At 42.8% G+C, this 57,671-nt stretch carries 39 protein-coding genes and 3 pseudogenes (2 of these 42 running past the window's edge); 31 read left to right on the top strand and 11 right to left on the bottom strand.

Annotated elements, in window-relative coordinates; all coding sequences use genetic code 11:
* The 3 genes in view from KUA50_RS09015 to dxs are tightly spaced (each overlapping or abutting the next) and all read right to left on the bottom strand, a layout consistent with a single transcriptional unit that may run on beyond the window.
* Positions 1-1,435 carry the 5' portion of a TrkH family potassium uptake protein gene (locus KUA50_RS09015; RefSeq protein ID WP_218457630.1) on the bottom strand. Its footprint begins 23 nt before the window's first position, so only the first 1,435 of its 1,458 coding nucleotides appear in the window; it begins with the start codon at positions 1,433-1,435; its stop codon lies beyond the left edge, outside the window.
* Positions 1,432-2,775 (bottom strand): Trk system potassium transporter TrkA, encoded by a 1,344-nt coding sequence (gene trkA / locus KUA50_RS09010; RefSeq protein ID WP_218457629.1) that lies wholly within the window; start codon positions 2,773-2,775, stop codon positions 1,432-1,434. Before trkA ends, KUA50_RS09015 begins: the two co-directional genes overlap by 4 nt.
* Positions 2,772-4,670 (bottom strand): 1-deoxy-D-xylulose-5-phosphate synthase, encoded by a 1,899-nt coding sequence (gene dxs / locus KUA50_RS09005; RefSeq protein ID WP_218457628.1) that lies wholly within the window; start codon positions 4,668-4,670, stop codon positions 2,772-2,774. The genes trkA and dxs overlap by 4 nt, the downstream gene beginning before the upstream one ends.
* A gap of 311 nt (positions 4,671-4,981) precedes the next feature.
* Here dxs and KUA50_RS09000 point away from each other — a divergent pair, with 311 nt between their 5' ends.
* From KUA50_RS09000 to KUA50_RS08935, 14 genes and pseudogenes are all read left to right on the top strand, one after another.
* A complete protein-coding gene (locus KUA50_RS09000) occupies positions 4,982-6,388 on the top strand; it encodes an aminopeptidase C (RefSeq protein ID WP_218457627.1) in 1,407 nt (468 codons plus the stop codon).
* A 121-nt stretch (positions 6,389-6,509) separates the two neighbouring features.
* Positions 6,510-7,802 (top strand): serine dehydratase subunit alpha family protein, encoded by a 1,293-nt coding sequence (locus KUA50_RS08995; protein WP_118117931.1) that lies wholly within the window; start codon positions 6,510-6,512, stop codon positions 7,800-7,802.
* A gap of 273 nt (positions 7,803-8,075) precedes the next feature.
* The gene (locus KUA50_RS08990; protein WP_006848366.1) at positions 8,076-8,432 is read left to right on the top strand and encodes a P-II family nitrogen regulator; all 357 of its coding nucleotides are present in this window, start codon (positions 8,076-8,078) and stop codon (positions 8,430-8,432) included.
* 126 nt (positions 8,433-8,558) lie between these two features.
* On the top strand, positions 8,559-9,821 hold the full coding sequence (locus KUA50_RS08985) for an ammonium transporter (RefSeq protein ID WP_218457626.1): 1,263 nt from the start codon (positions 8,559-8,561) through the stop codon (positions 9,819-9,821).
* Between the two features lie 304 nt (positions 9,822-10,125).
* Entirely contained in the window at positions 10,126-10,857 is a 732-nt protein-coding gene (locus KUA50_RS08980; protein WP_218457625.1) for a hypothetical protein, read from the top strand.
* 317 nt (positions 10,858-11,174) lie between these two features.
* The gene (locus tag KUA50_RS08975; protein WP_413777421.1) at positions 11,175-12,614 is read left to right on the top strand and encodes a transposase; all 1,440 of its coding nucleotides are present in this window, start codon (positions 11,175-11,177) and stop codon (positions 12,612-12,614) included.
* Positions 12,615-13,045: 431 nt separating this feature from the next.
* Entirely contained in the window at positions 13,046-14,860 is a 1,815-nt protein-coding gene (gene asnB / locus KUA50_RS08970; RefSeq protein ID WP_218458214.1) for an asparagine synthase B, read from the top strand.
* A 142-nt stretch (positions 14,861-15,002) separates the two neighbouring features.
* Complete coding sequence (gene gltB / locus KUA50_RS08965) at positions 15,003-19,526, top strand: glutamate synthase large subunit (RefSeq protein ID WP_134844148.1); 4,524 nt, start codon at positions 15,003-15,005, stop codon at positions 19,524-19,526.
* 194 nt (positions 19,527-19,720) lie between these two features.
* Positions 19,721-21,064, top strand: a complete 1,344-nt coding sequence (locus tag KUA50_RS08960; RefSeq protein WP_218458213.1) for a glutamate synthase subunit beta — start codon at positions 19,721-19,723, stop codon at positions 21,062-21,064.
* A 207-nt stretch (positions 21,065-21,271) separates the two neighbouring features.
* Positions 21,272-21,547: pseudogene (locus KUA50_RS08955) on the top strand (group II intron maturase-specific domain-containing protein); the annotation flags it as partial.
* Between the two features lie 1,504 nt (positions 21,548-23,051).
* Positions 23,052-26,051, top strand: coding sequence for a hypothetical protein (locus tag KUA50_RS08950; RefSeq protein ID WP_318346018.1), 3,000 nt, complete (start codon positions 23,052-23,054; stop codon positions 26,049-26,051).
* Positions 26,052-26,257: 206 nt separating this feature from the next.
* On the top strand, positions 26,258-26,515 hold the full coding sequence (locus tag KUA50_RS08945) for a hypothetical protein (protein WP_413777420.1): 258 nt from the start codon (positions 26,258-26,260) through the stop codon (positions 26,513-26,515).
* Between the two features lie 1,431 nt (positions 26,516-27,946).
* Positions 27,947-31,027: a hypothetical protein gene (locus KUA50_RS08940; RefSeq protein ID WP_318346017.1), complete on the top strand. Its 3,081-nt coding sequence runs from the start codon at positions 27,947-27,949 to the stop codon at positions 31,025-31,027.
* Positions 31,028-31,360: 333 nt separating this feature from the next.
* Positions 31,361-31,630, top strand: coding sequence for a hypothetical protein (locus KUA50_RS08935; RefSeq protein WP_218458234.1), 270 nt, complete (start codon positions 31,361-31,363; stop codon positions 31,628-31,630).
* A gap of 90 nt (positions 31,631-31,720) precedes the next feature.
* Here the strand turns inward: KUA50_RS08935 and KUA50_RS08930 are convergent, their stop codons facing one another.
* Positions 31,721-32,926, bottom strand: coding sequence for an IS256 family transposase (locus KUA50_RS08930; protein ID WP_218458245.1), 1,206 nt, complete (start codon positions 32,924-32,926; stop codon positions 31,721-31,723).
* Positions 32,927-33,015: 89 nt separating this feature from the next.
* Between KUA50_RS08930 and KUA50_RS08925 the strand changes: the two genes are divergently transcribed.
* The 4 genes from KUA50_RS08925 to KUA50_RS08910 all read left to right on the top strand — a co-directional run bounded on the left by KUA50_RS08925 (position 33,016) and on the right by KUA50_RS08910 (position 37,055).
* Positions 33,016-33,393, top strand: a complete 378-nt coding sequence (locus tag KUA50_RS08925; protein WP_256624393.1) for a leucine-rich repeat domain-containing protein — start codon at positions 33,016-33,018, stop codon at positions 33,391-33,393.
* 348 nt (positions 33,394-33,741) lie between these two features.
* Complete coding sequence (locus KUA50_RS08920) at positions 33,742-34,692, top strand: helix-turn-helix domain-containing protein (protein ID WP_318346016.1); 951 nt, start codon at positions 33,742-33,744, stop codon at positions 34,690-34,692.
* 128 nt (positions 34,693-34,820) lie between these two features.
* A complete protein-coding gene (locus KUA50_RS08915; protein WP_218458158.1) occupies positions 34,821-35,942 on the top strand; it encodes a site-specific integrase in 1,122 nt (373 codons plus the stop codon).
* Between the two features lie 366 nt (positions 35,943-36,308).
* On the top strand, positions 36,309-37,055 hold the full coding sequence (locus KUA50_RS08910) for a hypothetical protein (RefSeq protein WP_218458159.1): 747 nt from the start codon (positions 36,309-36,311) through the stop codon (positions 37,053-37,055).
* A 127-nt stretch (positions 37,056-37,182) separates the two neighbouring features.
* Here the strand turns inward: KUA50_RS08910 and KUA50_RS08905 are convergent, their stop codons facing one another.
* Positions 37,183-37,803, bottom strand: a complete 621-nt coding sequence (locus KUA50_RS08905) for an HAD family hydrolase (protein ID WP_218458160.1) — start codon at positions 37,801-37,803, stop codon at positions 37,183-37,185.
* A 12-nt stretch (positions 37,804-37,815) separates the two neighbouring features.
* Positions 37,816-38,442 (bottom strand): NUDIX hydrolase N-terminal domain-containing protein, encoded by a 627-nt coding sequence (locus KUA50_RS08900; RefSeq protein ID WP_007897099.1) that lies wholly within the window; start codon positions 38,440-38,442, stop codon positions 37,816-37,818.
* A gap of 256 nt (positions 38,443-38,698) precedes the next feature.
* Between KUA50_RS08900 and KUA50_RS08895 the strand changes: the two genes are divergently transcribed.
* From KUA50_RS08895 to mobV, 4 genes are all read left to right on the top strand, one after another.
* Complete coding sequence (locus KUA50_RS08895) at positions 38,699-39,070, top strand: helix-turn-helix domain-containing protein (protein WP_007897100.1); 372 nt, start codon at positions 38,699-38,701, stop codon at positions 39,068-39,070.
* Positions 39,071-39,074: 4 nt separating this feature from the next.
* The gene (locus KUA50_RS08890; RefSeq protein WP_218458161.1) at positions 39,075-40,466 is read left to right on the top strand and encodes a DUF3987 domain-containing protein; all 1,392 of its coding nucleotides are present in this window, start codon (positions 39,075-39,077) and stop codon (positions 40,464-40,466) included.
* A 114-nt stretch (positions 40,467-40,580) separates the two neighbouring features.
* Positions 40,581-41,603 carry a DUF6371 domain-containing protein gene (locus KUA50_RS08885; RefSeq protein ID WP_218458162.1) on the top strand — a complete coding sequence of 341 codons (1,023 nt, stop codon included), beginning with the start codon at positions 40,581-40,583 and terminating at the stop codon, positions 41,601-41,603.
* Positions 41,604-41,792: 189 nt separating this feature from the next.
* Positions 41,793-43,826 (top strand): MobV family relaxase, encoded by a 2,034-nt coding sequence (mobV, locus tag KUA50_RS08880; protein ID WP_218458163.1) that lies wholly within the window; start codon positions 41,793-41,795, stop codon positions 43,824-43,826.
* 39 nt (positions 43,827-43,865) lie between these two features.
* On the opposite strand, the pseudogene KUA50_RS08875 reads toward mobV, so the two are convergent.
* Positions 43,866-44,108, bottom strand: a pseudogene (locus KUA50_RS08875) (IS982 family transposase); the annotation flags it as partial.
* A gap of 182 nt (positions 44,109-44,290) precedes the next feature.
* Here KUA50_RS08875 and KUA50_RS08870 point away from each other — a divergent pair.
* Both KUA50_RS08870 and KUA50_RS08865 read left to right on the top strand, forming a co-directional pair.
* Complete coding sequence (locus KUA50_RS08870) at positions 44,291-46,144, top strand: transglutaminase domain-containing protein (RefSeq protein ID WP_117748686.1); 1,854 nt, start codon at positions 44,291-44,293, stop codon at positions 46,142-46,144.
* A 28-nt stretch (positions 46,145-46,172) separates the two neighbouring features.
* On the top strand, positions 46,173-48,323 hold the full coding sequence (locus tag KUA50_RS08865) for a hypothetical protein (RefSeq protein ID WP_218458164.1): 2,151 nt from the start codon (positions 46,173-46,175) through the stop codon (positions 48,321-48,323).
* Positions 48,324-48,404: 81 nt separating this feature from the next.
* Here KUA50_RS08865 and KUA50_RS08860 read toward each other — a convergent pair whose 3' ends face one another.
* Complete coding sequence (locus KUA50_RS08860) at positions 48,405-48,881, bottom strand: InlB B-repeat-containing protein (protein ID WP_218458165.1); 477 nt, start codon at positions 48,879-48,881, stop codon at positions 48,405-48,407.
* 21 nt (positions 48,882-48,902) lie between these two features.
* On the opposite strand from KUA50_RS08860, the gene KUA50_RS08855 reads away from it, so the two are divergent.
* From KUA50_RS08855 to KUA50_RS08845, 4 genes and pseudogenes are all read left to right on the top strand, one after another.
* Entirely contained in the window at positions 48,903-49,718 is an 816-nt protein-coding gene (locus KUA50_RS08855; protein ID WP_218458166.1) for a hypothetical protein, read from the top strand.
* A gap of 20 nt (positions 49,719-49,738) precedes the next feature.
* The gene (locus KUA50_RS08850) at positions 49,739-49,981 is read left to right on the top strand and encodes a S8 family serine peptidase (protein ID WP_117747475.1); all 243 of its coding nucleotides are present in this window, start codon (positions 49,739-49,741) and stop codon (positions 49,979-49,981) included.
* Positions 49,982-50,582: 601 nt separating this feature from the next.
* Positions 50,583-50,645, top strand: a pseudogene (locus KUA50_RS16885) (hypothetical protein); the annotation flags it as partial.
* Between the two features lie 39 nt (positions 50,646-50,684).
* Positions 50,685-51,344 (top strand): hypothetical protein, encoded by a 660-nt coding sequence (locus KUA50_RS08845; protein WP_413777472.1) that lies wholly within the window; start codon positions 50,685-50,687, stop codon positions 51,342-51,344.
* Between the two features lie 309 nt (positions 51,345-51,653).
* Here the strand turns inward: KUA50_RS08845 and KUA50_RS08840 are convergent, their stop codons facing one another.
* Entirely contained in the window at positions 51,654-51,749 is a 96-nt protein-coding gene (locus tag KUA50_RS08840) for a smalltalk protein (RefSeq protein WP_218458238.1), read from the bottom strand.
* 52 nt (positions 51,750-51,801) lie between these two features.
* Entirely contained in the window at positions 51,802-52,515 is a 714-nt protein-coding gene (locus KUA50_RS08835) for an HU family DNA-binding protein (RefSeq protein WP_218458239.1), read from the bottom strand.
* Between the two features lie 1,358 nt (positions 52,516-53,873).
* On the opposite strand from KUA50_RS08835, the gene KUA50_RS08830 reads away from it, so the two are divergent.
* The 3 genes from KUA50_RS08830 to KUA50_RS08820 all read left to right on the top strand — a co-directional run bounded on the left by KUA50_RS08830 (position 53,874) and on the right by KUA50_RS08820 (position 56,857).
* Positions 53,874-55,250 carry a hypothetical protein gene (locus tag KUA50_RS08830; RefSeq protein WP_218457783.1) on the top strand — a complete coding sequence of 459 codons (1,377 nt, stop codon included), beginning with the start codon at positions 53,874-53,876 and terminating at the stop codon, positions 55,248-55,250.
* A gap of 157 nt (positions 55,251-55,407) precedes the next feature.
* The gene (locus KUA50_RS08825) at positions 55,408-55,989 is read left to right on the top strand and encodes a type IV toxin-antitoxin system AbiEi family antitoxin domain-containing protein (protein WP_134844144.1); all 582 of its coding nucleotides are present in this window, start codon (positions 55,408-55,410) and stop codon (positions 55,987-55,989) included.
* Position 55,990: 1 nt separating this feature from the next.
* Positions 55,991-56,857, top strand: coding sequence for a nucleotidyl transferase AbiEii/AbiGii toxin family protein (locus KUA50_RS08820; protein ID WP_218457782.1), 867 nt, complete (start codon positions 55,991-55,993; stop codon positions 56,855-56,857).
* 289 nt (positions 56,858-57,146) lie between these two features.
* Here KUA50_RS08820 and KUA50_RS08815 read toward each other — a convergent pair whose 3' ends face one another.
* Positions 57,147-57,671: the 3' portion of a hypothetical protein gene (locus tag KUA50_RS08815; protein ID WP_218457781.1), read on the bottom strand. It continues 3 nt past the right edge of the window; 525 of the gene's 528 nt are visible here — the last part of the coding sequence; the start codon falls outside the window, past its right edge — the gene reads right to left on this strand; the stop codon is at positions 57,147-57,149.

Genomic DNA, 57,671 nt, shown 5'->3' with positions numbered 1-57,671 from the left:
GAGTAAAGATTACCAGCACACTGAAAATCTCAAGACGACCAATCAGCATCATCAGTGAGCAGAACCATTTAGCCAGGTCGGGCAGTTCGCTCCACGACATGGTAGGTCCGATTTCCGTACCTAAGGTAGGTCCTACATTACCCACGCAACTCAGCGTGATGGTGATGGCATTGGTATTGTCGATGCCCATCGCAATCATCGTGAAGGAGATGACCAGACAGATGATGAGATAGGTGGTGAGGAAGGCGAGCAGGGTGACACGCTTCTGCATCGGCACGTTGACACCGTCTATCTTCAGTGGCAGCACGGCATTCGGATGCAGAATTTGGCGGAACTCATTCTTCACCATTCTCACGAGCATCACGCCACGGATACATTTCAGTCCACCGCTTGTACTGCCCGAGCACGCTCCGAAGAACATACATGTAGCCAGGATAACCCAGGTGACATGAGGCCAGAGGGCGGCATCATCATTGAAGAGACCTGTGGTGGTGATAAACGAAACCACCTGGAATACGGCGCTGCGGAAGGCATGCTCCAGGTCGTAATTGCGCAGCGTAACCAGTTCTATCATGATGAAGGCGGTGAATGCCATGACAAGTAGGGTATAGAACTTGAATTCTGAATTCTTGAACAGATCCTTGATCTTGAACTTGATGACTGCTGCATAGAGCAGCGTGAAATTCACGCCCGAAAGGAAACAGAAGAAAGCACAGATGTATTCTAATGCCGGCGAATGGAAGAACTCAGTACTGCTGTTGTGAGTAGAGAAACCTCCCGTAGCCGTGGTGGTCATCGCGTAGTTGAAACTGTCGAAGAGATTCATTCCCGCTATATAATAGGAGAGGATGCAGGCGATGGTGAGCACCAGGTAGATACTCCAGATCCATTTGGCAGAGGTGGAGAGACGGGGATGCAACTTAGACTTGATGGGTCCCGTGGCCTCTGCCGCAAACACCTTGGTCTGTCCTCCGACAAGCGAAGGCAGCAGGGCGATGGTGAAGAACACGATTCCTAATCCGCCTATCCACTGGGTGAGCGACCGCCAGAAAAGCAGTCCGTGGGGGAAACATTCCACATCGTCGAGGATGGTGGCTCCCGTGGTGGTAAATCCCGACATCGTCTCGAAGTAGGCATCCGTAAAACTGTGGATGTAACCGCTGATTATGAAGGGCAGCGTGCCGAAGAGACTGAAGACAATCCAGGAGAGCGAAACCACGAGGTAGGCATCACGGCGCGACATTGTATTGTCGGCTCCATGACCTCTCCATTTCAATATCAGTCCGCCTCCGATGGTGGTAAGTGTAGCCACGATGAAGGCAAAGATGTCGTCCTGCTGATAGTAGAGAGCTACCAGCAGACTGATGAAGAGCAGGAATGCCTCGATGAAGAGGAGCTGTCCTAAGATCTTATATATCAGTTTACTGTTTATCATATAAAGTACTTCTCAATTTTCTTCATGTTGATGTTGTGGCAGAATACCATCACGGAGTCGCCCGGTTCTATCTGTGTATGTCCGGAAACGAGCATTCCCTCGCCCTTGCGCACCAGTCCACCGATGGTTACACCGATAGGCATGCCGAGGTCTTTCACTGGTTTTTTGGTTACCTTCGAACCCTCCTTGGCGATAAACTCAGCCACATCGGCATTGGCACTCATGAGGAAGCGCACGTTCATCACGTCGGCATCGAGCATCATCTGGTAGATATAGCTTGCTGCTATCGCCTTCTTATTGATGATGGTACCGATATCGAGACTCTCAGCCATGCTTACGTAATCTACGTTTTCCACCGCAGCCACGGTCTTTCTCACTCCCAGTCGCTTGGCGGTGAGACAGGCAAGAATATTGGTTTCGGCATTGCCGGTGAGTGCCACGAAAGCCTGAGTGCTCCTGATGCCCTCCTCGGTAAGCAGCGGAATATCGCGACCGTCGCCATGGATGATGAGCGTCTTCCGGTCGTCGAGGATGTCATTGAGATATTCACATCTGTGTTCATCTATCTCGATAATCTTGGTCTCCATATACTCCGGCATCTTCTTCACGGCTCTCACGGCAGTACGTCCACCGCCCATGACCATCACGTTCTTCACATCCACATAATGCTCCTTGCCCACAATCTTGCGGATGTATGGGATATAGTTGCGGGTAGTCATGAAGTAAGCCAGGTCGTAGAGCTTCAGTTCATCATAACCGCCCGGGATGATAGTTTCGCTGCCTCGCTTGATGGCCACCACATGGTAAGGGTCGTTGGGACCGCTGATGTCCTTGAGCGGCTTATTGAGAATCTCGCAGGTTTCGCGCAGTTTGATACCCAGCATGATGAGGGCGCCATCGTGCACATCCCATCTCTGGCGCACCCAACTCATCTTCAGTCCGTTGTTGATATCCACGGCGGCCAGCATCTCCGGATAGATCAGCTTGTCGATGCCCAGTTCGCGGAAGAAATCCTGTGCCTGCTGATCCATGTATTCCGGATTATCCACCTTGGCAACGGTGCGCTTGGCTCCGAGTTTCTTGGCAAGGATGCTGGAAGTGATGTTCTTGCTCTCCAACGGCGTTACGGCGATGAAGAGGTCGGCATCCTGTATGTCTGCATTCTGCAAAATTTTCAGACTGGTAGGCTGTCCCAGCATGGTGAGCAGATCATAGTCAGAACCGATGCTGGCGAGTCGTTCCTCGCTATCATCAATGAGCGTGATATCCTCCTTGCTTCTGGAGAGTAATCGGGCCAGATGGGTACCTATGGCGTATGCGCCTGCAATAATGATTTTCATTTTTGATTTTCTATTGTTTTTCTGATGGACTCATTGTCCAGACCGATGATTTCTCTCAGCTGGGCTACGGTTCCATGTTCTACAAATTCGTCTGGAATACCCATCCTCGTTATCTGCGGACGGTATCCGTGGTCGCTCATCCATTCCAGTATGGCAGATCCGAATCCTCCCTTTCTCACTCCGTCTTCGATGGTGATGATGCGGTCAAATTTCTTTGCGATTTCTTCGAGCAGCGCTTCATCGAGCGGTTTGAGGAATCGCATATCGTAGTGGGCAATGCTCAATGCAGAAGCCGTTTCTATTTCAGCAATCACCTTTTCCACATCGTTTCCGATAGGTCCCAGAGTAAGTACCGCCACGTCATCGCCGTCTTTCAACTTGCGTCCGGTGCCGGTCTTGATTTCCTCCATCTCGTTCTTCCAATCTACCAGCACGCCCTTGCCTCTCGGATAGCGAATCACATAGCTGCCCTGTCCCGGGAGCTGGGCTGAGTACATCAGATTGCGCAGTTCATGCTCGTCCATAGGCGATGCGATGGTGAGATGGGGTATCGGGCGGAGCGCTGCCAGGTCGAAAGCACCGTGGTGGGTAGGTCCGTCTTCGCCTACCAGTCCGGCACGGTCCAGACAGAGTACTACAGGCAGATTGAGCAGCGCCATGTCGTGGATGATATTATCATAGGCTCTCTGTGCAAACGAACTGTAGATATTGCAGAAAGGTTGCAGTCCGTCCTTCGCCATACCTGCAGAGAAGGTCACGGCATGTCCTTCTGCGATACCCACGTCGAACACGCGGTCTGGCATAGCCTTCATCATGATATTCATCGAGCAACCGGTAGGCATGGCAGGTGTCACACCCACGATCTTCTGGTTTTTCTCCGCCAGTTCGAGCAGGGTATTTCCGAAAACATCCTGGAACTTAGGAGGTTGGTTGCTGGTATCAGCGATGATACGCTCTCCTGTCTCCGGGTCGAATTTGCCCGGCGCATGCCAGATGGTGGCACTCTTCTCGGCAGGTTCATAACCCTTGCCCTTGGTGGTATGGAGATGCAGGAGCTTAGGTCCCTTCATGTCCTTGAGCTGCATGAGAACCCTTACTACCTCCTTCACGTCATGACCATCGAAAGGTCCGAAATATCGGATGTTCATTCCCTCGAAGATGTTCTGCTGATGGCTGAGTGCCGACTTCAGTGCATTGTTGAGCCGTATGATGCCCTTCTTGCGGTCTTCATTGAGATAGCCCTTGGAATGGAGCCACTGTGAAGCCTTGAAGCGCAACTTGTTGTAGGTCTCGTTGGTGTCGAGATTGAGGAGATATTTCTCCATACCTCCCACCGCCCGGTCGATACTCATATCATTGTCATTCAGGATGATAAGCATGTTGTTGGGGGTGCTGGAAACATTATTGAGTCCCTCGAAGGCAAGTCCGCCACTCATGGCACCATCGCCTATCACCGCCACGGTATGTCTGTCTTCCTTGCCCGTCTTCTTGGCTGCCACCGCCATACCCAACGCTGCTGAGATGGAATTGCTGGCATGACCGCAGGCGAAGGTATCATATTCGCTCTCTAAGGGTGAAGGGAAAGGACGGATGCCGTGCAACTTCCTGTTGGTGCAGAAAGAATCGCGGCGACCGGTCAGAATCTTATGACCATAAGCCTGGTGGCCCACATCCCAAACGATGCGGTCCTCAGGAGTATTGAATACGTAATGTAGGGCTACAGTTATCTCGACTACGCCAAGTGAAGACGCAAAATGACCAGGATTTACGGCTACCTCGTCGATGATGTCTTCCCTCAGTTCCTTGCAGACTTGGGGAAGTTGGTCAATACTCAACTTCCTCAAATCGTCTGGGTATTTTATCTTGCTTAAAAGACTAAACTTTTCTTGATCCATGTGTTCAACTCGTGAATAACTCTGCAAAGATAATGCTTTTTTGCTAATCCTAATCATATTTATCCCGATAATTTCGGTTTTTCAGTTTTTTCTTTGTATTTTTGCACAGAAATGTTGTCTTTTGGTGGGGGAATTGTATCATAAAAGCATAAAAATGCTTTATAAAGTCATGGTAAAACATGATCAAGCAATATATTAAGGTATGATGATGGCAAGTTAATTGCAAAATAATTGCAAAAAATAAGGAAGACAGTACCCCAATCTATTCGTAAAAACGTAATAATAAACAAATAACACATATATATTATAATATGAGAAAAAATGTAATCTTGATGGGAGCCTTGCTGATGGCTTCTATGTCGATGATGGCGCAGACCGGTAAGGGAGGCATCTCTGCCCAGATGATCCAGCAGATGGAGAAATCACAGAAGGGCGGTATTGCCGAGAAGGCTCTCTTCAATGCCATCGCCAATAATAATATCGACGACCTGGTGAAAAATCCTGCCAATGCTGCTGCCGTGGATACTCATTTCAGTATCGAGACTCCGCAGCAGTCTATCCACAACCAGTTGAGCTCTGGCCGCTGCTGGATGTTCAGCGGTTTCAATGTGCTTCGCTCTAACTTCGCCCTCAATGATAAGCAGGGTAGAGTGGTGGAATTCTCACAGGACTATCTCTTCTTCTACGACCAGTTGGAGAAGGCCAACCTCATGCTGCAGGGTGTTATCGACCTGGGCAAGAAGGATATCGAGGACCCTCAGGTGCAGTTCTTCTTCAAGAATCCGCTCAATGATGGCGGTACTTTCTGTGGTGTTGCCGATTTGGCAAGTAAGTATGGTCTCGTACCAATGAGTGCCCAGCCTGAGACTTTCTCAAGCAACAATACTTCCAAGATGAGCCGTCTCGTAAGCAGCAAGCTCCGCGAGTATGGTCTGGAACTCCGCAAGATGGTGGCTCAGGGCAAGAAGTCGGCAGCTATCCAGGCTCGCAAGAACGAAATGCTCGGTCAGGTTTATCACATGCTGAGTCTTACTCTCGGCGAACCGGTAAAGGAATTTACCTATGCTTTCCGCGACAAGGATGGCAAGCAGGTTGGCGAGGCGAAGAAGTATACTCCTAAGAGTTTCTATGAGGAAACCGTAGGCAAGGACCTGAACGGTACCTTCCTGATGGTGATGAACGATCCACGCCGTCCTTATCACAAGACCTACGAGGTGGAATACGACCGTCATACTTACGATGGTCACAACTGGAAATACCTGAACCTGCCGATGGAGGAAATCGCTAATCTCGCCATCGCTTCACTCAAGGGCGGACAGAAGATGTATTCCAGCTATGATGTGGGCAAGCAGCTCGACCGCAAGCGTGGTTATCTGGCTACCGACAACTTCGACTATGGTACTCTCTTCGGCACTTCCTTCGGTATGGACAAGGCTCAGCGCATCTCTACTTTCGACAGTGGTTCTACCCATGCCATGACCCTCACCGCTGTGGATCTCGATGCCAATGGCAAGCCGGTCAAGTGGAAGGTGGAAAACAGTTGGGGTGCTGACAATGGTTTCTCCGGTTGCTTCATCATGACCAACGACTGGTTTAATGAGTATATGTTCCGCTTGGTAGTAGATAAGAAATTTGCTTCTGAGAAGTTGCAGAAGGAGTTCGATCAGAAGCCAACCATGCTGACTCCAGACGATCCTTTGTTCCAGTTGGAAGATTAGTCTTGAAAAATAATAGGAGTATTCTCGGAATAATAGAACAGTTCCTGATGTAATAGGAAAGTTCTCTAAGTAATAGGAGTATTCCTGATTAAAATAGAAAGTTCTTGATTCATATATAAAAATGCAAGAGAAGAAAATCAGAGAGCGCATTATTTCGCTCGTCAATAAGGAGGTAGTTCCTGCCATCGGTTGTACAGAACCGATGGCTGTAGCATTGTGTACGGCAAAGGCCGCAACGACTTTAGGCAGACGTCCGGATCGCATCGAAGTATTCTTGAGTCCCAACATGCTCAAGAATGCGATGGGTGTAGGAATCCCAGGCACGGGAATGATTGGTCTGCCTATCGCAGTTTCGTTGGGTGCCCTTATCGGCAAACCGGAATATGAGTTGGAGGTGCTGAAAGATCTCACTCCTGCCACGCTCGAACAGGGTAAACGATACATCAATGATGCTGATATTGACATTAAACTCAAGCAGGGAAATGTCGATAAACTCTATATTGAGGTTGTTTGCCGTGCTGGCAGCGACATGGCTACGGCCATTATCTCCGGTAGTCATACCCACTTTGTGTATGTGGAGCGCAATGGTGAGGTGGTGATGGATAACCGTGGCGGTCATGGTGGTAGCGATGAAGAGGAGGATGATATCCAACTCAACTTCCGCCTGGTATATGATTTCGCCACTACGGCTCCGCTCGATGAAATCTCTTTCATCCTCAAGACCAAGGAGTATAATATGAAGGCTGCCGAGGAATCTATCAAGGGCAACTATGGTCATTGTTTGGGCAAGACGATGGACCGTCCTTTGAGTCATGGTATCTTCGGCGATAATATTTTCTCGCATATCCTCTCTCGTACCGCTTCAGCCTGCGATGCCCGTATGGGTGGAGCCATGATTCCTGTGATGAGTAATAGCGGTAGCGGCAACCAGGGTATCTGTGCTACTAACCCAGTGGTGGTTTATGCCATGGAGAATGAGAATACTGAGGAAGAACTGATCCGTGCCCTGATGCTTAGTCATCTTACTGCCATCTACATCAAGCAGAGCTTGGGCAAACTCTCTGCCCTCTGCGGTTGCGTGGTAGCCAGCACGGGCAGCAGTTGCGGTATTACCTATCTGATGGGTGGCGACTATACCCGCATCTGCAATTCTGTGAAGAACATGGTGGCCAACCTCACCGGTATGATCTGTGATGGAGCGAAACCAAGTTGTGCCTTGAAGATTTCCTCAGGAGTGAGTACTGCGCTCCTCTCAGCTCTCCTCTCTATGGAGGGCAAGTGCGTAACCTCTGCCGAGGGTATCGTAGATGATGATGTGGATAAGTGCATCCACAATCTGACATCCATTGGTGCTGATGCGATGAGAGCTACCGATGACATGGTGCTCGATATCATGACGCATAAGAGCTGCTAAACTTACAGAAAAGGGGGATGAAATAGCCTTAAAATCCCTCTGTTTTTCTAAATATACAAAAGAAGTATCAAATTGTAAGCGTATTTATTGTTTTTGCTTACAATTTGGTGCTTCTTTCTTTTTATGATTTATCTTTTTGTAAGCTAATAAAACTTTTAATAACAAAATGTCATTAAAAATACTCCGTATGTTAGCAAATTGTTGTACTTTTGCACTCGAAAGATAACAAAGTGTAAATAACAATAAGTGTAATAACATATAGGAGAAAGTAACATGAAAAAGATCGAAGCTATCATCCGTAAGACAAAGTTTGAGGATGTAAAGGAAGCATTGCTTGCCGCCGACATCGAGTGGTTTTCTTACTATGACGTAAGAGGCGAAGGCAAGATGAGACAGGCTCGTATTTATCGTGGTGTCATGTATGATACCAGTAGTATCGAGCGAGTACTTTTGAATGTAGTCGTTCGCGACAAGAACGTAGAAAAAACTATTAATGCCATCCAGGAGGCTGCCCGTACAGGCGAGATTGGTGATGGTCGTATCTTTGTAATCCCTGTAGAGGATACCGTTCGCATCCGTACAGGTGAAAGAGGCGACATCGCACTCTATAATGCAGAGCAGGAGAAATAAACTTTGTTGAATAGGAGGAGAGAGATTTTACAACAACCAATCTGAGTCATATAAATGATATTTGAAATCAGATAGCTGATATATTGAAAGATTGGGATAACAACAACACTTTAAAGTTAAAAGATTATGAGTGTACAGGATTTAGGTATTTCATTAGATACCGTGTGGATGCTTTTAGCAGCCATGTTGGTCTTTTTCATGCAGCCGGGATTTGCCCTCTGTGAGGCGGGTTTTACCCGCAGTAAAAACACTGCGAACATCTTGTTCAAGAACTTCGTCGATTTCATGGTCGGTTCTGTTCTCTTCTGGTTCGTCGGTTTCGGATTTATGTTTGGTAGCGATGGTGCTGGTTTTATCGGTATGCCTAACTGGGGCGATTTGTCTTTCTATACAAATGCCGCCGGTCTTCCTACTGAAGGTTTCCTGATGTTTGAAACTGTATTCTGCGCTACAAGTGCTACTATCGTTTCTGGTGCTATGGCAGAACGTACCAAGTTCTCTATGTACTGCATCTATTCATTCTTCATTTCATTGATTATCTATCCAGTAGAAGGTCACTGGACATGGGGTGGCGGCTGGCTTTGCAACGCCGATGCAGGTTCTTTCATGATGGATACCTTCGGTGCAGCCTTCCATGATTTTGCAGGTTCTGCTATCGTACATAGCGTAGGTGGTGTGCTCGCCTTGGTTGGTGCCATCTGTCTTGGCCCTCGTCTCGGTAAATATCGCAACGGCAAGAGTACTGCTATTCCAGGTCACAACCTGATGGCTGCTGCCCTCGGTGTATTCATCCTCTGGTTTGGTTGGTTCGGTTTCAACCCAGGTTCTCAGCTCGCTGCTTCTGGTGAGGTTAACCGTGTTGCCATCAGCCACGTATTCCTGACAACCAACCTTGCAGCTGTTTGCGGTGGTCTCGGTACTATGTTTACTTCTTGGATTAAGTATGGCAAGCCATCATTCTCATTGACATTGAATGGTATCTTGGCTGGTTTGGTAGCCATCACAGCAGGTTGCGACTTGGTTAGCCCATTGGGTTCTGCCATCATCGGTCTCTTGGCTGGTATCATTCTGGTATTCTCTATCGAGTTTATCGATACCAAACTTCATATTGATGACCCTGTAGGTGCAAGTTCAGTACATGGTGTATGTGGTATCTTCGGTACATTGATGACTGGTCTCTTCGCCCTCGACGGTGGTGCTTTCTATGGCGGTGGCTTCGGTTTCTTCGGTGCACAGTGCTTCGGTATCCTCTGTATTGATATTTGGGCAGCAGTCACAGGTGTAATCCTCTTCTGGAGTATCAAGAAGATTTGCGGTCTGCGTGTTGACAAGCGTATTGAGGAAGAAGGTCTCGATATCTACGAGCACGGAGAGAGTTGCTACAACTAATCTCCCGCAGATGAGATTTATCTGTTGCAGATAATTATATCGTCCCACAGATTTCACGGATTTCACAGATTTTATATCATGTTGACATATTTATAGTAGGCTGATATCCTTGGAAGGAGGATGTTTCTGACAGGTTTTGTAATTTGAAAATAAGAGAGTATTGGATTATCTGGGAAATCCAGTAAATCTGTGAAAATCTGAAAACAGCGAAAATTTTGAAAACAGTGAGATCTGTGGGATATTTTTTGTACCTTTGCATGTGCAAAACGGAATAGAGTTGTATTAACATTAAAATTGTGAGATTATGAAAAAGATTTTAGATATGAAAAAGATGAGTGTATTGGCACTCGGTTTGATTGCTTTTGCTCCTGCTGCTTCTGCTCAGGATGAGGTGGAAACTACCATTGCTGCAGATGTTGTTAGTCAGTATATTTGGCGTGGTCAGGATCTCGGCAACGTATCACTCCAGCCTACTCTTGGTATCGGTTATAAGGGTTTCTCTTTGACTGGTTGGGGTAGTGTAGGTCTTTCCAAATGGGATGACACCAAGGAGTTCGATTTGACTGCTGCCTATTCCACTGGAGGTTTTACCATTGGTATTACTGATTATTGGTTCAATTCTGGTGACGGTCGCTATTTCGAGTATGATTCTCACAAGACTTCTCATGTTTTTGAGGCGAATGTAGGTTATGACTTTGGTCCTGTAGCCTTGAACTGGTACACCAACTTTGCTGGTGCAGATGGTCTCAACAAGAGTGGTGATCGTGCATATTCATCTTATGTAGAGGCTTCAGCTCCATTCAAATTGGGCGGATGCGACTGGACTGCTACCATCGGTGCCGTTCCTTATGCCACCTCTTTCTATTATGGTCATGAGGAAGGTGTGAAGGGTTTCGCAGTAACCAATGTTGCTGTCAAGGCTACCAAGGATATCAAGATTACTGATACCTTCAGTGTGCCAGTCTTTGCACAGATTGCAGCCAACCCAAGTAGTGAGAAGGCATATTTGGTTGTAGGTTTCACCTTGCAGCCATAAAGCAGGTTTACTGAACTTTCGCATATCAGGAAGTTAAAGGAGTTAAGGAGTTAAGACGTATGTCTTGCAGCTTAATAACTATGCCAAAAAGACTATTGTCTTAACTCCTTTAACTCCTTTAACTTCTGAAATAATTAAAATAATCTCGATGATTCTGTAATAAGAGTTTAAGTTTTTATTACTAAAGTTTCGCAAGTGAAAATTCACAAGCGTGATTTAACGTAATTTTGGAATAAAAAAGGCTCTGAAGTTTGTATAACTCACAGAAAATGAGTATCTTTATAATCGCTAAACAATAAAGATAAAACTTCAAAGCCGTGAGCAAATATACAAAAATTATTTCAGATCTGCGAAGCTTTTTCGCAAAAAATGACGATAATCGTGCAATTAAGTGCATTATGGGTGTGATGGAACATATAAATATACGCTCCAGCCAGATTGGAGTAGAGAAGAAAGAGAACTGCAAGTTCACCACTTTGCAGGTACTCAACCTCCTCATGCTCTTCCCGTTCTTCGTAGTCAAGAATGCGAGTCGATACTCCAACTCGTCCTTGAGTAAATTGTTCAATTGTGATAAAGACATGTTCTATCGTTTTATGAATGATGGCAACGTCAAGTGGCGCAAGTTACTATATGCAATGAATCTTCAGCTGATAAAGAAGATATCAAGCAGCACAACTGTTCATCATGACAAGCCGGTTTGTTTGATTATTGATGATACTGATGCACCTAAGACTGGTATGACGACCGAACTCATAGGAAGAATCTGGTCTCATGTTCATCAAAAGAGCATCCTTGGTTATAAGTGTCTGACCATGATGTTGTCCGATGGCGTTAGCCAGCTCTTTCTCGATTTTTCTCTTCATGGTGAGGAGGGAAAGGACAAGCAAAAGGTTCAGGGACTTACTGCTAAGCAACGCAAAGCTCGCTATACCGAGGACCACGAAGGGCAAGCGGTAAAAGATCGTGTGGATGAATATCTGATGAAGAAGACAGACAAGGCCATAGATATGGTCAAGTATGCCATCAAGCGAGGTGTTCGCTTTGATTACTTGCTCGTAGATAGCTGGTTTACAAACACTAAGCTTGTGCGTTTCATTTCCAGCAGACATATCAAGTGTCACCTGTTGGGCATGATTAAACTGGGCAAAACCAACTATGCAACGAAGCATGGCAAGATGAATGCCAAGCAAATCATCAAGCACCTGCAAAAGGAGAAGGCATGCAAACACAACAAAATACTTCGCTGTACCTATTGTACAATGGACGTTAAGTTGGATGGTGTGCCAGTCCGTTTGTTCTTTTGCAAACGAGGACGCAAGGGAAACTGGAATGGGTTGTTGACCACAGACCTTTCTCTTAGCTTCCTTGAAGCGTATCGTATTTATGCCAGACGATGGGCTACCGAAGTTGCATACAAGGATTGCAAGACCTTGCTGAACTTTGGTAAATGCCAGTCTGTACATTTTGCCGCTCAAATTGCTAGCTTCACTTTGACAATGATGCAGTATAACATCTTGTGTACAGTGAAGAGATTTGAAGCGTATGAAACCATCGGTGGTCTCTTTACAGAGGTTACCAATGACACTCTCGAGTTGTCCGTAACGGACAAGATATGGGCTATCATTTTGGACTTCGTTCTGGAAGCAGCAGAGCGTTACTCTATAGATGCTACAGAGTTGCTGGCAGATTTCATCGAAAGTAATCCTGTTGCCCATACGCTACGTAATATGTATATTTATAAACAAGCAAGTTGATATTTATTCACTTGCGAAACTTCAGTTTATTATCTAAAGCCGATGGTCTTTTCAGACTGTCGGTTTTTTTTGTGTCTTCCCATTCATTTCTCATTTCTAATTTCTAATTTTTCATTATTCATTGTTCATTTCTCATTATTCATTTCTCATTTCATCCTCTTTTCTTTCTTCTTTTTTCTTCATTCTTGCAATTTGTAATGTAAAAACAATAAAAACCTATCAGATTGAAAGTATATTAAGTGAAAAGTATTATAGTTTGTAATATATAGATTAATATTAGTACAAAATGAAACCATTTCTTTTCTTATTCTATCAAAAAGTAGTAATTTTGCACCCAAAATATAGCAAAATGATATTTTAAGCTAAAAGGATAGCATGAAATAAGCTATGATATTGTGTTATAAATAACCGTAAAAGAAAGGAAAGATATTATGTGTGGATTCGTATCTATCTTCAATATTCAGGAACAAACTCCTGAATTGAGACAGCAGGCACTCCGTATGAGTCAGAAGATTCGTCATCGTGGACCAGACTGGAGCGGCATTTACTGTGGTGGCTCAGCCATCTTGGCACATGAACGACTCAGCATCGTAGATCCAGAGTCTGGTCGCCAACCTTTGTTCTCACCTGACAAGAAACAGGTGCTTGCAGTGAACGGCGAAATCTACAATCATCAGAATATCCGTGCTCGATTTGCTGGCAAATACCAGTATCAGACTGGTTCCGACTGTGAGGTGGTGCTTTCACTCTATCGTGAAATGAGACAGGATAGCGACTTCGCTAACTTGATTTACACCGATGAGGATGCCATCCATGCTCGCATCTGCAAGATGATAGAACAACTCAATGGTATCTTTGCTTTCGCACTCTACGATGCAGAAAGAGATGAATTCCTCATCGCCCGCGACCCTATCGGTGTGATTCCACTCTACATCGGATTTGATACAGACGGTAAGGTGCTTGTTGCCTCTGAACTCAAGGCTCTCGAAGGACAGTGTGATCACTACGAGCCATTCCTCCCTGGACATTATTATTATAGTAAGACTCCGGGCATGAAGCGTTATTATACACGCGACTGGTTTGAATACAGTACCATGCTCAAGGAATATCATATAGATGAAAGCAAGTCTGCCGAAGAACAGATGGCTGAGGCTGAGATGGAGGATAGAAAACAGGCTGAGGCTACAGGCGGAAAAACTGCGGTGCAGGAAATTCATGATGCACTCGAAGCTTCTGTCAAGCGCCAGTTGATGAGCGATGTTCCTTACGGTGTACTCCTCAGTGGTGGTCTCGATTCATCTGTCATCTCTGCCATCGCACAGAAATACAGTACTTATCGTATTGAGAATGGTGAACAGACCAAGGCTTACTGGCCACGCCTGCACTCCTTTGCTGTAGGACTGAAAGGTGCACCAGACCTTGCTAAGGCTCGCCTCGTAGCAGAGCACATCGGTACCGTGCATCATGAAATCAACTATACCATACAGGAAGGTCTGGATGCCATCCGTGATGTCATCTATTTCATCGAGACCTACGATGTGACAACCGTTCGTGCATCTACCCCGATGTATCTGTTGGCAAGAGTCATCCGCAGTATGGGTATCAAGATGGTACTCTCCGGTGAGGGAGCAGATGAGGTATTCGGAGGATATCTCTATTTCCACAAAGCACCGAATGCCAAGGCTTTCCATGAGGAAACGGTCAGAAAACTTGGCAAACTCTATCTCTACGACTGTCTGAGAGCCAACAAGAGTCTGGCTGCCTGGGGTATCGAGGGTCGTGTACCTTTCCTCGACAAGGAATTCCTGGATGTGGCTATGGGCATGGACCCAGCCTTGAAGATGTGTCCGGGCAAGACCATAGAGAAGAAAGTAGTTCGTGAAGCCTTTGCTGATTTGCTGCCAGAGGAAGTAGCATGGCGACAGAAAGAGCAGTTCTCTGATGGAGTAGGTTACTCCTGGATAGATACGCTGAAGCAGATTACCGCTTCTGCCGTGAGTGATGAGCAGATGGCACATGCCGCCGAGCGATTCCCTATCAATCCTCCACAGAACAAGGAGGAGTACTATTACCGTTCTATCTTCGCTGAGCATTTCCCAAGCGACAGTGCAGCCAAGAGTGTGCCAAGCGTACCAAGCGTAGCCTGCTCTACAGCCGAAGCCCTTGCCTGGGATGCTTCTTTCAAAAACCAGAACGACCCAAGCGGACGAGCTGTTGCCGGAGTTCACGAGAAAGCGTATAAATAAAATAATGAGAAATGAGAAATTAGAAATTAGAAATGAAAGGGAGAGTAATTTAGAAATGAAAGTAATGACCATTTCTAATTTCTCATTTGTCATTTGTCATTTGTCATTAAAATATAAATAACCGATATAAAACGAACAAGAAATGGAAAAAGGATTGTACAGTTCAGCCTATGAGCACGATGCGTGTGGCGTAGGTATGGTGGTTAACATCCACGGAAACAAGAGCCATGAGCTGGTCGATAACGCCTTGAAAGTTCTCGAAAATATGCGCCACCGTGGTGCTGAGGGAGCTGACAACAAGACGGGTGATGGCGCTGGTATCATGCTCCAGATTCCACATGAGTTTATTCTTCTTCAGGGTATCCCAGTACCAGAAAAAGGTAAATATGGTACGGGTCTTATCTTCTTGCCTAAAGACGAGAAGAAACAGCAGGAAATCCTCTCTATCATGATTGAGGAGATCGAGCGCGAGGGATTGCAGTTGATGCACCTCCGCAATGTTCCTACCAACCCTGAGTGTCTCGGTGAAGCTGCTTTGAGCAATGAACCTGCCATCAAGCAGATTTTTATCACCGGTGTTACTGACGACAAGGTGCCTGTTTTCGAGCGCACTCTCTATCTCATCCGCAAACGCATTGAGAAACGTGTCAGTGATCCTGATTTCTATATCTGTTCGTTGTCTAATTCGAACATCGTCTATAAGGGTATGTTGAGCAGCCTCCAGTTGCGCCAATACTATCCTGACTTGACCAATAATTATTTCACAAGCGGTTTGGCATTGGTTCACTCCCGCTTCTCTACCAACACCTTCCCTACATGGAGTCTGGCGCAGCCATTCCGTCTCCTTGCCCATAATGGTGAGATCAACACCATCCGTGGCAACCGTGCCTGGATGAAGGCTCGTGAGAGTGTGTTGAGCAGTGAGGCTCTGGGCGATATCCGTGAGATTTCTCCTATCGTCCAGCCTAACATGAGTGACTCTGCAAGCCTCGATAATGTTTTCGAGTTCTTCGTGATGAGCGGTCTGTCATTGCCTCACGCTATGGCAGTGATGGTGCCAGAAAGCTTCAACGACAAGAACCCTATTTCTGAGGATCTGAAGGCTTTCTATGAGTATCACTCTATCCTGATGGAACCATGGGATGGTCCTGCTGCCTTGCTCTTCAGCGATGGCCGCTACGCCGGCGGTATGCTCGATAGAAATGGTTTGCGCCCAGCACGCTATACCATCACCAAGAATGATATGATGGTTGTGGCTTCTGAGGTAGGTGTCATGGATTTCGATCCTACTGAGATTGCCGAGAAGGGTCGCTTGCAGCCTGGTAAGATTCTCCTCATCGATACACAGGAAGGTAAGATCTACTACGATGGTGAAATCAAGGAGCGTCTGGCTGCCCAGCATCCATATCGCCAGTGGTTGAACACCAACCGTATTGAACTGGAGAAACTTCGCAGTGGTCGTAAGGTGGAAAATGGTGTGGATAACCTCACTCGCAAGGAATTGGAATTCGGTTTTGGCGAGGAAGATATCGACGGTACTATCATCCCAATGGCTACCAAGGGTCAGGAACCTACAGCTTCTATGGGTAATGATACTCCGCTTGCTGTGCTTTCCGACCAGCCACAGATTTTCTTCAACTACTTCCGTCAGCAGTTTGCACAGGTTACCAACCCTGCCATCGACTCCATCCGTGAGAACCTCGTGATGAGTCTTACCGAGTATATCGGTAGAGTAGGTTCCGGCATTCTGAACCCAGACGAAAGCAACTGCAAGATGGTTCGCTTGCCACATCCTATCCTGACCAATACCCAGCTGGATATCCTTCAGAATATCCGCTACAAGGGCTTCAATACCGTCAAGCTCCACATGCTCTTCGAAACCGCCAAGGGCGAAGAAGGACTGCATGAGGCTCTGGATGAACTCTGCAAGGAGGCTGCCAAGAGCGTGGATGATGGCTACAACTACATCATCTTGAGCGACCGTGGCGTGGATGAAACCCATGCTGCCATCCCATCTCTGCTCGCAGTAAGCGCCGTTCATCATTATCTGATTGATGCCGGCAAGCGTGTGCAGACTGCCCTCATCGTTGAGAGCGGTGAAATTCGTGAGGTAATGCATGCAGCCCTCTTGTTGGGTTACGGCGCATCAGCCCTCTGTCCATACTTGACATACGCCATCCTCGACGACCTCGTAAAGAAGGGAAAGATTCAGGAGGATTACCATACAGCCGAACAGAACTATATCAAGGCTGTGAAGAAGGGCTTGTTCAAGATTATGGCTAAGATGGGTATCTCTACCATCCGCAGTTACCGTGGTGCCAAGATCTTCGAGAGCATCGGTTTGAGCGAGAGCCTCCTGAAGAGCTACTTCGGAACAGAGGTGAGCACCATTGGCGGTATCGGACTTGAGACCATCGCCCGTGATGCCATCCGCCTGCACGACAAGGCATTCGAGACCAAGAAGCTCGACTTCCTGCCAAGCATGGGACAGTTCCACTACCGCAAGGACGGTATCAAGCACGCATGGAACCCAGAGACTATCGCTACTTTGCAGCTCGCAACACGCAAGGGCGATTACGATCTCTTCAAGAAATATACACATCTCGTTGACGATAAGCAGGAGCCTATCTTCATCCGCGACTTCTTCAGTTTCCGCAAGAACCCTATCTCTATCGACAAGGTGGAGCCAGTAGAGGAAATCGTCAAGCACTTCGTTACAGGTGCGATGAGTTTCGGTGCTCTCTCCAAGGAGGCCCACGAGGCAATGGCACTCGCCATGAACGCCCTCGGTGCTCGAAGCAATACCGGTGAAGGTGGTGAGGATAACGAGCGATTCCACTCTACACAGGATGGTATCAGCCTCTCCAGCAAGACCAAGCAGGTGGCTTCCGGTCGATTCGGTGTGACAACAGAATATTTGGTAAATGCAGAGGAAATCCAAATCAAGGTGGCACAGGGTGCTAAACCGGGTGAGGGTGGTCAGTTGCCTGGCTTCAAGGTCAACGAGGTCATCGCCAAGACCCGTCACTCAATCCCTGGCATCAGCTTGATTTCTCCTCCACCTCATCACGATATCTACAGTATCGAGGATTTGGCTCAGCTCATCTTCGACCTCAAGAATGTGAACCCTAAGGCTGCTATCTCTGTCAAATTGGTGGCTGAGAGCGGTGTGGGTACCATCGCTGCCGGTGTAGCTAAGGCAAAGGCCGACCTCATCGTCATCTCTGGTGCTGAGGGTGGTACAGGTGCCAGCCCTGCATCCAGTATGCGTTTTGCAGGTATCTCTCCTGAAATCGGACTTTCTGAGACTCAGCAGACTTTGGTGAAGAACGGTCTTCGTGGACAGGTTCGTCTCCAGGTGGATGGTCAGTTGAAGAGCGGTCGTGACATCATCCTGATGGCTTTGCTCGGTGCAGAGGAATTCAGTTTCGGTACTGCAGCCCTCATCGTCTTGGGTTGTGTGATGATGCGTAAGTGTAACTTGAATACCTGTCCTATGGGTGTTGCCACACAGGATCCTAAGCTCCGTGCTCACTTCCGTGGCAGTTACAAATATCTCATCAATTACTTCCGCTTCCTCGCCGAGGAGGTTCGTGAGTACTTGGCAGAGATGGGTTACACCTCTTTGAATGATATCATCGGTCATACAGAACTCATCGTTCGCAAGTCTGATGAGGAGATTGTTCCTGCCACAGGTCCTGATGCCGTAGAGCCAGAGGTGGCTAAGAGCATCAAGGAGAAGGCAGACTTGCTCGACTTCACACGTCTCTTGCATCGTGAGACAGGACATTGCTCACTCTATCATACTACCGAGCAGATTCATGATCTTGACAATGTGCTCGACCAGCAACTGATTCGTGGTGCCCAGCGTGCCATCGAAAATCAGGAGGAGGTGAACCTCGACTTCGCCATCAAGAATACCGACCGTGCTGCCGGTGTGATGCTCAGTGGTATGATTGCTGAGAAATATGGTGAGGCAGGTCTTCCAGATAAGACAGTGAATGTGAAGTTCAAGGGTTCTGCAGGTCAGAGCTTCGGAGCATTCTTGGTAAAGGGTGTCGATTTCAAGTTGGAAGGCGAGACCAATGACTATTTTGCAAAGGGACTTTCAGGAGGTCGTATTTCCATCCTTCCTCCTATCCGCAGTAATTTCTCTGCCGAGGATAACATCATCGCAGGTAACACCGGCCTCTATGGTGCCACAAGTGGTGAACTGTATATCAACGGTAAGGTGGGTGAGCGCTTCGGAGTACGTAACTCAGGTGCTGTAGCTGTCATCGAGGGTGCTGGCGACCACTGCTGTGAATATATGACAGGTGGTAGAGTCGTAGTACTTGGCGAGACTGGTCGCAACTTTGCCGCAGGTATGAGTGGTGGTGTAGCCTATGTATGGGATAAGAACCACAACTTCGATTACTTCTGTAATATGGATATGGTGGAAATCAACCTCGTGGAGGATAGCACCTATCGCAAGGAGTTGCACGAGCTCATCCGTCAGCATTATCTCTATACAGGTAGTAAACTCGCCCGTACCATGCTTGATGACTGGAACCACTACGTAGAGGATTTCATCCAGGTAGTGCCAATCGAATACAAGCGAGTTCTCCAGGAGGAGCAGGTAAAGAAGTTGCAGCAGAAGATTGCGGATATGCAGCGAGACTATTAATAAAGGTAAAAAGGTAAAAGGGTAAAAAGGTAAAAAGAGCCTTATCCCCTTTCCTTTTCCTTGAGTCCGGTAAAATGCGTGTAACAAATAAATTAATAATAAAGGTAATATAAGGTTTAAGTAAATAGCAACAAGCAGCAAGCAAGAATGTTCTTTTTACCTTTTTACCTTTTTACCCTTTTACTTTTAAAACGATGGGAAATCCAAAAGCATTTTTGACTATACCTCGCAAAGAAGCAGGTTATAGACCAATTCACGATAGAATCCTCGATTTCAGCGAGGTAGAACAGACATTGAACAGCAACGACCGCCGTCAGCAGGCTTCCCGTTGCATGGATTGTGGTGTGCCTTTCTGTCACTGGGCTTGTCCATTGGGCAACAAGGCACCGGAGTGGAACGATGCGCTCTACAAGGGCGACTGGGAGTTGGCTTACCGACTCCTCAATTCCACCAACGACTTCCCAGAGTTCACAGGACGCATCTGTCCTGCACTCTGTGAGAAGGCTTGTATCTTGAATCTCATGGATCATGAACCAACCACCAACCGTGAGGATGAGTGCGCCATTGTGGAGCACGCTTTCTCTGAGGATTATGTGCATGTTGAGATTCCAGAGCGTAATGGCAAGACCGTGGCAGTCATCGGTGCCGGTCCTGCAGGATTGGTAGCTGCCAATCAGTTGAACCACAAGGGATATAAGGTAACAGTCTTTGAGGCACGTGAGAATGCCGGTGGCTTGTTGCGCTATGGTATTCCAAACTTCAAGCTCAACAAGAGTATCATCGACCGCCGCCTCCGTCTTCTCGAAGAGGAAGGCATCGAGTTCAAATACAATCAGAAGATAGATGTCACCAAGTTGCCAGAGGGCTTTGATGCCTACGTGGTATCTACGGGTACTCCTACAGCCCGCGACCTGAAGATTCCAGGACGAGAATTGAAGGGTGTATATTTCGCCCTCGAACTCCTCTCTCAGCAGAACCGAGTCCTTGCAGGCATGGAGTTCTCTAAGGATGAACTGGTCAACTGCAAGGGCAAGGATGTATTGGTTATCGGTGGTGGTGATACAGGTTCCGACTGTATCGGTACGGCTCATCGTCAGGGTTGCAAGAGTGTAACTCAGATTGAGATCATGCCTAAGCCAGTAGAGGGTCCTGAGGATCCTAAGAATCCTTGGCCAAACTGGCCTCGCACACTGAAGACTACATCCAGTCATGAGGAAGGATGTACACGTCGCTGGAACATCAATTCATTGGAGTTCCTCGGAAAGAATGGTAAGTTGACGGGTGTGAAGGTTCAGCCTATCGATTGGAAGCCAAACCCAGAGGGTGGTCGCCCATTGATGGTAGAAGCTGGAGAGCCAGAAATCATCAAGGCAGAGGCAGTATTCTTGGCCATGGGCTTCCTGAAGCCACAGCAGCCTGAGTTTGCAGAGAATGTCTTCGTGGCAGGTGATGCAGCAAATGGAGCTTCTCTGGTAGTAAGAGCTATGGCAAGCGGAAGAAAGATTGCAGCTCAGGTAGATAAGTTCCTGACTCGATAATTCCCGGATATATTATCGGTTATTTTTTAACTATAAGTAAGTGGTGGGAGGCCAGACCTTGAGATGAGGTTTGCCTCCCTTTTTTAGTATGCTCGGCATGAGCCTATTTTAATGGGTATAAGTCCCCCTATCAAGCCCTAATAGCGGGAATTGTATAGCCAATAGCAAGGGTGACCACTGCGAGGTGGAATCTGAAAGAAGCCAGCGGCAAACATGAAACGTTTCCTCATGAAAACGGACGAGTGGCTAAGGCGACGGCTACGTATGTGTATATGGAAGTCGTGGAAGAGGGTGAAAACGAGAGTTGCCAACTTGGTAAAGTGCGGTATTGACAAATACCAAGCTTACATGTGGGGCAATAGTCGTTTGGGTTATTGGCGCATAGCTGGCAGTTATATACTAAACCGTGCTATAACCAACAAAAAGTTGAGCATGGCAGGCTATGTTACATTGATGGGTTCATACATCGAATGGCACCCAAAACAGGAACCGCCGTATGCGGAACCGCACGTACGGTGGTGTGAGAGGTCGGAAAACGAAAGTAGGAGAAAACCCACTTCGTTTTCCTCCTACTCGATTCTGCCTCAATGCAAAGCAACTTGATAAGGCTAATTATATGGGGATACGGCAGCAAAAGGAGTTGAAGTCCAAAGGATGTCTTTTATTGCAGGATTTATCTTGTTTTCTAGTGTATGATAATAAATAAAACTAACGTTCTGTGAAGAAAAAGTGGCAATATTGCCAAAAGATCTTCGTAAAGATAGAAAATGCAGATAAAAAACTTCTATTTACAGCAACTCATAGATGAAAACTAAATGGGTTGATAAAAATAATAACGGTTATTAGGCGTTTGGGCAAGTCGTATTTGCTTTTTACCCTCTTTCGGCAGTACTTGATAGTGACAGGTGTTGCGGATGATTGTTTATTCGGATAGCACAGGATGATATTGAAATGTAAAATTGCGTAATCCTCTTGTGTTTTACAAGAACATTAAGGTTGGGATGATGGATAGCGATTTGTATTATATTCATTTGGATGAAGTGCAGCTCGTTCCTCGTTTTGAAAAGGTTCTGAATAGTCTGTTGAAATTGATAATGCGGATGTCTATGTGATAGCGTTTTGTAGATAGAAATGGTAAATGGTAGCGCAAACAAATAGAGGTTGACTTTGTAATCAACGAAGGTAGCCTGTGATATTACATACTGTCTGCCTTGGCATTACCAGACGAGTAGAAACGTAAACAAAAAATAGCTTCTCTTCTAAAATTCACAGATTCATTCTTGAAGATTATTGTGGTGAAAGATGCCATCAAACCATGGAGAGAAGAGAATGGTATTATAACCATAGGTTTACTAGAATTTTTAATGGATGAAAAAGTTTGAAGCAATTGTAGAGATTTATGCTTATATGGTAGTTAACTTGTTTAACAGGTATATCGATGTATTTATGCGATGTATGTAAGGTGAAGTTTTAAAATCAAGCTATTACTATTTTGCTAAATTTTTGAGCAAAAGTTTGGTGTTGTCTATGATTTTGATTATCTTTGCCGACAGTGTTAGTCAATTTGATGTTTAACAATAAAATTATAGATTTAAGAAACAGACAGAAATAGCGACGGAATACTTAGTAAGAGTTGGGTGTCGGCTCTCAGAGCCTAGCCTTTGATAATTTATTATTAACCCAAAAGGTGTTTCGTTTTTGACTTGAAATAAGATATTTAAAATATTGAGCTTTTAGCTCTTGTTCTCCTCAACAGAATACCGCCAATATTCACACAACGAGGACAAGCAGCAGGGTAAGGTTCATGCCTCTTTAGGCGTGAGCCGTTCTGTGCTTGTGTTGTGTAAGGCCACTTGGCGGTAGCCGTGTTGAGACAAGCCACGAACGGTTCCGCCTTTTTTATTGACTTTATTTTATGAATAGTTTTACTAATTTATGTCGAAGTATGCTATTGGTATTGCTAATGGTGTGGCTTCCTAATGTCGTGATGGCAGCAGAAAAAAGTGATGACTTACAGGAGTTTATCAACAAGTCTGCCTCTACTTTGACACGTGCAAGTGATGTGATTGAGGTTGACCTCTCACAGTTTACAGCAACTACACGTACCAAGACTTTGGAGATTAGTACAGGTAAGACTTACCGCTTTATCAATGGTACATTGACTGCCGCGAGTACTTTTAAGGAACAGTTGTTATCTATTTCTAACAACTCTACTGTGTATTGGGCTACTGGTGCTATTATGCAACCAAGGACATTGACTGCTTATAATGAATTGACTAATAGGTTAGTTGGATTGAATGGTGCAATCTTTTATCTGACGGGCGGTACGATAAATTGTTATAAGACTTCTGATGGAAAACATTCTATTCAGCCTGAATTGATTGGAAGTAATTCTGATAATCCTTCAAATGTGATTTATATAAATTCAGGAAAAATTGGAGGGCATATTGATAGTTGGAGTTCTAACGATGATATACATATAAATGGTGGCAATCTTGTTTATGTCATAAGCCGAAGATATGGAAATAAAATAGCCTATAATGGTAAGGCTGAGGTTAATGAATTTGTAAATTACATAGATGGAGAAAAGAGAACTCATGTAATAGTTACTTCTGTATTAAATAAAAACTTGAAATTTCAAGATAGTCAGACTTCACTTAATACTGACAATATCCTTGCAGAAGGTACAGAAAAATATCAACTTACGTCAGCTGATATTGCAAAGATTCAGTATCGTGTATATTTAGGTAATAATAAATATGATAAGGATTATGAGATTTATCTAGAAAACAACCAGGCAAAATTTCGTAAAAAAGGAGAAGGAGTTATAAATACTGCTGATGATTTACAAGCTAGACTTAATGCAATTGCTGCAAAAGGTACGGCAACTGAGGCAAATCCAGAAACTGTAGAAATTGCTGCAGCTGGTATTACTATTGGTAAATACATCACTGTTCCAGAAAAATGTCATGCCCTCATAACAGGTGGTTCAATTGGATTTTCTAATACTTATGTATTTGGGCATGCAGTCTTTTTGTTAAGCAAGTCTTCAAGTTTGACATTTGAGAATATCTCTTTTAATTGCATTACGACTGGAACATGGCTTGCGGATGATTATTTCATATCTTTGGGTGGAAACTTGACGATTGGTAATAATGTCGTGTTTAAGAATCAGAACCCAAATAGTAATGTTGGCTTGATAAATATTCAAAATGGAGGTTCACTTACTTATAAGTCTGGTAATTTCTTCTCTGCAAAAACGGCAGTAACTGGAGCAGTAAATAGTGATTATTATGGTACAGTGAATATGTTAGGAGGAAATATCGAAAGTAATTCTTCTGCAATATTAGCTAAAGTAGTTGCTGTTAAAAATGGTGCAACAGTAGTTGGTTCAAATACCGTTGTTGGATGCCAATGGCTTTATACAGATGATAAATCTACGATAAAATGTACCGATGCTAAGGGTACTTGCGTTTCGTTAGGTTCACAAGATGCTTTCTCTACAGGTAACTTTGTGGGTGGTAAAAATCAGATAGAGGTTCGTGAAGCACTGATTATGTCTCGTTTTTCTCCTTTGACAGTTTATTTGTTGGCTGATGCTAAATTACGAACTTTTGTGGATAAGACAGCTACAACCAATACCCTGACAATTGATGGCGATTGGAGTAACTTTACTCTTGAAAAAGCATTTATGTCAAATGTAGCTCCATCTGAATATAAGTACTACCAGTTCATTAATATCCCAGATGACCGTGAGATTTACTATAACGAAAAGGCAAAGACTGTCTCTATTCGTAAGAAAGTATATGATGAAGATGATTTGCAAAACTGGATTAATGGTGGTGGAAATGACAATGAAAAAGGAACAGAAGAAGACCCTAAAAACATAGATTTACCTTCTGGTGGTTGTGTGATTAATGACCCTGTAAGTATGGGAAGTGGAAGCCCAGACGATGATTTGCAATGGTTTATTAATGGTGCCAAAGGTGATGGAACCAATAAAGACTTTGTTCTCAAAGGTTCAGGTAGTTTTACTATTAAGAAATATACAACCTTGACTTTGACAAATCTCAATTTGTCAAATACTGGGTCTGGTTATATTTATGTTGAGGGTACTCTCGTCATTGACGTCAATATTAACATTGTTCGCCTCATTCGCCTTGTCCGTGTTCTTCCTGGTGGTCGTGTAATCTGGAAAGGTGGTAATGGCTTGGGCACAGACATTACACAGGAGTTTTTCTATATTGAAGATGGTGGTGTCTTTGAATATAGTGAAGGTACAATTAGTGGTGGAGAATATGGTTTCCATAATGATGGAATATTGTATATCTATGGTGGAAACATCAGTGGTACCAATTATGGTGGTTATACTTACTCTTTTGGTACTACGACTATCTTCGGCGGTACAATCTCTGGTGGTTATTACAATGGTGGTAAGACCATTATCTCTAGTGGTACCTTCATCGGAGGTGGCTCTGGTATCGGTGGTTATGTATATTGGAATGGCAAGGGAGGCACGACAACCATCACTGGTGGTACATTCGGCACAAGTGGCAATGGAACTATCTATAATGGTGGCAACCTTTACCTTGGTGGCGATGGCTATACCTATGATTATATCTACAATGGTGCAAGCGGTAGAATCTATATCATTGGCAAGTTGAATATCATCATTCGCATTCATATCAATATTACGGACATCGTTCTTGATACTCCAATTATCTTGGGTGGAAGTGATTATGTTTTGACAGCTGATGACATCAAGAAGATTCAGATAATCTTGCCTGATGGTTATACTTGGCGATATGATGCTAGCCGTGGAGGCATCATCATCACTTCTACAACAGGCATCAAGGATGTGACAGTTGATGCAGACAATGAAGCACAGTACTTTGATGCAAGTGGTCGAAAGATAGAAAAATTACAAAAGGGCTTGAATATCGTGAAAACAAGCGATGGTAAGACCAAGAAGGTTATGATCAAATAATGTAGTTTAATAATTTTGATATAAATTAAAAGGAGAGTGGGTCATAAGTCCATGACACGCCCTCCTTTTTTAGTATGCTCGGCATGAGCTAATGGGTGCAAGTCCCTAACAAGCCCTAATAGCGGGAATTGTATAGCCAATAGCAAGGGTGTCCACTGCGAGGTGGAATCTGAAAGAAGCAGGCGGCAAACATGAAACGTTTCCTCATGAAAACGGACGAGTGGCAAAGGCGACGGCTACGTATGTGTATATGGAAGTCGTGGAAGAGGGTGAAAACGAGAGTTGCCAACTTGGTAAAGTGCGGTATTGACAAATACCAAGCTTACATGTGGGGCAATAGTCGTTTGGGTTATTGGCGCATAGCTGGCTGTTACATACTATGTCGTGCGATTACCAACGAAAAGTTGATCATGGCAGGCTATGCTACATTGATGGGTTCATACATCGAATGGCACCCAAAATAGGAACCGCCGTATGCGGAACCGCACGTACGGTGGTGTGGGAGGTCGGAAAACGAAAGTAGGAGAAACCCCCACTTCGTTTCCTCCTACTCGATTCTGCCTTAATGCAAAGCAACTTGATATAAGGCTATTTATATGGGGATACGGCAGCAAAAGGAGTTGAAGTCCAAAGGATGTCTTTTATTGCAGGATTTATCTTGTTTTCTTGTGTATGATAATAAATAAAACTAACGTTCTGTGAAGAAAAAGTGGCTATATTGCCAAAAGATCTTCGTAAAGATAGAAAATGCAGATAAAAAACTTCTATTTATAGCAACTCATAGATGAAAACTAAATGGGTTGATAAAAATAATAACGGTTATTAGGCGTTTGGGCAAGTCGTATTTGCTTTTTACCCTCTTTCGGCAGTACTTGATAGTGACAGGTGTTGCGGATGATTGTTTATTCGGATAGCACTGGATGATATTGAAATGTAAAATTGCGTAATCCTCTTGTGTTTTACAAGAACATTAAGGTTGGGATGATGGATAGCGATTTGTATTATATTCATTTGGATGAAGTGCAGCTCGTTCCTCGTTTTGAAAAGGTTCTGAATAGTCTGTTGAAATTGATAATGCGGATGTCTATGTGATAGCGTTTTGTAGATAGAGATGGTAAATGGAGCGCAAACAAATAGAGGTTGACTTTGTAATCAACGAAGGTAGCCTGTGATATTACATACTGTCTGCCTTGGCATTACCAGACGAGTAGAAACGTAAACAAGAAATAGCTTCTCTTCTAAAATTCACAGATTCATTCTTGAAGATTATTGTGGTGAAAGATGCCATCAAACCATGGAGAGAAGAGAATGGTATTATAACCATAGGTTTACTAGAATTTTTAATGGATGAAAAAGTTTGAAGCAATTGTAGAGATTTATGCTTATATGGTAGTTAACTTGTTTAACAGGTATATCGATGTATTTATGCGATGTATGTAAGGTGAAGTTTTAAAATCAAGCTATTACTATTTTGCTAAATTTTTGAGCAAAAGTTTGGTGTTGTCTATGATTTTGATTATCTTTGCCGACAGTATTAGTCAATTTGATGTTTAACAATAAAATTATAGATTTAAGAAACAGACAGAAATAGCGACGGAATACTTAGTAAGAGTTGGGTGTCGGCTCTCAGAGCCTAGCCTTTGATAATTTATTATTAACCCAAAAGGTGTTTCGTTTTTGACTTGAAATAAGATATTTAAAATATTGAGCTTTTAGCTCTTGTTCTCCTCAACAGAATACCGCCAATATTCACACAACGAGGACAAGCAGCAGGGTAAGGTTCATGCCTCTTTAGGCGTGAGCCGTTCTGTGCTTGTGTTGTGTAAGGCCACTTGGCGGTAGCCGTGTTGAGACAAGCCACGAACGGTTCCGCCTTTTTTTATTGACTTTATTTTATGAGTAATTTTACAAAATTATGGAGAAGTATGCTATTGGCGTTGCTGATGGTATGGCTTCCTAATGTCGTGATGGCAGCAGGAGAAAATGATGACTTACAGGAGTTTATCAATAACTCTTCCTCAACATTGACAAGAGCAAGTGATGTGATAGAGGTTGACCTCTCGAAGTTTACAGCGACCACACGTACCAAGACGTTGGAGATTAGTACCGGTAAATCTTATCGTTTTACCAATGGTACGTTGACAGCTGCAGATTCTTTTAGTGGTTTGCTTTTGAAAGTTTCAAAATCATCAACAGTAGAATTGGCTTCTACAGCTATACTAAAACCTGGTAATAATACAGATAGTAATTATCGGACTGGTGGTATTGTTGAATTAAATGGTGCTTCATTTATTATAAATGGAGGAACATTGGAAGCTTATCCTTTTAAAGGTGTTGTTTTGTATACAACTTTACTGAAGACGCAGGAAGGAACTACGTTAAGTAACAATATTAAAATAGAAGCAGGATATGTGTATGGACAAATTTTAACTAATAATTCTAAAGATGATGTATCATTGTTAGGGGGATATGTTTATAGCATCTATGCAACTAACTGTGAAGCTAATATTTTGTTTAATGCTAAATCTGCTCGATTAAATAAATTTATAAGTTATGTGACAAATTCCAATAAAGAAGCACATTTAAAATACATATCCTCAATAAAAGGAAATCCTGATAATTATGTAAGCTTTGCAAAATATAAGAATAATCCTGATTTGGTTATTGCAGAAGGCTATAACTATCAGTTGAATTCCAATGATGTGAAGTATATGAAGTTTAATTTTGTGGGTGGAGGTGCTGATGATTATGAAATATATTTAGACGGAAATCAAGCTAAGGTTCGTAAAACAGCCATAGCTTCTTCTGATGAACTTCAAGCACGACTTAATGAAATTGCTGCTAATGGAACTGGTACATATAGTAAACCTGATACTGTTATGATAGCAGATGCTGGTATTGATATAGATAAGATGATTACAGTTCCAACTAAGTGTTATGCAGTTTTAAAAGGTGGCTCGTTGAAATTTACAAATGGGATAAGAGACCATTATGCATTTTATGTAAGTAATAGTGCAATGCTGTCTTTACAGAATATTACTTTAGATTGTAACAATAATGTTTATGGTGTCAATAATGTGGTTTTTAATTGGTATTTTGGATTGGCAGCTTATGGTGGAAATTCATATTTGTCTATTGGACAAAATGTGACATTCAATAATATTAGTAGTAACAATAATATTTCTCTTGTACATTTGGGGGAAAATAAAGGTGAAGCATGTTTCTTCTATTATTCTGGAGATTATAAAACATCGGTAACAGCTGTTGATGGTGAAAGAGAACAAGGGGTTGCTTATATATATGGAGGTAGTATTGAAAGTAGTACTACCGCAATTAAGGCAAAAGTCGTTTGTCTTTATTATGGTTCGAGTGTAAAAGGTTCTAATACCGTAGTAGATTGCCGTAGGTTATACATTGATAATAAATCTACGATTAAATGTATCGACACTAAGGGAACTTGTGTTTCATTAGGTTCACAAGATGCGTTCTCTACAGGTAATTTTGTTGGCGGAAAAAATCAGATTGAGGTTCGTGAAGCGCTTTATATGTCTCGCTTTGCTCCACTGGCTGTTTATTTGTGTGCTAATGCTACATTACATACTTTTGAAAATAAAGTTGCGACAACCAACGTCTTGACTATTGATGGCGATTGGAGTAACTTAACTCTTGAAAAAGCATTTATGTCAAATGTAGATCCATCGGAATATAAGTATTACAAGTTCATTAATATTCCAGATGACCGTGAAATCTACTATAACGAAAAGGCAAAGACAGTCTCTATTCGTAAAAAAGTGTATGATGAAGATGATTTGCAACATTGGATAAATGGAGGTGGTAGTGGAAACGAGAAAGGTACAGAGGAAGACCCTAAGACAATAGATTTGCCTTCTGGTGGATGTGTGATAAATGATCCTGTAGGTATAGGAAGTGGTAATGCAGACGATGATTTGCAATGGTTTATTAATGGTGACAAAGGAGATGGAACCAATAAAGACTTTGTGCTCAAAGGCTCTGGTAGTTTTACCATTAAGAAATATACAACCTTGACCTTGACAAATCTTAATCTGTCAAATACAGGTTCTGGTTACATCTATGTAGAGGGTACTCTCATCATCGACATTAATATCAACATCACTCGCCTTATTCGTCTCATCCGTATACTCTCTGGCGGTCGAGTAATCTGGAAGGGTGGAAATGGCTCTGGCACAGACATTACCAAAGAGTTTTTCTATGTTGAAGACGGTGGTATCTTTGAATATCACGGAGGAACTATCAGTGGTGGTGAGTTTGGCTTCCACGGCTATGGCGAAACATATATCTATGGTGGAAACATCGGTGGTACGAAGTATGGTGGCTACACTTACCCATCAGGTACAACAACTATCAGCGGTGGCACTATCTCTGGCGGCTACTATAATGGTGGTACGACAACAATCTCTGGTGGAACATTCATTGGTGGCGGCTCTGGCATCGGCGGTTATGTCTATTGGAATGGCAAGGGTGGTAATACCACAATCTCAGGAGGTACATTCGGCACAGGTGGCAAGGGGACTATCTATAATGGTGGTAATCTCTATCTCGGTGGTGATGGTTATGCCTATGACTATATCTATAATGGTGCAAGTGGTAGAATCTACATTATCGCTAAGTTGAACATCATCATCCGCATCCATATCAATATCACGGACATTGTGCTTGATACTCCGATAATCTTGGGTGGAAATGGTTATGTTTTGACTTCTGATGACATCAAGAAGATTCAGATAATCTTGCCTGATGGTTATACTTGGCGATATGATGCTAGCCGTGGAGGCATCATCATCACTTCTACAACAGGCATCAAGGATGTGACAGTTGATGCAGACAATGAAGCACAGTACTTTGATGCAAGTGGTCGAAAGATAGAAAAATTACAAAAGGGCTTGAATATCGTGAAAACAAGCGATGGTAAGACCAAGAAGGTTATGATCAAATAATGTAGTTTAATAATTTTGATATAAATTAAAAGGAGAGTGTGTCATAAGTCCATGACACGCCCTCCTTTTTTAGTATGCTCGGCATGAGCCTATGTCTCCCTTTCGTTCGCTATGCCAATGACTCGATGATAAATAGGTTTTATAGCCATTACTTATTAATACATTCAATGATTTTGACCAGAAATGCCTTTGACCATTATGACCGAAGTACAATATGAAGAACATAATACACGTGAAAGATTTTCATGATATTTTTGATTTTTACCATAAATTCTTGTGGGTTTAATAATAAAGTTGTATTTTTGCGGAGAAAAGATTTAAATAGAGACGATTATGAAAGATTTTACTTTAAGAAAAAGGTTCTTGGATAGTAAAAGCGGAACCAGTAGTCTTTTTAAAGGCTTTGTTATGTTGGTAGTTCTGATGCTCATGACTACGAGTAGTGCGATGGCAGAAGAACTAAAATTTGAGGTGATTGATGGCTTTCGTTATTTGTTGGATTCTGATACGAAGACAGCTACACTTGTGCCTAAAACTGATGGTAAATATTCTGGTGATATTATTATTCCAGAGAAGGTTAAGGGTAATGATGGGGGGGTGTAAATTAAACTGTGTCAAGGCTTGTTCTTAACTTTCATTCCCACTCCCTGCTGGGGGCATGCCCCCAGCAGGGAAGCCTTTTCGGCTGCAAAGTTACATAATTTTAAATCTATCTCCAAATTTTATTGCCAATTGTTGAGAAAGTTGTCCCCAATTTGCCAGTGGCATAGTCCATTTCTTACGGATGTTGCGGTAAGCTAAGTACACAAGCTTCTCCAAAGAATTATCCGTAGGAAAGACCCCTTTAGTCTTTGTGACCTTTCTTACCTGTCTGTGATACCCCTCAACCGTATTGGTCGTATAAATGAGTTTACGGATGGCTGGAGTATATTGGAAATACTCTGTCAGACGTTCCCAATTGTCACGCCATGACTTGATGACAATTGGGTACATCTCTCCCCACTTAGACTCTAACAGGTCTAAATTAGCAGCAGCGGAGTCTTTGTTTACTGCACCATATACTGTTCTTAAATCCTTGATAAACTCCTTTTGATGCTTACTGCCAACATACTTGATAGAATTGCGTATCTGATGGACAATACAGAGCTGCACAGAACTCTCAGGAAATACGCTTTGGATGGCATCTGGGAAGCCTTTGAGACCATCAATACAACAAATCAAGATGTCTCGAACACCACGGTTCTGAAGATCCGTAAGAACTTCTAGCCAGAAGTTAGCTCCTTCACTCTTAGACACATACATACCTAACAGTTCTTTTTGGCCTTCCTTGTTGATACCAAGAATGTTGTAAATGGCTCGTGTGACAGCTCTGCCATTCTCATCCTTTACCTTATAATGGATAGCATCAAGCCAGCAAATGGCATATACAGGATCGAGCATGCGAGACTTCCAGACGGTGATTTCGGGTAATACACGGTCTGTTATAGAGCTGATAGTATCGGCTGATAGAGTTGTGTTGAACTCACGCTCAAAGTAGCTGCTGATGTCACGTGTGCTGGTGCCCATGGCGTACATCTCAATAATCTGGTCTGCCATGCCATTGGCAAGAATAGTCTCACGCTTCTTTACGGTCTCAGGTTGGAAAGTTCCGTCTCGGTCACGAGGAGTCTCTATAGTGACCTCACCATATTTTGTTTGAACCTTCTTACTCATCTTACCATTACGACGGTTGCCGGAAGAGCGTTCCTCTTCACTTAAATGAGCGTCCATCTCACCTTCGAGAGCTGAGTTGAGAATACGCTCTAACAATGGAGCTAATGCTCCGTCCTTGCCAAATAAGGCTTCACCACTACGCAACTGCTGAGCTGCTTTCTTGTAATCAATTTCTAAGTTGTCCATAATATAAAAACTGTGTTAAACTACTTTTATTGTAGCTTGACACAGTTTAATTTACACTCTCTGATGGGGTAGAGTATGTTGTTGCCTCATTGGGTGCTTCTTGCTTCGAAGGTTGCACTGGCTTAACCTCTATCACCATCCCTTCATCTGTTACTTCATTGGGTGATTATTGCTTCCCTGGTTGCAGTGGCTTAACCTCTATCACCATCCCTTCATCTGTTACTTCATTGGGTGATGGTTGCTTCCAAGACTGCAGTGGCTTAACCTCTATCACCATCCCTTCATCTGTTACTTCATTGGGTGATTATTGCTTCCCTGGTTGCAGTGGCTTAACCTCTATCACCATCCCTTCATCTGTTACTTCATTGGGTGATGGTTGCTTCCAAGACTGCAGTGGCTTAACCTCTATCACCATCCCTTCATCTGTTACTTCATTGGGTGGGAATTGCTTCTGGAACTGTATTTAGAGCCTTATAACTAACCATAACTTACTATGACTAACTAAATATAAATCCTTGATTTTCAATGCTATTTGATTTTTAACACTTTCTGAGTGCTTTTTGGAAGTTCCCGATTTTCCACATATTTTTGCAGCGTATTTCTACCGTGGAGAATTTGCGGAGCTTTTATTTTGTCATATCGTGAACGTAGTTGACAAGGGTTTACGAGTGGTTACGATGAAGGACAGATTTGAAGCTGATAGGCAAAAAGCGTTATATTGTGGACTGGGTTGACAAAGGTTGTCAATGGTTCACTTCCGTTTACTCCATAGGTGGAATACTCAAAGTATGTAGAACATAGCAATATCAAAGAGTATGAGACAGACAAGAAAATGTGAATTTTGTGGCAAGACATTCGTGCCAAGAAGCGGTATGCAGAAATACTGTTCCGAGGAATGTCAGGCAGAGGCAAAACGTCTTAGGAAGAAAAGACAGCAGGACTTGATTAACGGTATTGAGCCAATCATGGATCTGCAACATCAGGAGTATCTTACATTCTCAAAGGCAGCTGTGCTGATGGGATGCACCCGACAGTATATCTACAAACTTGTGGCTAACGGCAAGTTGAATGCATCAAGATTGAGCAGCAGAATGGCATTCGTAAGAAAATCTGATATAGAGAAGATGTTTGAGGGTAATCCCTACAAGCGTGTGATTCCTGCCAGCAAGAGCAAGCTCTGTAAAAAGGCAAAAACAGAAAAGCCAACACAAAACCTGGAACCAACAAAAGGGAAAGAGGAGAATGAGGTGCTTGACTATTATTCGGGCGAGGAAGTGATGTCCATTTATAAGGTCAAGAAGTCTTGGCTCTATACATCCGCCAAGCGCAACCAGATACCGATGTGCCGTATCGCTGGCAAGAACTATTACAGCAAACGGCATATTGACGAGTTCTTCGGTACTGCCGTTGACCTCAACAGCATCACGGAATGGGTGACTGCTGATGATGTAGAGGAAGCCTTTAGCATGAGCAAGTCAGCACTTAGGGCATATACATATCGACATAAGATACCCACCAAACGTGAGTACGGTCGTACCTATTATTCCAAGGAACATCTTGAAGAACTTCGCAGGACTGACCTCATGAACGATGACAACTATTATACCACCGAACAGATGCAACAGTTGTATGGTCTGACAAGTGCCAACATCTGCCATATCGTGAGAGTTCACCATATCAGTAAGGTAAAAGTGGGCGTAAAAAACCTGCTTTTGAAGACGGATGTGGAACGTGCAATGGCAGAAAGGGCAGCAAAAGGACTGTGATTTCAAATGATTTCATCATTATCCATCAGTTACTATGAATAATTGGAGTCACGGAGATTTCATTCCGTTATTTTGCAGCTGTGAAGAGACACTTCACCACGAATAATCATCAATAATACATATCAGTTATGAGCAACATTTGTAAGACCGTATCATTGCGTACACGCAAAATCAAGGACGGACGCATGCTGTCCTATTATCTTGACTATTATCCAGGCTATCGTGACGAGAGCACGATGAAAGTCATCCGCCACGAGTCGCTTGGCATCTACATTTATGCCAAGCCGAAGAACCAGACGGAACAGAAGTACAACCTCAACCTTACGGCAAGAGCCGAGGCGATACGCTGCCGTCGCTTCGAGGCTATCGTCAACGAGCGTTATGATTTCTTCGACAAGGAGAAGATGAAAGGCGATTTCCTTGCCTATTTCAAGAAACTGGCGGACAAGAAGAACTCCAAGTGGCAACACGTTTATATGCACTTTCGTACCTTCACGCAAGGCAAGTGTACCTTCGGGGAGATAAACGTGGACTTGTGCAACAGATTTCGTGAGTATCTGCTGACAGCACCACAGGGACTGCATAAGAACAGAAAGCTGCATATCAACTCAGCAGCCAACTACTGGTCAACGTTCCGTGCTTCAATCCACACTGCCTATCGTGACCGCAAGATAAAGGAGAACCCGAACGGTTTCTTGGAGCGTATCGAGACAATCCCGACTGACAAGGAGCATCTTTCACAAGACGAGGTTATCCGCTTGGCATCCACACCTTGCTCTGCTCCTGCCTTGAAGCGAGCCTTCCTGTTCTCTTGCCTAACGGCTTTGAGAAAGAGCGACATCAAGAAGCTCACTTGGGAAGAAATACAGCCATACGGCAGCGATGGTGTGATGTATGTCACTACACGAATGCAGAAGACAAAAGACATCGTGCATAACCCAATCAGTGAGGAAGCCTTGGAACTGATAGGCTATTCACCGGATAAACGTGGCAAGGTGTTCCCCGATTTCAAAGACTCCATGACACAGGCACCATTGAAGAACTGGCTGAGAGATGCAGGGATAACCAAGCATATCTCCTATCATTGCTCACGCCACAGCTTTGCCTGTCTCCAGCTCGATGCAGGAACCAGTATTGCGGTTGTGCAGCGTTATCTCGGTCACAAGAATGTGGCAACGACAGAAGTGTATGCCAAGATTTCCGATGCACAGAAACGTGCTTCGGTTGGCTGCATTACGTTGAGAAAGTAACCATTTGACAATAACACGCAGAAAAGGACTGTTGGAATGATAGTGTTCCAATAGTCCTTTTCTCGTTTTGTTGGTTCTATTTGCTGTCGTGGATAGAACCAATTCGACAAATACATCCTAATTTCTGTTGATATTAAAGAGGAACTGCAAATTTCCCTTTTCTTTGCCCTTACCTTTGTAGTCAGCAATTAGCAGCAACTGACACTAACGAGAAGTTTAAAGTATGATTCAGAGTATGAAATCATATTAGAACGCTAATAAAGCGTAAAAGAAAGAGTGCCAAAGAACGTAAATGCGGTTTTTACATGCTTCTGCATCTAACTTTGTGGAAGTTTTTGAACGAATAACAATAAAACGAATACAATAATGATAGAAAACAAGACAACTTCAGATTGTACCATCTACGCTTTTGTTGGTACTGCAATTCTCGCCATCTCTCTTGTCGTGGCTATGTATGTAGGCAATGACTTTCACCAAAGTCTGTTTGTCGAGTCAATCATCTTTGTAGGGAGCAACATCCTGCTTTGGGCGATATTCATTTCTATGGTGAATTATCCCTATGAACTGATGACCGTTGGTAGCAACAGCAAGACAAAGAAAAACGTTGTAGAAGCAGAGCCAGCAACAGAACAAGAACAGCCAATGCAAACATTACCACAAACAGAGTCAGCACGATACAGTCATGAAGACTATGCCAAGCGTGTAGAGGCACAAGAAAAAGAAGCACAGGAGGAAAAGGACAAGCGAACAAGAGCCGTACTTGACTATGTGCATCGTACCATGTCAAGGTTTCTTTATGAGGAAGATTTGTACAAGGTAATTGAGGCTGTCAAGGAATGGAGCAACGACACCAACTATACCCCGACAGCAATAAACCGCTTCAAGGAGACGGTTGAGAATATCCCTTTAAGGCACTTCGTGTGGAATATCGCAGAGCGTTTGGGTAAACGTGATTACACAATGGCCATGCGAATAGCTTTTATCAAGGCATTGTTCCCCAAACCGTTTGAAGGCTTGGACTACAGTACATTGAAGAACCTGAAAGCACCATGCTCCAATGATATAATCCCTATTGACGAGCCTGCCAATGGTGGATATGATTTCCATGGATGATAATGTAGCCTTTGGCAAAATCGCTTTTCTTCCCTATTTCCTTATAATTGGATATTACAACTAAAAAAGCCGTATCTTGACCAAATGGTCTTGATGCGGCAGATTTCATAATTAGTCAGTTCGTCTTTTATAGAATTTTACTTATATCATGGGGTGTCTTAAAATAATAGTCTGCACGTATAGGATTAGATACATTGTTGCTCCATAAAACCAATCCGGAATCAACACCGGCATTGTCAGCACATTGAATATCATAAATACTATCACCAATATAGAGAGCATTTTCGGGGTTTATATGGGCTTTAGCCAAATATGCTACTAAGGGTGCTGCTTTGGGCTTATGTTCATCAGTATCATCTGCACATACAATTGTGGAAAAAAAGTCCGCTAACCCTAATGGTTCAAAATCAGAATGATATTCTTGATATGTTTTGGAGGTTACAATGCCTAAAAGATAGCCTTTTGATAAAAGGGATTGCAAGCATTCTTTGATACCTTGAAAAGGTTGAATAGTGTGCTGGAGCAATTTCATATTCCTATCCCATCGTTTCAAAGCATCTTCTATGTCGGGTATTTTGAGTAATTCCAACGCATTTCTTCCGGTAATACCTAAAGCAAATTTCATACTTTCATATTGAGGTGCACGTCCCGTTATTTCTGTAATTGTTTTTATTAAAGAGTTGATGACTGCATATTCCGTATCTATCAATGTACCGTCTATGTCGAATACGATATGTTTATATTTCATATGTTTTATTTATTAGTCAAATAATACTTGCCAGTTTTTATCAGAGTAAGCAGAAAAGCACATTTTAATTTGTTCTTCGTTATTTTTCTCTTTTGCAAGAATAGGTAATTCTTCCAATCCGAAATAGGCACTCTCATCCGTTTCAATATTGGGTCGGAAAGATCCGCTTTCAATCTCACAAAGAACAAAAACTTTACAAACATTGTAGGCATATGGGGGAATATTATGTAAATTTCTATCCTGTATGGCTATTACCCGGATAGCTTTTACATTTAACCCTGCCTCTTCTTTTACTTCTTTTTCTGTATTAGTTTTGATACTCTGATTTATATCGACCCAACCACCGGGCAAAGACCAAGTTCCATTTTTCTCTTTCACAAGCAATATTTTATCATCTTTGAATATCGCAGCTCGTGTATCTAATTTAGGAGTTTGAAATCCAGTTTCATTGCAAAACAGATTCTTTACTTTTTCTATGGGTATTCCACTTTGCAGGCTGAGCATTTCTGCTGCAATTTCTCTAATGCGTTCAAAGCGTTCTATATCAAATACATCTTTGGAGTATGTCAATCCCCCTTGGGCAATGAATTGTAGTTCTTTTGCCCATTCAAGCCATTGTGGTTGTACTATTTTATTCATATAGTGAATGTTTGTATCGTTATATTGATATGCAAAGGTAATGTTTTGTTTCTAAACAATGACACAAAACACGTTCTCTTATACGGGTTCACCTTTATTTTAACAATATCATTGATAGATAGTTTCGGATAGGTAACTATCCAATAATCCCCATTGTTAGAGTTATTCCTTCGTGAATGACAAATGACTGTCACGACCCTCAGTAACGGAAGCATCATTCTGTTCCTTTGTCCCAGTTTTTTAGAACAACTTGTATATGACAAAGGAATTAACTTTCAACGACCTTCCAATGGTCGTTGCCCAGCTTCGGGACGAAGTGGTGGGCATGAAGCAGATGATCATCAGTCTGCAATCACAGAACAAGCCACACAAGGCGAACACGCACATACCTATGAGTGTGGAGGAAGCATCGGCATACCTGAAAATGCCGATGGCAACTCTCTACATGAAACTTGGAAACGGCAGCATTCCTGCCACCAAGCCAGGCAAGCGTTACTGCCTTTATCAAGATGAACTTGACAAGTGGCTGGAGACTAACCGCAAGAATCCGGTACCTCTCACAGCAGAGGAGGAGAATGCAGCCATTCTTGCAGGAAACAAGCGCAAGCCGAAACCCTTAAACTGGTAATGCTATGGATGCGCTTGAACTCTGCAACAAAATCAACATGGAAGCCGAGTCTTTAGCGGACTCAGGCTTCCCTCTTGAGGTGTTTCCACAAAAAATGCAGTCCATCATCATAGACATGGTGGTGCACGGCAATTTCAAGGTGGATTATGTCGCCATGTCCATGCTGTCGGCAGCATCAGCGGCTCTTGGCAATACCTATCGTATTCACGTTAAGCAGGATTGGGACACGAATGCCGCCCTTTATATCATATTGGTTGGCAGACCTGGCATGGGCAAAACCCCACCATTACAGCTTGCATACAAGCCAATTCGGGAGTATGAACGAAAGCTGTTTGACAAGTTTTGCTATGAACTTGACCTATATGAGGCAGCATGTGCAACAAAGGAAAGCGGAAGCAAGGAAATGAAGAAGCCTATTCTGAAAAGGGTCACATTGGATGACTTTACATTGGAGGCTCTGGTATTGGAGCATTACAACAACTTGCGTGGCATAGCCATCAACTATGATGAAATTCTCGGACTGCTTGCCAATACAGACAGGTATGGGAAAAATCCCATGCTTGAACGCCTACTTTCCATTTGGAGCGGATGCCACTTGGAGAACACACGTGTCAAGAATGACCGCCCACAACGTGTAGAAGAGCCATGTGTCAACATCATCGGTACAACACAGACCAAACGAATGAAGGAACTGATGGCTTCCAAATTCATGGATACAGGTTTTCTTGACCGTATTCTGGTTGTATATCCCAAATCCAAGAAAGTTCCACACTGGCTGGATGAGGAAGACAGCCATGTGCGCCAGAGCGAGGCTTCAAGAAAATGGGCTGACATCATCGGGAAAATCTTTGGACTTGACTATGCAAGGTGTAATGACACAAATGAATGTTGTCCAAATATCCTTTATATGGACAAGGACGCACATTCACTTTTCTTTGGTTGGTGGAACAGAAATGTGGATGCCATCAATGCCATAGAGGACGATGAGGATGTTGAAACGAGGGTGATGAAGCACAATACCCACGTCGCACGCATTGCCTTATTGCTCCAAGCTCTAAGATACGCCTGTGGCGAGAGCCATCTGCAAAGTATTGATGTGGATTCCATAGAAGGAGCATTACTGCTCAATGAATATTGTGAGAATTGTTATCAACGCTGCCGAGCCTTTGTTGCTGAAGACACCTGTGATTCTATGTCCAAGGAGTTGCTGTATCTGTTGGAAGACAGTTTTGACACAAAAACTGCCATTAAAACAGGAATGGAGAATCTGCGTGTTACAGACCGTACTGTGATGAACTATATAAAGGAGCTTATGAAGTCTGGACTAATCACAAAGGCAAAGAAAGGATTTTACGAAAAAGTAAAGTTCGAAACAGGACAGGCAACTGAAACATAAACCAACCTGTTTTCAGTATTCATTTGTTTCAGTTTTTCAGTTGACAAGTGCGTAACTGAAAACATGAAAGAACTGAAAGCTGAAATTCACCAATAATTCATTTCAGTTACGATGATGAACGAGTATAGATTTCACTTGGAGAAATACAGATCGGGTAATCGTTACACATGCCCGAATTGTGAGCGCAAGCGTTGTTTCACAAGATACATAGATGATGAGGGGGGAGTATCCTTCCCTGACAATGTAGGCAAATGCGACCATGAGCATAGTTGTGGGTATCACTATACTCCTAAAGACTATTTCCGTGAGCATCCAGGCTTTCTATCTAAGGACAAATTGCCATATCCGACAAGAAGGAATATCCAACCGAAAGTCGTAGAAAAGCCTATTTCCTATATCGCCAACGCTATTATGGAGCGTTCCTTGTCTCATTACGGAATCAATCCGTTATACCAGTACCTTTCCAAGGTCTTTGGTGAACAAGAGACAGAAAGGCTGATGAAGATGTATCATGTCGGAACATCCTATAAGTGGGGAGGCTCAACCATTTATTGGCAAGTTGACAAGGATGATAAGGTGAGGACTGGCAAGGTCATGCTATATAATCCCAAAGACGGACATCGTGTGAAAGAGCCACGTTCTTATGTTGGATGGGCGCATGCTTTTCTTCTTCTTCCAGATTTCAACTTGTGCCAATGTTTCTTTGGTGAGCATTTGCTGGCACAGCATCCCACAATGTCGGTCGCTATTGTCGAGAGCGAAAAAACTGCCATAATCGCATCACATTTCATCCCCAATTTCATCTGGTTGGCAACTGGAGGTATGCATGGCTGTCTCAACCAAATCGCTGTCAAGGTATTGGGAGCTCGGGACATCATTCTGTTCCCTGACCTTGGAGCAACGGACAAATGGAAATCAAAAATTCCATTGCTGCAATCTGTTTGCAAAAGGGTTGTCATAAGCAACATCTTGGAAGACAATGCCACCGATGAACAAAAGACCAAAGGTCTTGACATTGCAGACTTCCTGCTGATGACGGAAACACCGCAGATGGCGCTACAAAGGCTGATAAAGCAACATCCGCCACTCCAACATCTGATAGACTGTCTTGGGTTGGTGTTGGTGGAAGAGTCATAGCAGAGTGGGTAAGGATCTGCGAGCACGCTTGCGTGACGGACTTTCAAAAAAGTCCTAAACATAATAGGGACTTTTAGATTCACCTGCTGACGCTGTTCACTTAAAAAGTCCTTCTATTATGCTCAGGCTCCGCCCGAGACCTGTCTCCAATTATACAATAACTACGTTACAAGTTCAAATGAAATTCTTATGGAAAGAAACATACCACGTGCCGCCATCCATGTAGGCACAGACAAGAAATCGTTCTCGTCCCAAGTGGGCAACGAGGCGGAACGCAGAGGTTGGGACGAGAAACGTTACAAACTAAAAAACGCGGACATAGACAAGAACAACCATTATAACTACTCACGCAAGAGACTCAACTTTGAGATAGTCAAGGGCGAAAAGATAGTGCCTCTTGGTTCCCAGTCGGTGCCGTTGCATGAACGCTTGCAGCACAGACTTGATGAACTTGGCTTCAAGCCGTATATGGATGCCAAGCGTCCCCACCAAGTTTCAAGGAACAGTCCGAACTGCACTGTCGGCATCATCTTCAGTGGTGACCATGATGTGCTTAACAGGCTTGCCTTTGGTGAACAGAAACTCAACACATCAGATCCAAATGCTGACCACAGCAAAGTTGTATTGCAAAAAGGCATCTATGACTGGGCATTGGACACCTACCGCTTTGCATGTGAGAAATGGGGAGAAGAGAATGTCATCGGCTTTGATGTGCATTGTGACGAGACAAGCATCCATGCCCATGTGCAGACCGTGCCTGTTGAACAAGTAAAGAAACGTGGGCGCATCGGAAGCAAGTACATTCACAAGGATAATCCAGAAAAGGTTCTCTCTACCAAGGAATGGAGAGCACTTCCAAAAGAAGAACGTGACAACTACACAAAATCGGAAGCGGCAAAGGGTGTTGTTGAAAGGGTCTCTTATGCCAAAGTGTGGGGAGAGCGAGCAAAGGACAAATCACAATACCTTTCCCAACTTCATACCGACTATTACAACAAAGTTGGGCATAAGTATGGTTTGGCAAGAGGCTTCTCCTATGATGAACTTTCAGAGGAAGAGAAGCGAGGACGCAAGCATAAGAACAAGATGGTGCTTGAAGCTGAACGTCAGGCGAAAGTCGCTCTTGACAAAGTGGAGAAATATGCAGTGCTTGCCACAATCGACAAGAAGGAGCTGACCATTCCTTTACTCAACATCAAGGCTCCAGTTCAAGAAGCGATGAATGCCGTAAAGAAAGAACTTGCCATCCCTATTCCTGCACTTATAGGACAAAAGGCGTGGCGTGAGGAGCGTGTGGCAAATATCTACGCTGCAATCAAGGCTCTTGTAGCAGCCATTAATGCAGAACGTGACAAGCAGAATGAAGGTGTACGCAAGTCTGTTAACAAGACATACACTTACTATATGCAGAATCTCAATAAGCAGATAGAGGAGAACAAGTCGCTTCGTGCCGAGAATGATGCGCTAAAGACTGAAAACAACAAAGTCAAACAACGCATCTCTCAACTTGACGAGAAGGCTGTGGAGCGAGTGACTACTCAACTTGTCTGTGCGAAGGAAGAACTCGCCAGTGCCAAAAGTTATAATACTACACTTATGGAAATGTACAATGATTTGAAGGCTCGTTGGAATGCCATTTGGCAAGAGCCTGAAATGACAGACGCATGGAGACGAGTGGAAGCACGTAAGGAGAAAGACGCAAAAGAAAAGGCTCGGCAAGAAGCCGAAGCCAAACGTGAAAGCATGGCTCGGCAAAACAGATACATAGGAGTGCTTGACAAGTTCATCCATGAGGGACATGAAGCTTTAGCATCCTTTGCAAAAACAGAAAGAGTCAACTTCAACGAGAAAGAATCGGCTTCCATATACTATGGCATTATTGCATCTGCTGTAAAGCATAATATTGGATTAGACTCTAAAGCCTGTATAGATTCGGCAGCAAAGAGGTTCTTGTCTGATATGTCTTGGCATGGTATTACAGACTTCAAGCAAGAATGTATTACCAGTTGGACAAAACTATTCGCCACAAATGAAGTTCAATTCACAGACAACGCCATTGACAACTTTCTCACTTTTGTTGACCACATGTCATGCAGCGCAGACACATACGTTTCACTTGGTGGCTCAAATGGGTGCGCTGACCAACTTACAAATTGGGACGGAACACAAAAAGTGGGATTGGGAGCTGTTCAAAGAAAAAAGGAAAAAGGTTTCTCGCTATAGTTTAAGATAATGAGCATAAGAACTTACCTGTTGGCGGAATTAATTTAGTGCATACTTAATTCTGCCAATGGGCTTGTTGTTAATGAAGTTTACGTATTGCAGAATGGTAAGTGCACTAATTTTGCCAATGATTCTGGCAAACAAACCATTCGTTATTTTCGCATAGTTCCTGATTGCCAAGAACTGGTCTGTAAGTTGTGAGAATATTGTCTCAATCCTCTTTCTTGCCTTTGCAAACGGAATGAATGTCGGCTTCCAGTCCTTGTGGTTGAGCCGATACGGACACTATAGTCTTATGTGTGCGGTTTTAGGAAACTGTTAAATTGTTATATTGTAACGCTTGGGGGTGATGCCATGGACCAGTCCCCATGACATCAAAAAACAAAATAATTTCTTTTCTTATCCTTTGTTCTCGTTTTTTTCCTTATTTTTGCAAACAGAATAAATAAAAGAAGCAGAGTATAATGAAAATGAGAAAAATGCTCCAATACAGACTTGCTGATTTAGATAGTATGCTGGTATTGCTCTTCGCTTTTTTGCAACCCATCTCGGCTCAAAAAGCTGATGACAATGTGCATATATTGCAATGCAATGATAGATACGTCTTCAAAACTGATGACGCAGGTAAGACTATTGTTGTTAACACTACGGATTATGAGTATGGTGTAACCCAATATTCCGCTATAGTTCAACCATGTGCTTATTACGGAGAATTTATTCGTTTGGACAAGGCACAGTGTAAGGGGTATGCACAATACAAGTCAGCCATCCCTCGTAATGTCTTTTACGATGATACCAAGATTTGCTACTTTAGCTATCAGATTCCAAAGGTTGGCAAGACTCTGAAGGCTTCTTTTACTCGAACCTATCTCAATCCTATTTATTTCACAACTATTCCTTTGTGTGAAGCTAATTATGTAGAGCATAAGAAGATAGAGGTAATCAAGCCAAAAGCCTTCCAGCAGTTTCGGATAAAAGAATATAATCTTCCTGCTGGTATAGAAAAAAGTACTACATGTAATGCAGAGGGAGATTCCGTTTTTACTTATGTGATTCATTCCTTACCTGCACAGCTGATAGAACCTAATTCTCCATCTTGGGGATATAGTGCTCCTCATCTCTTGGTGTTGGGAGCATTCCAAAGTCTGCAAGATATGTTTGTCTGGTCTCATCAGTTGGCTAATGTGGATTGCTCTATTCCTAATCAAGAAGAAATACTAAGAGAGATACAGAAAGGGGCAAAAAACGATTATGACAAGATAGCCAATACTTACGCCTGGGTACAGCAGAATATCAGATATTTGGCTTTTGAGGCAGGCATTTCTGCCCATCAACCGGCAACACCTGCTGAAACTATTCGTAAGCGTTATGGTGATTGCAAGGCCATGGCTCTTTTGCTCAAAACCTTGCTCAAGGCTCAAGGCTTTGATGCTCGTCAAACGGATATAGGGACATGGGATGTACCTTATTCTTTGCAGGAAAATCCTTCTATTGCATCTATTGATCATGCGATATGTACGGTTTTCTATCAGGGAAAGCCATATTATCTGGATGCTACGAATCCATATATTCCTTTAGGCTATGTGCCAGACAATATACAAGGAAGGATGGCTTTGGTAGAAGACGCAGATAGCTTTCGTATGAATAAGTTACCTGAGCTGGCTGCTGATTCTTGCTTTTCTTCTATAACATATCAGGCAACCTTGGAATCTGGGGATGATGGAAACTATGATATAAAGGGAAAATTGTACTCTAAATGGAAGGGCGATATGAAGTCTTGGATACTAGTGGGGATTGACGCTACGGCACAAGATGAAAAAGAGAAGGCCTTGGTGGCAGCGATGGGGGGTGATGAACGATTGGATAAGATTGGGGATATTGTGATGACGGGAAATAGTCCTCGGGATGAGTCTTTGAATATCACTGCTTTTTTTATGAAAAAGGGAGCTGGGCAACTGGTTGACGGTAGTGTTTATTTAGATGCCAATCTCGATGAGAGCCTTTTTCTGACTCCAGTGGATACAACCAAACGGGTTTCCGATTATATGATAAGTATGAAAGTCAAAAATGTGCGTAAGGTCAGTCTCTCTATACCAAAAGGTATGCATGTGCAGGAACTCCCTGCTCCTTTTGCGTCGCATTCCCATTGGGCTGACTTGTCTTGTACGTTTTCCAAACAAGGCAATCGTGTCGTCATGAAAAAGGAATATGTTATCAAGAACAGGCGAGTAGCCTTGAAGGATATTCCGGCATGGAACAAAATGGTTTCCGAATGGAATGATGCCTGCAATCAGCAAGTAGTTATATTAACAAAATAAGTAATTGATATTTTAAAAGGTTGAGATTATGAAGAATGTAAGAATGGCGGGAGTTGCTTTCTTCTTATTGATGATGCAACTCGTATGTTTGTCGGTTAAGGCCGACAACAAGGCTGATTATCTCAAGTTGGCGCAAAAAGTACGCCAGGAAGTATGGGACAATACGCCTGTTGATTTCAAGAAACGTGCTGTGCCCGAGAAATTCAAGAAGGAATCGGCGGTGATTCTATCTTATTACAAGGAACTGAGTACCGATTACCATCGCAAGGCTACGACAGAGTTGTTTATCAGTGGAAGACTGACACGCCAGATAGATTGCGAGGATATGGAGCGTATGCTGATACAAATCAACGACAAGAAAGCCCTGAAGGACTATTCAGAATTCTCTTTTCTTACAAAATCGAAGAAATGGCAGGGCGGATATCATCATACGACCAATACCATCTTGGGAATTCGTGTGTTGAAGAAAGACGGCACGGTGCAGGTGGTGGATTTCGACGATTACGTAGATGTGAAGGAAGGTAAGAAAGGCAAGGAACTCAGTCAGAAGATTGCGGTGCCAGGTTTGGAGATTGGCGACTGTATTGATGTCTTTTCGTTAGACCAGATAGACACTCAGGAACAGCAGTTGGATCCGTTTGTATTTTTCTTGCGCCAAAGTGAGCCAGTGCTCTATAGCCGTATTCATTGTGTGTTAGATCAGAGTCTTGCCACAGTTTTTCGTTCCATGAATGGTGCTCCCGAGTTTAAGCAGACAACGGATAAGGACAAGAATGCCGTGCTCGACCTGACTATGGACCAGCCTGTGGATGCAGAACCTTCCGTATGGTACAATGCAACCGTTCAGTCGCCTTACATCATGATGTTTATTACTCCTACCAAGACCAAAACGGTCATCGTAGAGAAGGCCATGCGCCAGAAGGGTGTTCGTGCCAATCCGGATGTGGCACCTATTCTGCAGGATGACTGGAAACTGATGAAGACTTATGTGTCTAAGGGGGGATATTCTCCTGCTGGTCTTCCTAGTACGTATAAGAGCGTCTTCAAGTCTGCCAAAAAAGAGGGGATGTCTGCCGAGGAGAAAGCTGACCGTATTTATTCTTTTGAGTATATTAGTTGGGGATCTTCTCAGAGGGCTTTTAATAAAGTACCCAACTACTTGCGTAAGTTAGGAGTAGAATTGGAGATGGGCATCACGACACCTCTCGGAGCACTTCCAGTGGATCAGTTGATCAATTACAATTCCACCACTTGGTTCTTCCGTCTCAAGGGAACTAACTTGTATTATTTCCCTGGTACTTATCCTAAGGTTGCTTCCGAGATACCTTATATATATCAAGGAAGAAAGGCGTATATGCAAGATTCCGAGGAACAAATAACGATACCTGTGAGTCAAGCTGAAGACAATAAGTCGGTGACTGATATGGTGGTTAAACTTGATGGTACTAAACTTGATATCAGTAGGAAGGTAACTTATTCGGGTGAACAGAAAATGTACGGTCAGTCTTTGGTGAGTCCTGATAACACGCTTTTTGGTTCAAGCCAACTTGAAGCTTATTGGCGATATTTGAAATACGACGACAAAGATCCGTACTCTTGTTATACTAAGAAGGAATCTGCTGAATTAAAAGGAGCTTTCAATGAATTTCGGAAAAATGCCATAGATCCGTTTAAGGCTGAAATCAGTAGTTATCACGATGGTAATCCTGTGCAAGTCGGTGGCTATGGAGTAGATTGCGTGGGAATCCGTCGAGATAGTTCTAACTTTGTTTATCATGTAGATTATGTGATGGATGGAATGGTGAAACGCGCTGGAAATAACTATTTGTTGTCGGTAGGTAAGTTAATAGGAAGTTCGTTGAAAATAGAAGGCAAGGATCGAGAGCGTATCGATGATGTTTGGCGCAAGATGGCGTTTGCTGATGAATGGAATATAGAGATTCCGTTGCCGCAAGGATATAAGGTCTCTGCTGAAGCATTAAAGAAGATTGAGACTTCGGTGGCTAATGAGTGTGGAGAATTCACGGTTAAGGCTACCGCTGGAAATGAAAGTGTAAAAGTGTATGTGCGCAAATGTTTTGCTCATAGAGTGGAACCTGTCTCAAACTGGAGCAAACTGTTGGCTTTGGTTGACGCTTGTAGCGCTTTCGCTGATAAGCAGATGGTAATAGCGAAATGAATGTAAGTTTATTGAGTATATTTTTATACGCTAAAAGTGGGTGTTAAAGAGTCCCGCGGACGTGCCGCAGGACTCTGTGGTTCAGCCCTCCAATGAACCACTGGGATTCTGATCTCCAGTGTCGCTGTCCGACTTGAAGTAGGCAGTGAGGGTGGTGTTGGAATTGAGCGTTACGCTACGTGAGGCATTGGTGTTGCCATCGCTCCATCGGTTGAACTGGTAACCTTCGGCTGGCGAGGCGCTGATCTCCACCGACTGACCGGCAGGGCAGCGAACGGCACCGGTCACCGAACCACCGATAGAGGGATTGGCGATGAGCTTGACCTCAAACTTCCCATCGGTAGGGAGTACATCGGGAACAGCAGGAGCGACGGGAGCTACCGAACCGTTATCGTCGGGAGTGAGGAACACATCGGCGCTGCTGCCGTAGCTCTTGCAAGCCTTGGTGAACGCATCGTCCGTCTTGTATGCCGCCAACATGCTGTTGTTGTCGATGAGGTATTGGGTCGATACCTTGGTCTTGCCGTAGTCGTTGCGGCTGTGCACCCAGGCAAACACACCGTCACCGTCGTCTGCACCATGGGCGAAACTGCACCCGTCGATGGCGGGAAGGCGATACTCCTTCGTGAAGGGGTTCCTGTTAGAGAATATGACTGCGATGTAAGCTGGGATTGGAATCTCGGTTATGCAGGAATTGATTTTGGCGAAAACATAAATTTCGAGAATGGAGTGAGATACTCGATTCAATTGCCTGCGGGTAGTACAAGTGCCCTATATCGTACGGATATTGTAAATGAAGAAGCAATCGTCAACTTCATAGGCGGTTACACAGAGCCGGTGAAGCCAATCCAGTACACTTGGTGCAGTCTCTTTGACAACCATACCACGGATGTGCTTGGGGAAGTAAAATTCTATTATGACCGTCCGATTGCCCTTTCCGCAAATCCGATTATCAAGCTTAACATCGAGAATGAAAATCTCACAGTCAAGGAAGTTGTACCGACAATTTCGGAAGAAAATGGGGACTGGGTGTTGGCTGCGGATTTCGAGAACATTCCGCTTATCTCGGAAAAGGGATATACTATAATTATACCCGAAGGAACAATCGTTTCCAAAGAAGGAGATGTTGTTGTCAATCAACGCAATGTAATGGAGATTGGGAGCAGCAGTGGCATTGTTGAGATTGAGAACCGTGAAGTATCGATAAACTCAACAAATGGTGTCATATCAATAGGACAATTTTTTAAGGGATGTAATATAAAACTGTTCTCCCTTGATGGGACAATGATATACAACACAAAAACATCGGAAGGAAACGTCTCTATTTCTGTACCGACATTTGGAGTTTATCTTCTGTCCATAAATGGTAAAACGTATAAGATCGCAGTTAAGTAACTAAAGTTTCCCACCCCTAAATAAAGGGGTGGGAAACTTTAGTAATTACTGTTGGCGCACTTTGTTCAAATGGAAATATTTCTTATTTTTCTCAAACCGGAGATAAGCTAGATGTGGTTGCTCCTGGTGTTGATGTGTTGTCTACACTGCCTAATAACGAAACCGGCCTTAAGGATGGTACATCAATGGCCTGTCCACATGTAGCAGGTTTGGCGGCTCTCATTCTTGAACGAAATCCCCCGTCTTACCGTAACACAAGTTAATGACATCATAGAAAACAATACAAAGAAAGTTGGGCCAAATAAATATAATGAGACACGTAAAAACGGTACTTGGAATAGTTATTATGGTTATGGTCTCATCAATGCAGAACAAGCACTAATCAATACCCCAAGATAAACAATGCGAAGAATTAACAGCGATTTATGAATGTGTTCAGAACATATACAAATAAATATAAATCCATTGCGTTACTCGTTCTCATATTGCTAACGAGTAACACAATGGATGCTCAGACAATATATGATAAGAATCGTGCGATGTTTACTTATAGAATAAAAGGGGATGATTGGCAATCACATCCTTTGAGGGAGTAGTTTCAACCGTACCCCCTGAAATATCATTGGATAACTCTTGTTTGTCACATTATGGGTGCGGTTGAAACGCCCCATCCGATCACTATTCTGTAGTTTTTAATGTAATCGAAAGTTAAATACGTTAAATCTCACGCTTTTCGTATATACACAGAATCCATATTGCCACTTTTCTACCGTTTAGAGCGTATAACATTGATAATCAACTAATAATAGATACGGTACTTGTAGTGGCTTAACCTCTATCACCATCCCTTCATCTGTTACTTCGTTGGGTGATTTTTGCTTCCAAGGTTGCAGTGGTTTGATCTCTATCACCATCCCTTCATCTGTTACTTCATTGGGTGGGAATTGCTTCTTAAATTGTCAAAAATTGGAAACTGTATATTTTGAAGGTAAATATTGTAATTCACATTACGCAGGCTTAAAAATACCAACGACAAGTATAATTAAGGTTCCAACAGAATACCTACAGGGTTATAAAGATGCTTTTGGACCTAATTATAAATATATCTATGCTTGGAATCCAGGCGAAGCAGGAGAAGATAACAAGCCAGTTACTCAATGCTCTACACCATCTATCTCTTACGAATCAGGCAAATTGATGTTCGCTTGCGAAACAGCAGGAGCAAAGTATCATTATACAATAACTGATACAGATATTAAGTCTGATGCGCTGAGCGAAAATGGTGAAGTATCTCTTTCTGCAGCCTATAATATTTCAGTTTATGCTACAGCAGATGGATATACAGCATCTGATAAGGCGGAAGCTACGCTTTATTGGATTGATGCAAACTTGGATAATAGTACCAATATCAATATGGTTAAAACACGTGGCGTTGTGGCTTCTGCCCATGATGGTATCATCACCCTCTCTGGTCTTGATAATGGTGAAGTGGTGAAGTTCTATGCTACTGATGGCAAGTATCTCGGCTCTTCGGTTGCAGCGAATGGCTCAGCTTCTTTTGCCGTAAACGAATCATTAGTTATCGCCAAAGTAGGTAAGGATTCTATAAAGATTGCGGTGAAATAATAATAAAACAATTATATTGCATATAATTTTTCGTATACATGAGGATTGATGGGGTGAGTCGTGAGACTGGACCCCATCTTTTGTATATATAAATAGGTGTTATAGCCATTTTTAGTAATACCTTCAATGATATTGACCAGAAATAACCATGACCAATGACCACTGTTCTAAAAAGTGATTATTCCGTTCATGTCATAAACAATGAAAGCCCCCAGCTATCTCAGCTGAGGGCTTGCTTTATGAAAACATACTATTAATTTAAACAGTTGAAAACTTTATTATGATTTGCTTGAACGCAATATTTTTCCTTTATCCCACACAACTCGTTATTCCGAGCGTGGTTGCAATTGCCGTTAAGAAACTGATGGCGATTTGAAGAATGGTCTTCCAAGTGTCTGCTTTCATTTTACTCATATTGATTCAATTTTAAAGGTTAAACTTACTTTTACTTATTGGGCTACTTCAATTCGTAGTCACCATCGCCGTCCTGTCCAGTGTCGCCTTTATTGTCGCCGCTTGGGTTGGAACCGGTGCCTTGGCTGGTGCCGCCGCTCTGCTCGGTGTTACCTCCTGCAGGAGTGCCGCCGCTTGGATTAGAGCCACCGCCATCAGAACCGTCGTCAGGAGTAGTTGGAGTGTTGAGGTCCACGTTGGCCTTGCCTGCTTTGATGGCCTTGATGACTGCAGCCTGAGCACTGCGGCTGGCTACGAGGTTGAACTCGGCATCGGCAAGGAGGTTCTTGAACTCAGCGCCTGGCTCCCAAAGAACCTTTACGTCGGTGATGTTCTGAGCGGTGAACTTGTCGGCATCTTCAGCGCCCTTGGATGAGAGGAGGATGGAGAAATCACCGAGATCGCCGAGGCGGATTTTCTTGCCTTCGAGGAGCTGCTCTCTCATGCAATCCACGGTCATGTAGAGGATGGCGGAGATGTCTGCGCGAGAATAGACGCTGCCGTGGCTGGAGATGTGCTTGGCAAACTTCTCGATGGTCATCACATCAGAATACTGAGATACGGCGAAGGCATTTTTCTTCTCGGTCTTCACCAGGTTGAGGTCGGCCTGGTCGGGGTTCTTGCCCTCTTTCTTAGCCTGGTTGATACGTGATTTAGCCTGATTGATTTCAAGGAGGTTACTGTTCACTGAGCGCATGGTAATGCTGTAGTTAATCATACTTTGTGTGTGTTTAGATGGTTGATATTTCAATTCCCCAGAAGCCCCGTTTCTTGTCCTTCTTTGGGTCGTTATTGATGTCTGGCGCCTTACATCAATCGAGACTCAAATGTGTCGTCTGTAAAGACCGACTTTCGGTGCAAGAGAAGCTTTCTTTCGATTGCTGGTGCAAAGGTACAACAATTTGGAGTTGAAAACAAATTTTTCCGCTACAGATTTTTTAGGGGTGTCTGTAAGTGTCTGACTGATAGTGCTTTACAATGATATTTCGGAAATCAATTGCTGCATTTTGATAGAATTGGAAGAAAATGAAGGAAGCGGCTCAGGATTTTAGAAAAGCGGTCATAAAGGTCAATGTCATTGTTGGTCAAAATCCTTCGGGGGATGGGTCAAAAAGCCTATAGTATAATATAAATATATATTTATATTATACTATAGAAAAAATGACCAATACTTCTTATAAATTGACCAACTATGACATTGACCTTTTTGACCAGAATGCTACTTAATAGGAGAATCATTTTTAATTGTTATGATTGTTTATGTTGTTGACTATCAATAAGTTATGTAATCTAATCTATTTTGCTTGCGACACATTTATAAGTGCAATAAAGATAAAATATACTAACAATCAGCATCTGTCTCTATTGTCTTCGCGGCCTAATTCTGTAAAATATTCAGCCCAAAACTGCAAATGGAGGGCTTTTTCTTGTCTCTAAAATGGATGTTTTGCCATCAAAATTGGACTTCTTATACCCCAAAAATAGCTATTTTCTGCTTTTACGTTAAAAAAAATAATAAAATTCGATATTATATAAAAGATTTATTATCTTTGCCAAAAGATATGAAATACGGAACATTTTAGATGCTGATAAACATATAGAGTGAATTAGAATTACCCCCAAGTGGCGGAGTTAAGTACTTTATTATGAGTGACTTATAAATCCTAACTCATGGGAGTTGAATCAACCATAGGCAGTAATACGTAAATTAGAGAGGGGACAATTATTGTGTATTTATACTATGATAAGAAATCCCTATTTATGGAGCGTTTTTCGGCTTATTCTTTCACTTAAGAGCTCAAAACTGCGGATTTTTTCACTAAAAACCCTTATTTTTAAGCTCAAATATATAGGTTTTCGGTAGCGAAATCGTGATGTATAGTAAAATTGTCGAACAAAAATAAATATATTGAAGAAAAAGAAGTAGAAAATATCACATAATATGATATAGACGCTTAACTGCACTTCTCAATATTCGGAACCCAGCAACTCCAGAAGATAATCAGCAAGGTATCAAGAATATTGGTACTTCAAGGATACCTTCGCCTTTCTTTTTAATAATTAAAAACTAACCAAATGCAAAACACGAATGAAGAAACAAGTGAAGAAAGCTTCAATCTTCTGCTGAAAATTAACTCTGCAGAAGATCTTCTATTAACAGATGAGGATACTGGCGAACAAGTCTATGCCCCCATTAATGAGAATGATGTTGTCATTTATAAGAGAGAGACGGATCATTTATTTAATGAGATTAATCATGCTATCAGTGAAATCAAATATTATTCTGAAAAGCACATTCACATTGATTACCTCTTTTGTATATATCAGACTTTGTCTATAGAAATGGCTGATTACCTGAATTTAGTGCATACGCTCCACAAGAAAATGTATATCTCTATCTATAAAAATTATAGTGAGGATATTTTATTCATTTATAGAGAGAAATTAGAACGTGTATTGGGTAAATTTGAGTATCTTGTCTGCCAGCCTATAGATACGGATCCAACCTATTTCTATCAATTCCCAAATGAGAACGATCTCAGAGTTCTGGCAGGAAATAATGCTAAGCTTATTACCTATGATATTATACAGCTTTGTCCAAAAGAAATGGTATCATCTGGATTAAAGCTATTATTGGATAATGTGCTTACCTACATCGACCAGATAAAACATACCATATCTGCTTTATCACATTTGGAGGATTTTCGCTCGGAACATGAAAAGGCAATTATCTACCATTATATCAAGAAGCAATATGATGATAATAATCTTCCCCAACATATAGAAAGAGTTGTTAAGAGAAGAAATAAATACTTTGATGTGAGAAGATTGGATGCTAATAAGGTTAGTCTTAGCTCCAAAATGGATGAGACGGTAGATAAATACAACCAAAATCCTCTTTGCCTCATGTGGTATGAAAATTATTTCATTGATGACTCTCCTGAAGAACTGCTTGCGAGCGGGCTTTGTCAGAAACAGGCTTTACCTGATGATTTCAACAAACTATTTATGTTTCAGGGAGAATTTGAGAATCTTAGAAACGCGATTGCTAAAGCAGATGAATTTGAGAGACTTGGTGATTCCTTCTTTGCCAACTGGGTGGATCCTGTGAAGTTGGAGAATAAATTGAAGTATTGGATTAAGGGCAATATTGATACGCAGCAGAAATGGTATATAGTATGGTGTATGATGAAATATACTTTCCATATCATCAAAGACGATCAGGACAAGAAAGATTTCGAGAAGAGAATGAACCTGATGTTTCCAGATGCAGAAAAGAAATGTGTGGTGGAGTCGTTCCGCAAGCAGGAAACGCAGAAGAACCACAACCGCCATTTTTCGGAGTGGCTTGAAGGCTCCGATCCCGATTATCATACCGCCCAGGATCTGTATTATAAGCTGGCGAAGATGGAGGATTATAAGAGAAGTATTGGTGTTGATATTGGAAAGTAGAGAGGAAGATTTAGAGATAATTATCGTCCCTGGGTATAAAACAAGGATAATGCTGGTAATATTCTACGGCGTTTTTGAAAATATTCCGTAGAATATTACCGCTTTTCAAAAAAAATATTGTATTTTTGCAGCGAAATGATATTAATATAAATGTGATATGGACAATATAGTTTGTAAAGTGGAAGCACTAGGAGGCACAATCTCTACTACTGATATTCCTCATATGGCAGAGTATAAGCGATTGTTGAGAGCTAAGGAACGTGGCGACTTGATCAAGTTGCGCCAGGGTATTTATGCTGTTCCAGAAGCCCTGCTGAATACAATGATAGATGTGGAGCGGATTGTCCCTAAAGGTATTGTGTGTCTATACAATGCCTGGGCTTATCATCAGCTTTCGACAACTGTTCCACCAGCTTTTTGCATTGCCATCGCCAATAAAAGGAAAGTAGAGATTCCTGAAACGCTTCCGATAGAATTGTATTATTGGAAGAAGGAGAATCTGGAGTTTGGCATTATGGAAGCAGAAATATCCGGTTTCCATGTTCGCATTACCGACTTGGAGCGAAGTGTTTGTGATGCAGTGAAATACAGAAACAAATTGGGGCTGGATGTTTGTGCGGAAGTGATTCGTTCTTATCTGAGAAAGCCCAATCGCAATCTCACTCGTTTGCAGGATTACGCCAAACGCCTCAGGGTATTCAATACATTGAAAAATTATCTTGAAATAGCAATAGAATAAGATGGGAAAGAAAAACTACGGTAAGTCTGTTAAGACCCGCTTGCTCAATCTGATGAATGAGACAGGCTATAAATATATGTATCTCTTGGCAAGATATTTCAACGAGAGGTTGCTTTACAGAGTATCTGTAAGCCAATATAAGGACAATTTTTTGCTGAAAGGTGGCTCTTTGCTTTATGCTATGAACGGACTTGAGGCACGTCCTACAGTAGATGTTGATTTCATGGCAGATAGAATTAGCCGTGATAGGGATTTCCTTGCGCACGTGTTCCAGGAAATTTTGGGCATTGTATGCGATGAGGATGGAGTATCGTTTGATGTTAACAGCATTAAGTTGGAGCCTATAACTGTTGAAAAGAAGTATCCTGGCACAAGATTTTACTTTACGGTCCACATGGATACCATCGCTTACAACATGTCTGTTGACATTGGCTTTGGTGATGTTGTAACTCCATATCCAACAACTATTGACTTCCCATTGCTTTTGCCTGACATTCCATCTGTGAACATACAGGCATATTCCTTGGAGACTGTTGTTGCCGAGAAATTCCATACGATGATAGACCGAGATGTGCTCAACAGTCGCATGAAAGATTTCTTCGACTGTTACCAACTCCTGACAAAGAGAGACTTGTCTGATGACACATTATATGATGCGATTAAGGCGACTTTCGATAATAGAGGGCTTACATACAATCCCGAATTGCAGTTGTTTACAGAAAGTTTTGCGACAGACGCAGCACGTATAGTTCGCTGGAAAGCATTTCTGAAAAAGATTCAATGGAAAGAAACTCTTGATTTCAAGACTGTTATGGAAGTAATAAAGGAAAGGTTGCAGCCTATGGCTGAAAGATATTGGGGAAAGTAGTGCGTTGTGGAGTCGTCTCGCAAGCAGGAAATGTAGAAGAACCACAACCACCATTTTTCGGAGTGGCTTGAAGGCTCCGATCCCGATTATCATACCGCCCAGGATCTGTATTATAAGCTGGCGAAAAGGGATGATTATATGAGAAGTGTTTGAGAGAGGGGAAGACTATCTTACTTAGAGAGAGGTGGGACATTCCCCAACCTCTCTCCAATTGAAACGTAATCTAGACTAATTCTTATTACATTACGCTATCCTCATTTTGAGATAGTCATTTCATTATAGTGTGCAGTTACACCCTCTTCTTGATTAATTTTAGATTTGCTAATTGTGCCGTTCTCTCTTTTTTAGCTTCAGCAATAGCGTCAATAGCATCATCCCAAAATCTATATCCCCATTTTTCAGAATATTTTTTTATGTATTCGATTACACTAGAAAATTCTAGTTTTAGATATTTATCTATAGTCGCATCTGTTATTACTTGACCATTAAAAAATGGATTTGAATATGTATTAAATAATTCTTGTAACAAAATTAATTTACCGAAATATTCTTCTTCTTCGGTTGGTTCAAATAACATTACATCGTCTGGAAGTGGGTCATTAACCCATTCTCGCCCTTCTTCTTTGCATAGGTTAATGTACCATATTGCCCAATCAGGACTTTCCATAACGGCTAAGCCTGTTCTTCCAAACTCAATTTCGTTTGTAAACGAGTTTCTACAAAATTCAGCAACTGCCACTACGTCACCATATTTAACGTCAATAGCTTTAATCTCTTTGCGGCCTTTTACATCAGGCCATTTCAGTTTGTATTC

Origin of the sequence: Segatella hominis (assembly GCF_019249725.2) — a bacterium.
Classification (GTDB): domain Bacteria; phylum Bacteroidota; class Bacteroidia; order Bacteroidales; family Bacteroidaceae; genus Prevotella.
Note: the sequence above shows the minus strand (reverse complement) of the source record. Positions and strands in the feature narration are given on the sequence as shown.

Bases quoted from the DNA above. Each gene is read 5' to 3' on its own strand.
- KUA50_RS08835 (WP_218458239.1), bottom strand. From the start codon at position 52,515: ATGATTAACTACAGCATTACCATGCGCTCAGTGAACAGTAACCTCCTT.
- KUA50_RS08890 (WP_218458161.1), top strand. From the start codon at position 39,075: ATGGATGCGCTTGAACTCTGCAACAAAATCAACATGGAAGCCGAGTCT.
- KUA50_RS09000 (WP_218457627.1), top strand. From the start codon at position 4,982: ATGAGAAAAAATGTAATCTTGATGGGAGCCTTGCTGATGGCTTCTATG.
- KUA50_RS08985 (WP_218457626.1), top strand. From the start codon at position 8,559: ATGAGTGTACAGGATTTAGGTATTTCATTAGATACCGTGTGGATGCTT.
- KUA50_RS08945 (WP_413777420.1), top strand. From the start codon at position 26,258: ATGAAAACGGACGAGTGGCAAAGGCGACGGCTACGTATGTGTATATGG.
- KUA50_RS08990 (WP_006848366.1), top strand. From the start codon at position 8,076: ATGAAAAAGATCGAAGCTATCATCCGTAAGACAAAGTTTGAGGATGTA.
- KUA50_RS08900 (WP_007897099.1), bottom strand. From the start codon at position 38,442: ATGAATAAAATAGTACAACCACAATGGCTTGAATGGGCAAAAGAACTA.
- asnB (WP_218458214.1), top strand. From the start codon at position 13,046: ATGTGTGGATTCGTATCTATCTTCAATATTCAGGAACAAACTCCTGAA.
- KUA50_RS08825 (WP_134844144.1), top strand. From the start codon at position 55,408: ATGGACAATATAGTTTGTAAAGTGGAAGCACTAGGAGGCACAATCTCT.
- trkA (WP_218457629.1), bottom strand. From the start codon at position 2,775: ATGAAAATCATTATTGCAGGCGCATACGCCATAGGTACCCATCTGGCC.
- dxs (WP_218457628.1), bottom strand. From the start codon at position 4,670: ATGGATCAAGAAAAGTTTAGTCTTTTAAGCAAGATAAAATACCCAGAC.
- gltB (WP_134844148.1), top strand. From the start codon at position 15,003: ATGGAAAAAGGATTGTACAGTTCAGCCTATGAGCACGATGCGTGTGGC.
- mobV (WP_218458163.1), top strand. From the start codon at position 41,793: ATGGAAAGAAACATACCACGTGCCGCCATCCATGTAGGCACAGACAAG.
- KUA50_RS08935 (WP_218458234.1), top strand. From the start codon at position 31,361: ATGAAAGATTTTACTTTAAGAAAAAGGTTCTTGGATAGTAAAAGCGGA.
- KUA50_RS08905 (WP_218458160.1), bottom strand. From the start codon at position 37,803: ATGAAATATAAACATATCGTATTCGACATAGACGGTACATTGATAGAT.
- KUA50_RS08920 (WP_318346016.1), top strand. From the start codon at position 33,742: ATGAGACAGACAAGAAAATGTGAATTTTGTGGCAAGACATTCGTGCCA.
- KUA50_RS08980 (WP_218457625.1), top strand. From the start codon at position 10,126: ATGAAAAAGATTTTAGATATGAAAAAGATGAGTGTATTGGCACTCGGT.
- KUA50_RS08940 (WP_318346017.1), top strand. From the start codon at position 27,947: ATGAGTAATTTTACAAAATTATGGAGAAGTATGCTATTGGCGTTGCTG.
- KUA50_RS08840 (WP_218458238.1), bottom strand. From the start codon at position 51,749: ATGAAAGCAGACACTTGGAAGACCATTCTTCAAATCGCCATCAGTTTC.
- KUA50_RS08820 (WP_218457782.1), top strand. From the start codon at position 55,991: ATGGGAAAGAAAAACTACGGTAAGTCTGTTAAGACCCGCTTGCTCAAT.
- KUA50_RS08995 (WP_118117931.1), top strand. From the start codon at position 6,510: ATGCAAGAGAAGAAAATCAGAGAGCGCATTATTTCGCTCGTCAATAAG.
- KUA50_RS08950 (WP_318346018.1), top strand. From the start codon at position 23,052: ATGGCAGCAGAAAAAAGTGATGACTTACAGGAGTTTATCAACAAGTCT.
- KUA50_RS08910 (WP_218458159.1), top strand. From the start codon at position 36,309: ATGATAGAAAACAAGACAACTTCAGATTGTACCATCTACGCTTTTGTT.
- KUA50_RS08855 (WP_218458166.1), top strand. From the start codon at position 48,903: ATGGGCGAAACTGCACCCGTCGATGGCGGGAAGGCGATACTCCTTCGT.
- KUA50_RS08915 (WP_218458158.1), top strand. From the start codon at position 34,821: ATGAGCAACATTTGTAAGACCGTATCATTGCGTACACGCAAAATCAAG.
- KUA50_RS08870 (WP_117748686.1), top strand. From the start codon at position 44,291: ATGAAAATGAGAAAAATGCTCCAATACAGACTTGCTGATTTAGATAGT.
- KUA50_RS08895 (WP_007897100.1), top strand. From the start codon at position 38,699: ATGACAAAGGAATTAACTTTCAACGACCTTCCAATGGTCGTTGCCCAG.
- KUA50_RS08960 (WP_218458213.1), top strand. From the start codon at position 19,721: ATGGGAAATCCAAAAGCATTTTTGACTATACCTCGCAAAGAAGCAGGT.
- KUA50_RS08830 (WP_218457783.1), top strand. From the start codon at position 53,874: ATGCAAAACACGAATGAAGAAACAAGTGAAGAAAGCTTCAATCTTCTG.
- KUA50_RS08865 (WP_218458164.1), top strand. From the start codon at position 46,173: ATGAAGAATGTAAGAATGGCGGGAGTTGCTTTCTTCTTATTGATGATG.
- KUA50_RS08930 (WP_218458245.1), bottom strand. From the start codon at position 32,926: ATGGACAACTTAGAAATTGATTACAAGAAAGCAGCTCAGCAGTTGCGT.
- KUA50_RS08885 (WP_218458162.1), top strand. From the start codon at position 40,581: ATGAACGAGTATAGATTTCACTTGGAGAAATACAGATCGGGTAATCGT.